Origin of the sequence: Paracoccus sp. Ld10, from assembly GCF_045064235.1 — a bacterium.
Classification (GTDB): domain Bacteria; phylum Pseudomonadota; class Alphaproteobacteria; order Rhodobacterales; family Rhodobacteraceae; genus Paracoccus.
In genome coordinates, this window is record NZ_JBISHD010000027.1 from 222738 (window position 1) to 278837 (window position 56100).

Below are 56100 nucleotides of genomic sequence, written 5' to 3' on the forward strand. Positions count from 1 at the left end.
GTCGTTCACATCGGTCGAATCGTGATAGAATGCCGACATGGCACCCACCACCCCGACCATCGTCGCCATCGGGTGCGCATCGCGGCGGAAACCGCGAAAGAAATTGTGCATCTGTTCATGCACCATCGTGTGGCGCGTCACGCGGGCACGGAAATCCTCCATCTGCGTGGGCGAGGGCAGCTCGCCGTACAGCAGCAGATAGCAGACCTCCAGATAGCTGGACTTGGCGGCCAGCTGCTCGATCGGATAGCCGCGATACCACAGCTCTCCCTTGTCGCCGTCGATGAAGGTGATCGTCGAATCGCAGCTGGCGGTCGAGGTGAAACCGGGGTCATAGGTGAACACGTCCGCCTGGCCATACAGCTTGCGGATGTCCAGAACGTCCGGCCCCTTGGTGGGCGACAGCAGGGGCAGGTCGTAATCCTGTCCGTTCAGGTGCAGTTTAGCGGTCTTGTCGGCCATGCAAGGCGTCCTTCCGGCTAAGGCCGGGCGGTCCGTCGTGTAAACCCGTCAGACAGCCCTGGCATGTGAGGGCAGGCCTCAGCCTGCCAAATCGGTCTGGTCGTGCAGCCGGGCCAGCGTTTCGTCGCGGCCAAGCGCAGTCATCATGTCGAACACACTGGGGGTGGCGCTGGTACCGGCCAAGGCGGCGCGCAGCGGTGCCGCGATCTTGCCCAGTCCGACACCGTTTTCCGTGGCAACCTGTTGGGCCGCCTCCTCCAGATCGTCTCGGGTCCAGCTAGCATTCTGCACCGCAGCAGTCAATGATTTCAGCATACCACGGGATACCGTATCCAGGTTGCGCGCGGCCTTTTCTTCGACCGCGACAGGCCGCTCGATCATCGCGAACCGCGCCTGATCCAACAGTGCGGGCAGCGTTTTCGCCTTTTCCTTCAACGCCCCCATCGCTCCCAGGATGCGGCTGCGCTGCGTGTCGGTCAGCGCCGGCGCGCCGGTTTCCGACAGGTAATCCTGCAGCGCGGTCAGGACCTGATCGTCGGCCATATGGCCGATATGGTGCCCGCTGACATGTTCCAGCTTCTTGAAATCCAGCCGCGCAGGTGCCCGCCCGATCCCGTCCAGCCCGAACCACGCGCGGGCCTGCGCGTCGTCGAACAACTCGTCGTCACCATGGCTCCAGCCAAGCCGCGTCAGATAGTTGCGCATCGCCGCAGGCGGATAGCCAAGCGCCGCGAATTCGTGCAACCCGACCGCGCCGTGACGCTTGGACAGCTTCTTGCCGTCCTCGCCGTGGATCAGCGGGATATGGGCATAGGTCGGGCGGGGCCAGCCCATCGCGTCGATGATCTGGATCTGGCGGGCGGTGTTGGTCAGGTGATCGTCGCCGCGGATCACGTGGGTCACACCCATATCGTGATCGTCCACCACCACGGCCAGCATATAGGTGGGCGTCCCGTCGCTGCGCAGCAGCACCATGTCATCCAGCTGGTCGTTGGCAACGCGCACCGCGCCCTGCACCTGGTCATCGATCACCGTCTCGCCCGTCCGCGGGGCCTTCAAGCGGATCGCATGCGGCGCATTGGACAGCTCGGTCGCGTCCCGCCACGGGCTGAGAAAGGGTTGGCGCGGGTTCTCCTCGCGCCATGCCGCGATCTCGTCCATGGACGAAAAGCACTTGTAGGCCGTGCCGTCCGCCAGCATCTGGCGCGCGACCTCGGCATGGCGATCCTTGCGCTCGAACTGGCTGACGGGTTCGCCGTCCCAGTCCAGGCCCAGCCAGGTCAACCCCTTCAGGATCGCGTCGGTCGCCTCGGGGGTGGACCGGGCGCGGTCGGTATCCTCGATGCGCAGCAGGAACTTGCCGCCCCGGCCCCGCGCGAACAGCCAGTTGAACAGCGCCGTCCGGGCACCGCCCACATGCAGATAGCCGGTGGGAGAGGGGGCGAAGCGGGTAACGATCTGGGTCATGGCAGCCTTCGGGCAGGGTTGGACGCGGCCGGGCGTTAACGCTTTGGTAAGCATCCCCGTGCCATCTTGCGGCCAAGTGATAATCACAGGGTCGCGAAAGGACAAGGATGTTGCCCCAATCGGGTGCGGTCGCGCCCCCCCTGCCCCAGACCACGGCCCGGCCCATGGCGGCCCCGCGCCCTGCCGCGGCGCTGCGCGCGGGCCTGTTTCCCTGGGTTCCGGTCTGCCTGTCGGCGGGGATCGGTCTGTGGTTCCTGCATCCGATGCTGTTCAGCGGTGGGCAATGGGCGGTGCTGGCCTGCCTGCTGGCGCTGACGCTGGTTGTGGCCCGCATGGTGCCTCATTGGGCTGAGCGGGGCCGGATCACCTGGCCACAGGCGGATGCCGTGCATCTGGGTGCGCTGGCGCTGTGTTTTATCATCACCGGCACCGGACTGGTGGCGTTTCGTGCCGCGCATGTGGCGGCCCCGGTGCTGGAATGGCGCTATTACGGCCCGGTCGAGGGGCGGGTCATCCAGATCGACCGCTCGGGCCGCGACCGGATGCGGCTGACGCTGGACAGGGTCGTGCTGCATGATCTGTCGCCCGACCGCACGCCTGCCAAGGTGCGCCTGTCGCTGATGGGCGACGACGCGCTGCCGCCCCTGGGTCAGCGGGTGATGCTGACGGGGCATCTGGGCCCACCGCCCGCGCCGTCATCACCCGGCAGCTTTGATTTCCGGATGTTTGCGTGGTTCGACAGCCTGGGCGCTGTCGGCTATTCGCGCACCCCGATCATGGCGGTGGCCCCGCCGCAGGGGGGCGTCTGGTGGGCGCATCGGGCGCGCATGTCGATCAGCGCCGCCATTCAGGACCGCATCGGCGGCCAGGCCGGTGCCGTGGCATCCGCCCTGATGACCGGCGACCGTTCGGGCATCTCCGAACAGACGAACGACGTGATGCGGGCCTCGAACCTCTATCACATCATCTCGATCTCGGGGTTGCACATGGGGATGCTGGCGGCCTTCGTCTATGGCGCGGTGCGCCTTGTCCTGGTGGGGGTACAGGGCGCGGGAATCGGCCTGGCGCGACCGATGCACAAATGGGCGGCGGGCATCGCGCTGACGTCCGCTGCGGCCTATCTGTGGCTGTCCGGCGGCGGGGTTGCGACCGAACGATCGTTCATCATGGTCGCCGTCATGCTGGGCGCGATCATCGCCGACAGGCGCGCGATTTCGCTGCGCACGGTCGCGCTGGCCGCGGCCATCGTGCTGATCTATTCGCCCGAGGCCGTCGTCAGCGCCGGTTTCCAGATGAGCTTTGCCGCCACCGTCGCCCTGATCCTGGTCTATGGCCCATGGGCGCGCGTGTCGCCGCGCCTGCCGTGGTGGCTGCGCCCGGTGGCGATGCTTGTCGTATCGTCGCTGATCGCCGCCGTGGCGACATCGCCCATCGCCGCGGCGCATTTCAACCGCACGGCGCAATACGGCCTGCTGGCGAACCTGCTGGCCGTGCCGGTCATGGGCACGCTGGTGATGCCCGCGGGCGTCATCGGCGCCATCCTGGCCCTGGTCGGGCTGGAGGCGCCGGCCCTGTGGGTCATGGGCATCGGCACCGAATGGATGCTGTGGGTCGCCCGGTTCGTCGCGGATCTGGGCGGAGCGGTGACCGGCGTGGCCAAGCCCCCCGCCGCGGTCGTGCCGCTGATGGGGTTCGGGGCCGTGCTGGGCATCCTGTGCTGGCGCCCCAAGGGGCGGCGCGCGCCCCTGACCCACGCGGGCTTTGCCATCGCAATCGCACTGCTGCTGGCCGCCGCCGCGCTGTGGTTGACCGCCCGCCGCCCCCTAATGCTCATCGCACCAGAGGGAGAGGCCGTAGGCCTGATGACCCCGCAGGGCCGCGCCATCTCGAAGCCCTCGGGCGGGGCGTTCGTGGTCTCGACCTGGCTGCAGGAGGATGGCGACATGGCCGATCAGGAACAGGCCGCCGCCCGCCCCGCATGGGCCGGGGACCGCCGCGATCGTCAGGCCGATTTGCCCGGCGGCTGGCAGGTCTGGCACCTGACCGGCAAGGGATCGGGCGACCGCGCCGCCGACGCCTGCCGCCCCGACCGGATCGTGGTCGCCTCTGAACCCGTTGCCATCGACGGAACGCCGCCCTGCCTGCTGTTGGACCCGAAACGCCTGCGCCGCAGCGGCGCCGTCGCCATCCGCATGACTGCGGACGGGCCGCAGGTCACCACCGGTCAACCGATGTGGCTGTCGCGATAGCCCAGCCCCATGGCGTGGGACACGATCAGGTCGCGCCCGACACTGGACCGGTTTTTACGACCCGCAAACCACCCCGGCGCCATGCGGGACAGCCGACAGGGTCGTCGTCACCCCCGCGTCAGCCGCCCCACCAGACGCCGGGCCAGCGGCCCCACGACCAGCACCGCCGGAAAGGCCACCGCCCAGCTGGACAGCCAGTTCCCCAGCCACAGTCCCGCCACACCGTCGGTCATTCCGGTCGCCCGAACCGTGGCGATCCCCGACACCAGCGACGACATCAGCCCCGACAGGATGAACCCGAACAGGATAGGGGCATAGCGCGCGGGAATCATCGGGCGTTCTTTTCAAGGCGCTTCATCGCCGCGCCCCTATGCCAACTCGGCAAAGACCTTGCCCAATGCCTTGTCCAGCTTTTCGAACATCTCGTCCATCTGCGCGGGCGTCATGATAAAGGGCGGGCACAGAACGATCGACTGCCCCAGAGGACGGCAGATCAGCCCCATGTCGGTGCAGGTATTGGCAATCCGCTCACTGACCGACAGATGCCCCTCAAAGGGTGTCTTGGTCGCCTTGTCGCGCACCGCTTCCAGCGCCCACATGAAGCCCACACCGCGGTATTCACCAATGTTGGGGTTCTGCGCCAACTGGCGCAGCCCGTCCTCGAACCGCGGGGCCAGATCGATGACGTTCTGCGCCAACCCCTCGTTCATCACCACGTCGATGGCCTTCAGCGCGATCGCGCAGCCGACCGGGTGCCCCGACGCGGTAAAGCCATGCGGGAACTCCTCGATCTTGTCGATGGCGGCCTGCAGACGGTCGGTCAGCTCCGGCCCCAGGATCACCGCGCCCATCGGGAACAGCCCCGCGGTCAGGTTCTTGGAGCTGATGATCGCGTCGGGCACGAAATCATAGGTCTCGCTGCCCCAGGTATTGCCCGTCCGACCGAACCCGGTGATCACTTCGTCCGCGATCATCGGGATGCCATGCTTTTTCAGCACCGGCATGATTGCCTGGAAATACCCCTCGGACGGCGGAATGACCCCGCCCGCACCCTGCACAGGTTCCGCAAAGAAACCCGCAATGGTGTCGGCCCCCTCGGCCTGGATCGTCTCGTCCAACTCGCGCGCCAGGCGGGCGGTGAACTGCTGTTCGGTCTCGCCCTCATGGCCGAACCGCCAGTAATGCGGGCAGGTCAGGTGGATAAAGCCCGGCAGCGGCAGGCCGAACACCTCGTTATAGGGCTTTCCGGTCATGCTGGCCGACACCGCCGTGACACCGTGATAGGCGTTCCAGCGCGTCAGGATCTTGCGTTTCTGCGGGTTGCCTTCGGATGCGTGCATGAACCACAGCATCTTGACCATGGTGTCGTTCGCCTCGGAGCCCGAGTTCGTGTAGAACACCTTGCCCCGCGAAAACGGCGACACCTCGACCAGCTTTTCCGACAGCATCACCGTCTGGTCGGACATCCGCCCGAAGAACGCGTGATAGCCGGGAAAGCGGTCGTACTGGTCCTTGGCGGCCTGGGCCAGACCCTTGTGGTCAAAGCCTGCGACCATGTTCCACAGGCCCGAATTGGCGTCCAGGTAACGGTTGCCGTTCACGTCGACGACATAGGGGCCTTCGCCATGCGTCAGGACGACGGCGCCGCGTTTGTGGACGCTTGGCAGGTCGGTAAAGCCGTACAGCGAATATGCGTCGGCGCGTGCTTCCCAGCTTTGCGGGGTGGTCATGGGCGGTCTCCTTGCCGGATCTTGGCGACAGGCTATCCGGGCGTCGGGCGGCGTTCAATGGGGGACGCTTGTGCAGATCGTGCAGCCGGGGCACAGTCCCGCCGAACCACCGGAGAATCCCCGATGAGACGTCTGTTTCTGGCCGCCGCCGCCACACTCGCCTGTGCGGCCCCCGCCCTGTCCGAAAACCGCATCGACCTGATCCGACCCGACGCGCCCGAACTGGCCGCGCGGGGGTCCCACCCGGTCGGCGTGCGCGCCGCCAGCTTTACCGATCCCGACCGCATCGACGTGATCGCGGCCACGCAGGGTGGAACCCCCACCGCCGACCGCACCCTGCAGACCGAGATCTGGTACCCCGCGGCCGACGGCACCCAGCCCGGCACCACCTATGACACGATCCTGCGCGACGGGGTCACGCCCACCGTTTTGACCGGCAGCGCCGCCCGCGACGCGGCCCCGGCCGAGGGGACATTTCCGCTGGTGATCCTGTCGCATGGCTATCCCGGCAACCGCTATCTGATGAGCCATCTGGCGGAGAACCTGGCCTCCAAGGGCTATGTCGTGGTGTCCGCCGACCATCCCGACAGCACCTATGACGACCAGGGGGCGTTCGCCTCGACGCTGGTGAACCGGGCGGTGGACCAGCGCTTTCTGCTGGACAGCATGGCCGGGCTGGAGGACGAGGTCGGCGCGATCACCGACGCCGACAACGCCGCCGTCATCGGCTATTCCATGGGCGGCTATGGCGCGATGATCTTTGGCGGCGCGGGCCTGTCGCGGACTGCGGTCGACCGGACCGAACCCGAACGCTTTGTCCCGCCCCGGGGCCTCTTGGCCCGTCTGGCCGCCGGCAGCGAGGATCACGCAAGCTTGGTCGATCCGCGCGTCAAGGCGGTCGTGGCCATCGCCCCCTGGGGCCGCCAGCACGACTTTTGGAACGCGGACGGCCTGAACGACATGACCAAGCCGCTGCTGCTGGTCGCGGGCAGCGACGACGACGTGTCCGTCTATGACGCGATCCGCCAGATCTTCGAACAGACGACCGCCACGACACGGCACCTGCTGACCTTCGATCATGCCAACCACAATGCCGCGGCCCCCATCCCCGCCCCGACCGAGGCCTGGGCGATGTCGGAGAGCCTGGGCCGCGCGCCCTTTGACCATTATGCCGATGCGGTCTGGGACAATGTCCGGATGAACAACATCCTGCAGCATTTCACGACCGCCTTTCTGGACCGCCACCTGAAGGGCGACGATAGCCGCGCACCGTTCCTGGACCTTGTCCCGGATTCAGAGGATGGGGTGTGGTCCGTCGATGATGACGGCACGCCCGACGAGGCCCACAGCTATTGGGCAGGCTTTCCCGACCGCAGCGCCAAAGGCCTGATGTTCGAGACAAAGCCCGCGGGCCAGTGACTTACGGGCGGCGCAGACCGATCTGGTCCAGCGCCGCCTCCAGCGCCGTCAGCGGACGGCGCCCCCCCATCAGCGCATCGAACCGCGCCCGCATCGCGGACTTTTCGGCACCCTTGCAATCGTTCCAGGGCCGCCCCTGCAACGCCATGTGCAGCACATAGTACCCAATGAAATGCGGACGTCCGCCCGCATCCATCAGCGCCACATAGGCCGCGTCCGCCCCCATCGCCCGCAATGCCGCCGCGTCGGGAATGCCCGCCGCGATCAGCGCCTGCGCGGTGGCGGGGCCGATATTGCGGATGTTCGTCAGGTCGCTTTCCATCCCGTGCCTTTCCAAAAGCCTGCGTTTGCTGTATCGCTGCGCGACCTTCAGGAACAAGCATGACATGACCGCCCACATCCCGGCCGCGAAAAAACTGTTCATCAAGACCTATGGTTGCCAGATGAACGTCTATGACAGCCAGCGCATGGCCGAGGCCATGGGCGCCGAAGGCTATGTCCTGACCGAGGACCAGTCGGACGCCGACATGGTCCTGCTGAACACCTGTCACATCCGTGAGAAGGCCGCCGAAAAGCTGTACAGCGACCTGGGCCGCCTGAAGCCGCTCAAGGCCGCGCGTCCCGACCTGAAGATCGGCGTTGCGGGCTGCGTGGCGCAGGCCGAGGGGGCCGAGATCATCCGCCGGATGCCGCTGGTCGATCTGGTCGTCGGGCCGCAGACCTATCACCGCCTGCCCGCCATGGTGCGCGGCGAAGCGCCCGCCATCGACACCGATTTCCCCGAAGAGGACAAATTCGACCACCTGCCCGCCCCGCGCGCCACCCGGCGCGCGCCTGCGGCCTTTCTGACCGTGCAGGAGGGTTGCGACAAGTTTTGCGCCTTTTGCGTGGTGCCCTATACCCGGGGCGCCGAGGTCAGCCGCCCCGCCGAACGCATCCTGGCCGAGGCCCGCGATCTGATCGAACGCGGCGTCCGCGAGATCACGCTGTTGGGCCAGAACGTCAACGGCTGGCACGGGGGGCCGGGCGGGTTTGGTGCCCTGATCCGCGCCCTGGGCGAGATCGATGGGTTGCAGCGGATCCGGTACACCACCAGCCATCCCAACGACATGGCCGATGACCTGATCGAGGCGCATCGCGACGTGCCGCAGCTGATGCCCTACCTGCACCTGCCCGTGCAATCGGGCAGTGACGGGATCCTCAAGGCGATGAACCGTAAGCACACGTCGGATCAGTACCTGCGCCTGATCGACCGCATCCGCGCGGCGCGTCCCGACATCCTGCTGACCAGCGATTTCATCGTGGGCTTTCCCGGAGAGACCGATCAGGATCATGCCGACACCCTGCGCCTGATCGAACAGGTGGGCTTCGGCATGGCCTACAGCTTTAAGTATTCGCCGCGTCCCGGCACCCCCGCCTATGACCGCCCCGAGGTCGACGCCGTTGTGGCCGATGCCCGCCTGCAGGAATTGCAGGCCCTGCTGACCCGTCAGCAGCACGCGGTCCAGACCGGCATGATCGGGCGCACGGTCAACGTGCTGTTCGAAAAGGCCGGTCGCGAAGCCGGGCAGATGATCGGAAAATCCGACTATCTGCATTCGGTCTTTGTCGATACGGACCGCGCCCAGGTCGGCGATCTTCGCCCCGTGCGCATCATCGGCAGCCAGCGCAATTCGCTGCACGGCGAATTGGTCGGATAGCCGTCCCACAAACACAGGCCCCGGACGAATGACCGCGCTGCCTTTGTCGATCCACCCCTGTCGCAACGCACCATGGGCCCTGCGTCAGGGACGCCCGATTGCGGGTCACCAGAATCTGTCCCGTGATCCGGTCCGTGTGTTTGTCGCGGACCGACCGCACCAGTGCGCGTGAGCCACGCTGGTTGATCCGGATCAAGGTATCTCGCGAATCGTGCTGGTATATTGCTTCATCCGCAACAGGAGGCGATCATGGCCTACAAGACGATCCTGACAGTTCTCAGCAACCCTGCGCAGATGCCGCAGCTGGACGATGCCGTGGCACTTGCTGCGGCGCATGATGCGCATCTGGACATCCTGTGTCTGGGCATAGACCACAGCCAAGCCGGGTACTTTTTCCCCGGCGGCACATCATATGGCTGGCAAGAGGCAATCGACGGCGCCCTGACCGATGCGAATGCGCTAGAACGCAAGGTGCGCGACCGCATGGCCGCGTCCCACGACCTGAGGTGGTCCTGCGAGGCCGCGGTCACGCAATCTCTGGGCATCGGGTCGCTGGTGGGCCTGCAGGCACGGTTCTCCGACCTGACGATCCTCGCCAGCCCCTATGCCAAGGACCAGCCCGGCGAGGCCGAACTGGTCACCGAGGCCGCCCTGTTCGAGGGCTACTGTCCCGTAATGGTCCTGCCGCAGGGCTGTGAACCGGTGGCCACGCCGCGCCGCATCCTGATCGCGTGGAACCAGTCGGCCGAGGCGCTGGCCGCGATCCGCCGCGCCCTGCCCCTGTTGCAGGCCGCGCAAACGGTCGAGGTGACCTGCATCGACCCGCGCAGCAGCGGGCCGGAACGCTCTGATCCCGGTGGGTCGCTGACGCAGATGCTGACACGGCACGGCGTCCACGCCCAGATCGCAGTCCTTGCCCGCACGGCGCCCCGCATCAGTGATGAGATCAACCGCCGCGCGATCGAGATCGACGCCGACATGGTCGTCATGGGCGCCTATGGCCATTCGCGTTTGCGCGAAGCGATCCTGGGAGGGGCCACCCGCAACATGCTGGAACAGGCGCGCGTGCCGGTCTTCCTGGCCCGCTAGCCCGCGGCACGACATCACGGGCGCGCGCGCAGGGGGGTGCGGGGGGGTGCGGGGGGACGGCCAGTCCCCCCGCCGTCGCGGGACGCAATTCAGACGCCGCGCTTGTTTCCCCACAGCAGCACGTGCAGTTGCGGCAGCAGGCGCGGCCGGAACCAGCCATCCGCCATCACCTTGTCGACCAGCCACAACAACCGGTCCGCGACATCCTGCGCCGCGACAGCCACGTCCGGATCCACCTCCGGGTTCCCCGGCTGCAAAACCAGATCCAGCTCCAGATACCGCCCCGCCCATTCGCGCGCCCAAGCATAATCCACATCGTCGAAAACCACGATCTTCAGCACCATCCGCGCATCCCCTGCGGCCGCCACACAGGCATCGAACGCTGCCCGATCAGGCGTCTCGCCGCTGGAGGGTGGCTTGGGGCTCAGCACCAGCAACGTCAGGTCCGCGAACCAGTCGCGCGCCACCGACCCCTGCGTCTCCAACGCGAACCCGTAACCCTCTGCCCGGCCCATCGCGATCAGCGGCCCGAAATCCTGAATTGCCGGGTTGCCGCCCGAAATCGACACCGTCAACGGACGCCCCCCCGACAGGTCGCGCACCCGCGCCCACACCTCGGCCGCTTGCATCGCGGCCCAGCTGTCGCGATACGCACTGTCCACCGCATGCATCGAATCGCACCACGAACAGCGGTAATCGCACCCCCCTGCGCGGACAAAGACCGTGGGCTGACCGATCAGCGCGCCCTCTCCCTGAATGGTGGGGCCGAATATCTCGGCAATGCGCAGGGGCCTCATGGCCGGTACTCGGCCCAGGTCTTGGGCGTCTCGCTGACCTTGACGGCGCTGGTTTCCGGCCACCGCGCCCGACACCAGTCAAAGAAATGCCGCGCCAGGTTCTCGGCGGTGGACGGCACGTCCAGCACGTCGTTCAGGTGCCGGTGGTCGAACGTCCCGTCGACATAGGCTTTCAGCGGTGCCAGTTCGTGATAATCGCGCACGAAGCCGTCGGCATTCAGGTCCGGCGCCGCCAGTTCGACCACGACGATGTAATTATGCCCATGCAGCCGCGCGCATTGATGATCCGGCGCCAGATGGTCCAGCCGGTGCGAGGCACTGAAATGGAACTCCTTGCTGATCCGGAACATCACGGATTCCCCGTCGCATGCGCGGCCACGGCCGCCTGCCAGTAATCGGCATCGTCGTAATCGGTCGGGTCCGCGACGCCCGCGATGTGGAACGCCTCGCGCCGCTCCACACAGGTGCCGCAGCGCCCGCAATGGCGCGCCCCGCCCTTGTAGCAGGACCAGGTTTGCGCAAAAGGCGTGCCCGCCACCGCGCCCGCCGTGACGATGTCAGCCTTGGTTCGGTGAACGAACGGCACGTCCAGCGCGACATCGGCATACCCTTCCAGCGCCGCGCGCTGCATGGCGGCAAACGCATCGGTGAACCCCGGCCGGCAGTCGGGATAGATGAAGTGGTCCCCCCCGTGGACCGCCGCCGCAACCGCCGCGTCGCCATTGGCGGCGGCGATGCCAAAGGCCACCGTCAGCATGATCGCGTTGCGGTTGGGGACCACGGTCACCCGCATCGTCTCTTCGGCGTAATGGCCGTCGGGCACGGCCAGATCGTCGGTCAGCGCCGACCCGGACAGCGCCGCGCCCAGCCCCGACAGGTCGATCAGGTGGAACGGCACGCCCAGCCGCACAGCGCAGGCGCGGGCAAAATCCAGCTCCTTGCGGTGGCGCTGGCCGTAATCAAAGCTGACGATGCGCGCCAGGCGCCCCTGGGACGCCAGGACATGGGCAAGCGAGACGGAGTCCAGCCCGCCCGAGCAGACAAGTGCAGTTTGCATGTTTGAACCCTTGTTTTTGTGACCCGGGTAGGCTGCGACCGGGAAGGCGCCTGTTAGCAGAGGTCCGGCGGGTTGAAAAGCACCGCGCTCAGGCCGCGGCTCCGCTTGAGCCGCCCGATTCCTCGATCAGGCGGGCATAGTCGGTCAGGGTCACTCCGCGCTTGCCTGCGATCTCGATGACACCGTCGCGGCGCAGTGCGGTCATCTGGCGGCTGACGGTCTCGATCGTCAGGCCAAGATAGGTGGCCATCGCCTCGCGCGTCAAAGGCAGCTCCAGCGCGATGCGTCCCGCGGGGCGGCGTTTCGTCAGCGCCGCTTGCCGCCGCGCAATAATGGCGATGAAGGACGCGATCCTTTCCCGCGCCGTCTTGCGGCCCAGCAACAGCATCCATTCGCGCGCCGCATCCAGCTCGTCCATGGTCATCTCCAGCAGGCGGTGCGACAGATGCGGGGTCCGCTCCATCAGCTGCTGGAAAGACCCGCGCCGGAAACAGCACAGCACCACATCCGTCGCAGTGGTGGCGTTACAGGCTGCGGTGTCGCGCCCGGGCCGGCCGATGAAATCGCTTGGCTGCAGCAGACCCACCATCTGGGTCCGCCCGTCCTCCAACGTCCGGGTCAGCGTCGCCACCCCCGTCACGACCGAGGCCACGAAATCCATCCGGTCACCTTCCCAGACGATCGGCTGGCCGGCCTCATAGCTGCGATAGAATTTCATCTGTTCCAGCAGGGCCTGCTCGTCCCCCTCGCATTGCGCACAGACCGCGCGATAGCGGATGGGGCAATCGCCACAGCGCATGCCGCCGCGCATCGCGTCCTGAGGCTGGGTCTGGGTCAAGCTGGGGGTGCGCATCCTGATCTCACGATAGGCGCACGCATCATCCTGTGCAACACGCGGGTGAACGGGGCTGTTTCGCTGACCGGGCACACGCGACGGTCGTCAGGTCACCACCCCCGCTGGCGATCCGTCGCCGGCACAGGGTCGGACCGACGCGTTCCGCATGGCCGTGCCGACCCGCAAGGTGCGGGACGGCACGCGGTCAGTGCGCCTCGGCCCAGTTCATCCCCTGCCCCGCATCCACGACCAGTGGCACCGACAGCCGGACGGACGGTTCGGGCGCGGCCTCCATGATGTCGCGGGCGCGGCCGATCAGGTCATCCACCGCGTCGTCGCGCACCTCGAACACCAGTTCGTCATGCACCTGCAGCAGCATCCGCGCGGGCAGGTCCGCAATGGCATCCGGCATGCGAATCATCGCGCGGCGGATGATGTCGGCCGCTGCGCCCTGGATCGGCGCGTTGATCGCCGCGCGCCGCGCGCCGCCCGCCGCCGGTCCGGACGTATTGATGCCCGGCGTGTTGATGCGCCGCCCGAACAGGGTGGTGACGTATCCGTCCTGTTTGGCATCCGCGACCGTCTTGTCCATATAGGCGCGGATTTCCGGGAATCGTTCAAAATAGGTATCGATGAAGCTTTGCGCCTCGGCCCGCGGAATGCGCAGGTTGCGCGACAGCCCGAACCCCGAAATGCCATAGATAACGCCAAAGTTGATCGCCTTGGCCCGCCTGCGGATCATCGGGTCCATGCCCTCGACGGGGACACCGAACATCTGGCTGGCGGTCATGGCGTGGATGTCGATCCCGTCGCGGAACGCCTGCTTCAGCGCCGGGATGTCGGCCACATGCGCCAGAATGCGCAGCTCGATCTGGCTGTAATCCAGGGCGACCAGCCTGTACCCTTCGGGCGCGATGAAGGCCTGTCGGATGCGGCGGCCTTCCTCTGTGCGGATCGGGATGTTCTGCAGGTTCGGTTCCGTGGACGACAGCCGCCCCGTCTGCGCCCCGGTGATCGAATAGCTGGTGTGCACCCGCCCCGTTTCCTTGTTCACATAGGTGGGCAGCGCATCGGTATAGGTCGATTTCAGCTTGGATGTCTGGCGCCAGTCCAGAACCCGCGCGGGCAGGTCATGCCCTTCGGCGGCCAGATCTTCCAGCACATCGGCGCTGGTGGAAAAGGCCCCGGTCTTGCCCTGCTTGCCGCCGGACAGGCCCATCTTGTCGAACAGGATCTCTCCCAGCTGCTTTGGGCTGCCGATGTTGAAGCTCTGGCCCGCCAGCCCGTGGATCTCATCCTCCAACTGGGCCATCTTTTGCGCGAACACGTTCGACATGCGCTTCAGCACGTCGGCATCGATGCGGATGCCTGCCATCTCCATCTGCGCCAGCACCGGGATCATCGGGCGTTCCAGCGTATGATAGACGGTCGCGACCTTTTCCACCGGCAGCATCGGCGCGAAATGCTGGTACAGGCGCAGCGTCACGTCCGCGTCCTCGGCGGCATAGGGGGCGGCCTTGTCGATGGCGACCTGTCCGAAATGGATCTGGCTTTTGCCGGATCCGATCAGCTCCTTGATGGGAATGCATTTGTGGCCCAGGTACCGTTCCGCCAGCTCGTCCATGCCGTGGTTGTGGGTGCCCGCGTTCAAGGCATAGGACATCAGCATCGTGTCGGCGACGGGGGCCACGCGGATGCCGTTGCGGGCCAGCATCTTCCAGTCGTATTTCAGGTTCTGGCCGATCTTCAGGATCGACGCATCCTCCAGCACCGGCTTCAGCGCGGCCAGCACGGCTGCCAGTTCCAGCTGCCCCTCGACCCGCGCGGACTGCCCGAACAGGTCGTCACCCCCCGCGACATGGCCCACGGGGACATAGCACGCCCGCCCCGGCGCAACCGCCAGACAGATGCCGACCAGATCGGCCTGCATCTCGTCCAGGCCCGTGGTCTCGGTGTCGATGGCGACCTGGCCCACGTCGCGGATGGCCGCGATCCAGCCCTCCAGCGCGGCCATGTCGGTGACCGTCTCATAGGCTGACCTGTCGATGGCGGTCGGCGCGGGGGCCGCGGGCGCGTCGCTGGCCGGGGCCGCCTGCACCGCAGGGGCCTCGGCCCCAAGGCTCTCGGCCACGCGGTTGGTCAGGGTGCGGAATTCCATTTCGGACAGAAAGGCCAGCAGGCGGTCGGCATCGGGGGCCTTCACCTCCAGCTCTTCCAGCGCCACGTCCAGCGGCGTATCGCAATCCAGCTGCACCAGCCGCCTGCTGATGCGGATCTGATCGGCATGGTCGATCAGGGTCTGGCGGCGCTTGGGCTGCTTGATCTCGCCTGCGCGCGACAGCAGCGTCTCCAGATCGCCGTATTCCTGGATCAGCAGGGCGGCGGTCTTGATGCCGATGCCCGGCGCGCCCGGCACGTTGTCGACCGCGTCACCGGCCAGCGCCTGCACGTCCACCACGCGGTCGGGACCGACGCCGAACTTCTCGAACACCTCGTCGGGGCCGATCAGCTTGTTCTTGATCGGGTCCAGCATGTCGACGCCGTCGCCGATCAGCTGCATCAGGTCCTTGTCGCTGCTGATGATCGTGGCCGTGCCCCCGGCGTTCCGGGCGGCGCAGGCCATGGCCGCGATGATGTCGTCGGCCTCATAGCCCTGTGTCTCGATGCAGGCGATGTTGAAGGCGCGGGTCGCGTCGCGGGTCAGCGGGAATTGCGGGCGCAGATCCTCGGGCGGTTCGGGGCGTTGCGCCTTGTAGGCAGGATAGATCTCGTTGCGGAACGTCTTGGACGAATGGTCGAATATCACCGCTGCATGGGTCGGCGCCGTATGCCCGTCATCGGTTTCAACATAGCGCCACAGCATGTTGCAGAACCCCGCGACCGCGCCCACTGGCAGCCCGTCTGATTTCCGCGTCAGCGGCGGCAGCGCGTGATAGGCGCGAAAGATGAAGGCCGATCCGTCGATCAGATGCAGATGACAGCCCTTGCCGAAACGCTCGCCCATGATCACCTATCCTTGCTGGTCAGGACCGCCTTGTGCCACGGCCGGAACCGATCTTCCAGCCGGATGCCCACAAGGAGACCGTCATGCCCCGGATGCGCCGCAAATCCGACCTGCCGACCAAGATCTGCGCCGCCTGCGGGCTGCCGTTCACCTGGCGCAAGAAATGGGAACGCGATTGGGACAATGTCCGCTATTGCTCGGACCGATGCCGGGCCAAGGGCAAGACCTGCGGGGACGCGCCGGGCGGCAAGGCCGCCCCGGTTTGACGGCCCCCCTCGATGGGGGGCGGCAAACCGACGCGGGTCGGGACGATCGTTGCGGCTCAGTGGTCGTCGTGCGCGTGATCGCGGTCGATCACGAACCGCTTGTCGCAATAGCCGCAATCGACGAACCCCTGGTCCGGGCTGATCGCCAGCCAGACGCGGGGATGGCCCAGGCCCACCCCGTCATCGCCGTCACAGCTGACCCGCCAGCGGGTCACCACCTCGGTCACGGGGGCGGGGCGGCTCTGCGCCTCGGGCCCGGTTTCGGTCGACAGGGGGGTCTCTGGCGTCACGTGCTGCGTCATGGCTGGCCTTCTTGTGGCGGCGTGCATATCATCCGGTCCAACCCCATTAGCGCAGCGCCGCCTGCCTTCGCAAGCTCCGCAAGGATCAACCCATGCCCGACGCCATCCAGATCAGCGGTCTCCGCAAGACCTATGCCGCCCAAGGCAACGCACCGGCCAAGGATGCGCTCAAGGGCATCGACCTGACCATCCGTGCCGGCAGCATCTTCGGCCTTCTGGGTCCGAACGGGGCCGGCAAGTCCACGATGATCAACATTCTGGCCGGTCTGGTGAACAAGACTGCCGGCAAGGTGTCCATCTGGGGGTTCGACCAGGACGTGAACCCGCGCCAATCCCGCGCCGCCATCGGGGTCATGCCCCAGGAACTGAACATGGATCCGTTCTTTTCCCCCCGCGCCAGCCTGGAGGTTCAGGCGGGCCTCTATGGCGTGCCCAAATCCGAACGCTGGACCGATGAGTTGCTGGAGCTGGTGGGCCTGACCGCGCAGGCCAATTCCTATGCCCGCAGCCTCTCGGGCGGGATGAAGCGGCGGTTGCTGCTGGCCAAGGCGCTGGTCCATCGCCCGCATATCCTGGTCCTGGACGAACCCACCGCGGGCGTCGACATCACCCTGCGCGAGATGCTGTGGAAAAACGTCCGCCGCCTGAACGAACAGGGCATGACGATCATCCTGACCACCCATTATCTGGAGGAGGCCGAACAGATGTGCGACGAGATCGCGATCATCAACCACGGTCAGGTGGTGGTCCGCCAGTCGACCCAGGACCTGCTGTCACGCACCGATGGCAAGACGCTGGTGCTGGACACGGGCGGGGCCGTCGCGCATCCGTCCCTGCCCGCGGGCGCACGCCCGGAAACGCGGCCCGACGGGCGTCTGGCGATCACCTATCCCCCGTCGCGCCTGCGCGCCGACCAGATCCTGGATGCGGTGCGCGCCGCTGGCATTCCCATCCTGGACGTGGCCGCCGAACAGCCCGACCTGGAGGACGTGTTCGTCGAACTGACCCGCGACTAGCTCAGCCGCGCGCCCCGATCATCGGGCCCATGATCGACCCGCCCATGATGTGCAGGTGGAAATGCGGCACCTCCTGCACGCCGTCGGGGCCGGCATTGGTGATCGCGCGGAACCCGTGGCCCTGATCCAGAGCCACCCCCTCCATCGCGCAGACCTGCGCGCACAGCCGCATGAAGCCCGCGATCTCTGTCTCGGACGCGTTGGCCGCGAAATCGTCGAACGCGACATAGCGGCCCTTGGGAATCACCAGGACGTGGGTGGGCGCCTTGGGTGCGATGTCGCGGAAGGCCAGCGCGTGATCGTTCTCGGCGACCGTGTCGTTCGGGATCTCTCCACGCAGGATGCGGGCAAAGATGTTGCTGTCGTCATAGGCCATGGAAATCTTCCTTCAGTCGGCAAAAAGATGCGGCGTTTCCGCCAGTGCGCGGGCCTGCGGCTCGGGCACCCCCAGAAACGCGGCCAGCGCCGCAGCGTTGCGGTCAGGCCCCGCAGATTCCGAAATGGTCGCCAGATAGCGGAACCCGGCCTCCTTCAGGCGGTCGGCCTCGTGCTGCAGATCATTGCGCACGACCGGCAGCAGGCGTTGCACGATGTCGGTCGGGGCATCTGGACTGACCAACCCGACACGGCCCATGTGACCGCGCACGTAATCGTCGTCGAACCGGCTGTCCACGAACAGCACCCGCGTCTGCGTCCGGTCGGCGTCGAAATCGGCGATCAGGCTGACCGCCGACGGATCGACGCAGAACACCAGCCGGTCGCTGTCGAACTGTTCGAACATCAGCTTGACCAGTGCCCTGCGATGGCGTTCGCGCTTGTCCAGCGACGAGGCCACGCCCCCCATGTCCGGCAGATGCGCGTCCTGTTCGTTGAACACGTAATCGACCGCCGGAATGTCGGTGGCGGCGCGAATCGCCGCGGTCAGCCGCTTGGCGACATGCCATTTCTTGGCCACGACGATCTGGACCACGCGTTCCGCCCCCAGGCTGCCGTCCGCCTCCCAGAACCGCGGGGCAAAGCGGCGGCCGATGCGGCCGCGCCCGGTCAGAAAACTGAACAGCCGCCGCCCTTCGGCCGCGATCGTGAACGCCTGCCCCGTGGCCTGCCACAGCGCACCCAGCCGGGCGCGCAGCTCCTGCGCGTCCGGGCTGATCTTGCGGGCGAACAGATAGTCCTGGCGCAGCAGCAGGTCGTAATGGTCGTTGTGGAAATTGATCGGCATTCCGTAATCGCTGAAGATCAGAAAGGTCAGCGTCCGGGTGCGGATCTGCTGACGCGGCACGACATGGGCCACCAGCGTCTGAAAGAACGTCTCGTCCGGGATCCAGGTGGTGCTGAAGAATCGCACGATTTCCGGCCGGGCGCGAATCAGGTCCAGGATCGCCTCGACGGTCTGGCGGCGCAGGCACCACCATTGCGATCCGATCATCACCTGCAGATCGTCGGGCACCCGCCGTGCCAGTCCGAGCTGTTGTTGCAACTGCATGCTGGCATAGAACAGCGCCTTTTGGCTGCGTTCGTTGAACCAGTGGCGATAGATCAGCCGCTCCTTGCGGATGCCGGTCTTGATCCAGTCGCTGGCAAAGAAATCAAAGCTTTCGATATAATCGCAATCTTCGGCATCCAGATAATTATACGCGAACTCGGCCGACTTGATCGGCATGCAGTCGCCCGACAGCATATAGAAATGCGTGGCCTGCGGAAACGCTGCCTCGGCTGCGCGCAGGGCCTCCAGGGTGGCGGCGACCAGCGACCACTCCCCCCATCCGCATTTGCGCCTGCGTGCCGCAAAGGTCACGCGGGGATGATCGCCAAGCGCATCCCGAATCTGCTGGAACATCGCCTTTGGCGCGCGCTTGTCGAAATGGATCGACGCGAAATCCCCCGTCGCCGTCAGGCGCAGGGCCTGATCGATGACGCCCTGCGGGTCCTTGTGCATCAGCAGGATGAAGGCGATGCGTGCCATGCGTTGCGCGGTCTCCCGGGGCCAAATAGGTTCATTTCGACGTAAGGCGTTGAATATGTCTCTGGCTTTTGGTTTGAATGTGTAACCTTTTTTGTCGGTGGGACAAGCAGGACGGCCCAACGACACGGCCTGTCACCCGTTGATCGCAAGCGAAGTGGATGTCACGATGGGTTTCCCCGGTGTCTGGATGACCGAAAGCGAAAGCCTGATCTATCGGGTGGTGCCGAAATGCGCCTGCTCGACGATCGGCCAGATCATGTTTCACTCCGACCACGGTCGGTTCTTTGATGGGGACATCCATGATTCGACCGACGGGTTGCACAAATGGGCCCAGGACCACAGCCATGACCCGATAGACCGGGCCGTCAGGGCGCGGACGGGGGTCACGTTCACCTGCGTGCGAAACCCCTATGCCCGGCTGCTGTCGTCGTTCTTCGACAAGATCGCGGGCATCCAGCGCAACGGCAACCGCTATCGCGGCAACCTGGTCCCGCAGCTGGTGCAGCGGTACGGCATCGACGTGGGCAGCCCCGACAACGGGTTCGATTTCGACCAGATCGCCAGCTTCCGCCGCTTTCTGCTGTTTGCGCGCGACACCGTCCGGTTCCGCAAACCGATGGAGCCCGACATCCACTGGTCGGCAATGTCGGGCCATATCTCGACGTTCATCGCGAACGGCGGCCGCTACGACCAGATCTTTTTCACCGAAGCGTTCAACGACGGCATGGCCAAGGTGCTGGCAGCCGCCGACACCAAAGTGGCCATCGACCTGGACCAGGTTCCGCGGTTCAACGAATCCGAAGGGCATGGCCCCAAACGCGCGCACAAGGTCAGCGACTATTTTGATGATCTGTCGCGGCACCTGATCTGGGAAATCTACAAGGACGATTTCCAGTTGTTCCGCTATGACTTTGACAACCCGGACAACAAGATGCCCCTGGGCGAGGTCGACCTGGACGAGGTTCACGCCAAGCTCGGCCGCTGATCGCGGCCATGAAAAACGGCGCCTCCCTTTCGGGGGCGCCGCAAATCCTGCCGCACCGGGGTGCGGCCAAAAGCGTGGATCAGACCGCGCCCTTGATGAAGGTCACCGCGTCGCCGACGGTCTGGATGGTTTCGGCGGCATCATCGGGGATCTCGATCCCGAACTCTTCCTCGAACGCCATGACCAGCTCGACGGTGTCGAGGCTGTCGGCACCCAGGTCGTCGATGAACGAAGCGGCTTCGACCACTTTGTCCTCGTCGACACCCAGATGCTCGACCACGATCTTCTTCACGCGATCAGCGATATCGCTCATGTCATATCCTCATTGTCGCGGGCATCCGCCCAAAGTGTTCGCGGGCACAGGGGCCCGGTTCAGCCCAGGGCGGTTCCCCTGCTGCTAAAGGCGGGGATATAGCACCCATGAACCCTCATGCAACCGCTTTCGCACGGGTTCGTGCGCGGCGTGGCCGCAACGCATCCCCGCTCAGACCATCGCCATGCCGCCATTGACGTGCAGCGTGGCCCCGGTGACATAGCTGGCCTCGGGACTGGACAGGTACAGGACCGCGGCCGCGATCTCCTGTGCGCTGCCCATGCGACCGGCGGGGATCTGGGTCAGGATCTTGCCCTTCTGGTCGTCGGTCAGCTTGTCGGTCATCGGTGTCTCGATGAAACCGGGCGCCACGCAGTTCACCGTGATCCCCCGGCTGGCGACCTCGTAGGCCAGCGATTTCGACATGCCCACGACGCCTGCCTTGGCGGCGGCATAGTTGCCCTGCCCCGGATTGCCCGTCGCCCCCACGACCGACGTGATGTTGACGATCCGCCCCCACCGCACCTTCATCATGCCGCGCAGCACCGCGCGCGACAGCTTGAAGGTGCTGGTCAGGTTCACGTCCAGCACCTGCGCCCATTCGTCGTCGGACATGCGCATGAACAGGTTGTCGCGGGTGATGCCGGCATTGTTGACCAGGATGTCGATCGACCCCATCGCCTCGACCGCCGCCTTGGGCAGCGCCAGGACCGATTCCGCATCGCCCAGATTGGCGGTCACGACATGTGCCCGCGCGCCCAGCCGGTCGGCCAGCGCGCGCAGCGGCGCCTCTCGCGTGCCGGACAGCGCGACCGTCGCACCCGCCCCATGCAGCGCCTCGGCGATCGCGCCGCCGATCCCGCCCGAAGCACCCGTCACCAGCGCGGTCTTTCCCGTCAGATCGAACATCCCAAGCCTCTTTTTCTGTGTCCAAATATCCCGGGGTCCGGGGCAGCGCCCCGGTCCACGCCTCAGCCCTTCAGCGCCGCGATGTCGGCGGGGGCGCCCAGGTTGCGCACCGTCACGTCCTTGGCAATCCGCCTGATCATGCCAGACAGCGCCTTGCCCGCGCCGATCTCCCAAAACTCGGTCACGCCGCCCTCGGCCATGGTGGCGATCGACTCGCGCCAGCGCACGGTGCCGGTCACCTGCTCGACCAGCAGGCGGCGGATGGCGCCGGGCTCGGTCACGGCCTCGGCGCGGACATTGGCGATCAGCGGCACGGCAGGGGGCTGGATGTCCACGCCCGCCAGCGCATCGGCCATCACCGCCGCGGCGGGCTGCATCAGCACCGAATGGAACGGCGCCGACACCGGAAGCATCAGCGCGCGTTTCGCGCCCGCAGCCTTCATCGCCTCGGCCGCGGCCTCAACCGCGCCCTTGTGGCCCGAGATCACGACCTGCGCCGGATCGTTGTCATTGGCCGCCTGCACGACCTCGTCGCCGCCGATTTCGCGACAGATGCGGTCGACGGTGTCGAAGTCCAGGCCCAGGATCGCGGCCATCGCGCCCACGCCGACCGGCACGGCCTCCTGCATGGCCTGCCCGCGCAGGCGCAGCAGATGCGCGGTGTCCGCCAGGGTCAGCGACCCCGCCGCGCACAGCGCCGAATATTCCCCAAGCGAATGGCCCGCCACGAAATCCGCGTCGGCGATGGTCAGACCCTCGGCCTCCATCGCGCGAAAGGCCGCGATGGACGTCGCCATCAATGCGGGCTGGGCGTTCTGCGTCAGGGTCAGCGTGTCGGCGTCCCCCTCCCAGATCAGCGTGGACAGGCTTTCGCCCAATGCCTCGTCGACCTCGTCAAAGACGGCACGCGCCGCCGGATAGGCCTGGGCCAGTTCGCGGCCCATGCCGATGGTCTGGGCGCCTTGCCCCGGAAACACGAATGCCCGCATGGCGGTCCCCCCTGTGATCATTACGTTGCAGACGGGCATAGCTGTTGGCGGCGCAAAGAAAAAGGGGCCACCGGGGGCCCCTTTTCAAACCTCTTGGTCGGTTGAACCGATCAGCCGACCAGTTCCAGACCCGAAAAGAAGAACGCGATCTCTTCCTTGGCGGTGTCGGCGGCGTCCGAACCGTGGACCGAGTTCTCACCCATGGACAGGGCGAATTCCTTGCGGATGGTGCCCTCGTCGGCATTGGCCGGGTTGGTGGCGCCCATCACTTCGCGGTTCTTGGCAATGGCGTTCTCGCCTTCCAGGACCTGCACGACGACCGGCTCGGACGCCATGAACTCGACCAGCTCACCATAGAAGGGGCGGTCCTTGTGGACCACATAGAACTGGCCTGCCTGGGCGGGCGACAGGTGGATGCGTTTGGACGCGACGATGCGCAGACCGGCATCCTCGAACTTGGCGGCGATCTTGCCGGTCAGGTTGCGGCGGGTCGCGTCGGGCTTGATGATGGAAAGGGTGCGTTCGATGGCCATGGTGTTCACCTTGTCTGATGCGCGGGCCAGGCCCGCATGAAAGGAAATCCGCGCCCGATTAACAGGCTTGCCCGACCCCGGCAAGGCGCGCGCATCCGGCGGAACCCCCGACGGCATCCGCGCCTTGTCCCGGTGCATCCCGCAGGAGAACCGATGACACAGCATCCCACGGCACCCGCACCCGCCCCGCCGACAGCCCGGCGATCCATCACCACCGGCACGATCGTGGCCACGCTGGTGCTGGCCGGGCTGCTGGCGGCGGCGTGGTTCTGGTCGCATCTGCTGTTGATCGCCTTTGCCGCGATCCTGATCGCCATCGCCCTGCGCGCCGGCGCGCACGGGCTGAACCGCCTGCTGGGTTTGAACATCAAGCTGGGCGTGCTGATCGTCCTGCTGGCCGTGGTGGGGGTGCTGACACTGGCGGTGCGGCTGGCAGGCCCGTCCGTCGGCGACCAGTTCCGGCAGCTGGTAGAGTCCCTGCCCGGATCCTTGCAGGCCATGCGGGACTGGGTGGCGTCCCTGCCCGTGGCCGATACCGTCATCGAACGCGGAGAGGCCGCCGCCGAAGACGACAACGCCCTGCAACTCGCGCAGCGTCTGCCCGACATGTTCGGCATGGTCATGGGCAGCCTGAATTCGGCCCTGGGCGGCCTGTCATCGGCCCTCCTGCTGCTGATCCTGTCTTTGTACGTGGCGATGGAGGCGGACCTGTACCGCGCGGGCGCCATCCGTCTGGTGCCCCTGCCCCACCGCGACCGTGCCGCCCGCATTCTGGACGAACTGGGCGAACAGCTGGGCCGCTGGATGGCGGGACAGGCACTGGACATGGTGATCGTCGCGGTGCTGGCCGGGGTCGGACTGTTCCTGCTGGACGTGCCGCTGGCCATCATTTTGGCTGTGATCGCGGGGCTGACCAATATCGTGCCGATCATCGGGCCGTTCCTGTCCGGCGCGATTGCCGTGGCCGTGGCGCTACCGCAGGGCCTGGACACGGCCGTCTATGTCGCGTTGCTGTTCACCGCCATCCAGATTTTCGAGGGCGATGTGCTGATGCCGATGATCCAGAAATACGCGGTGAAACTGCCCCCGGCGCTGACCATCCTGGCCATCGTTGCAGTCGGCTCGCTGTTCGGGCTGGTCGCGGTCATTCTGGCCACGCCGTTGCTGATCGTCGTCTTGCATCTGGTCCGCCGCATCTATGTCGAGGACGTGCTGGGCGACCGCATGGATTAGCCTTCCTTGCCCCATTGCGGGGCAGTCCCGCACCTTTCGTACCGCTCCGTGCACGCCCGGTCGTGATTTCGACACATGATCGGCCTATGCTGTGGGGGACATTGACTTGGGGTCGCGCGATGCAACCGTTCTGCAAGGGCCGCTATCGTGCCCGCCTGGCCGAAACACCGGGCGATCTGCGCGATTCACAGCGCCTGCGCTGGCTGGCCTTTGTGGCGCGGACGGGCCAACCCGATGATGGACAATCGCTGGACGCGGACCATCTGGACGACGACTGCCGCCACATGCTGATCCACGACATCCGCGACGACCGGCTTGTCTGCAGCTTTCGGTTCCTGCCCCTGCCCGACGGCACGCAGATCGCCCGCAGCTATTCCGCGCAGTTCTATGATCTGGCCGCGTTGGGCCGGTTCGACGGCCCCATGGTCGAGATGGGGCGGTTCTGCCTGCATCCCGATTGCAGCGACCCGGACGTGATCCGTCTGGCTTGGGGCGCGCTGACGCGGTTCATCGACGAAACGGGCGTCGAGATGCTGTTCGGCTGTTCCAGCTTTATCGGCCTCGACCCCGAAACCCATGCCGAGGCCTTCGCCATGTTGCGGGCCCGCCATCTGGCGCCGCGCCGCTGGTGGCCGCGCGTCAAGGCGCCGACGGTGTTCCGCTTTGCCCGCGCGCTGCGCCTGCGCCAACCCGACCCGCGCCGGGCGATGGCGGCCATGCCGCCGTTGCTGCGCAGTTATCTGGCGATGGGGGGTTGGGTCAGCGACCATGCGGTGGTCGACCCGGCGCTGATGACGATGCATGTCTTTACCGGGGTCGAGATCCGCGCCATCCCCCCGGCCCGCCGCCGCCTGCTGCACGCGCTGGCCCAACGCCCCGCCTGACTTTCGCCCTAAAAACGGGCATACTGCCTAAATGAAGAGCATATCGCGGCAGTCTGCCCTTGACGGCGGCAGGGTGGCCGGGGGCGGCGATTGACCTTGCCCCATGCCTGGCGCCCCTTGCCCCCATGTTCGACACCGGTGCCCCATCCATCCGCATGCAGCGCAGCCACGGTGCCGCGCATGTGGTCATGGGCCCGCGCGGCCTGATCGATCTGGCCCAGCGCGGATCGGCCAAGGCAATGTTGCCCCGCATGACCGCGGGCCTGCCCGAGATCGTTTTCCTGAACACTGCCGGCGGACTGGCATCGGGCGACGGGCTGTCCTTTGCGGTGGACCTGCGGGCGGGCACGCGGGCCGTGGCCACGACCCAGACCGCCGAACGCGCCTATCGCGCGACGGGTGCGCCCGCACGGGCCACGGTCGCGTTGACGGTCGGTGCGGGCGGCTGGCTGGACTGGCTGCCGCAGGAGACGATCCTTTATGACAACGCCCGGCTGGACCGCGATACCACTGTCGATCTGGCCCCCGGCGCGGGCTGCCTGCTGCTGGAGATGCTGGTCCTAGGCCGTCTGGCGATGGGCGAACGCCCCACACGGCTGCATCTGCGCGACCGCCGCGTCGTGCGCAGGGACGGTCGCGTGATCCACCACGACGCGCTGGCAATGGACGATGACGCGCTGGCGCGGCTGGCGGGCCCGGCGATGACCGGCGGCGCGCCTGCGCTGGCTACGCTGGCGATGATCGCGGACGATGCGCCCGACCGGCTGGCCGCCGCCCGCGCCGTCCTTGACGAACCGGGCGTAACCGGTGCTGCCAGCGCGCCGCCCGGCCGCCTGGTCATCCGCCTGCTGGCCGCCGATGGCTGGCCGCTGCGCCGGCAGATCAACCGATTGCTGCGCGTGCTGCGCCCCGATCCCCTTCCCCGCATCTGGCAGGTCTGACGATGAACCTTTCCCCCCGCGAACGCGAGAAACTGCTGGTATCCGTGGCCGCCATGGTGGCGCGCGGCCGCCTGTCGCGCGGCGTCACGCTGAACCACCCCGAGGCGATCGCCCTGATCACCGATTTCGTGGTCGAGGGCGCACGCGACGGGAGATCCGTCGCCGACCTGATGCAGGCGGGCGCCCATGTGATCACTGCCGATCAGTGCATGCCCGGCATCCCCGCCATGATCGAATCCGTCCAGGTTGAGGCGACCTTTCCCGACGGGACCAAGCTGGTCACCGTCCACCACCCAATCCGCGAGGCCGCAGAATGACCCACATGATGAAAAGCCTGTTGCTGGCCGCCACGCTGCTGCCCTCAGCCGCGCTGGCCCATCCCGGCCATGTCTCGAATGACGGCCAGTTCCTGCATGGCTTGGCCCATCCCGTGGGCGGGGCCGATCACCTGCTGGCGATGGTGGCGCTTGGCCTGTTGGCGGCGCAACTGGGGGGGCGCGCGGTCTGGGCGCTGCCGGTGACGTTCGTGGGCGCGATGCTGGCGGGCGGTGCGATGGGTGCGGGCGGCATGGGGTTCCCTGCGGTCGAGCCGATGATCCTGGCCTCGGTCGTGATCCTGGGCGTGCTGGTCGCGGTGGCTGCGCGCCTGCCGATGGCGGTGCTGGTACCGATGGTCGCGGTGTTTGGCGCGGCCCATGGCTGGGCGCATGGGGCCGAAGGTCCGGCGACCGGGCTGCCCCTGTACGCGGCGGGCTTTGCGCTGGCGACCATGGCGCTGCATCTGGCGGGCATCGCCTTTGGTCGGCTGCTGTCGCGGGGCCTGCCGCTCCGAATCTTTGGTGGCAGCACCGCGCTGGCGGGCATCGCGCTGACGGTGGCGTGACATGATCCCCGGAGAGGTCTTTCCCGCCGAAGGCACCATCGCGCTGAACGACGGGCGCGCGACGATCACGCTGATGATCGCCAATACCGGCGACCGACCGATTCAGGTCGGCAGCCATTACCATTTCGCCGAAACCAACGCCGCGCTGGATTTCGACCGCAGCGCCGCGCGTGGGATGCGGCTGGCCATTCCCGCAGGCACCGCCGTGCGGTTCGAACCCGGCCAGTCACGGCAGGTGACGCTGGTAGGGTATGCGGGCGACCGCATCGTGCACGGCTTTCGCGGCCAGATCGGGGGTGCGCTGTGACGACACTGTCGCGCGCCGATTACGCGGCGCTGTACGGTCCCACCACGGGCGACCGCATCCGTCTGGCCGATACCCAGATCATCATCGAGGTCGAACGCGACCTGACCATCCCCGGAGAGGAGGTCAAGTTCGGCGGCGGCAAGGTCGTCCGCGACGGCATGGGCCAGTCCCAGGTGACCCGCGCAGGCGGGGCGATGGACACGGTCATCACCGGCGTCGTGGTCTTTGACCACCAAGGCATCGTCAAGGCCGACGTGGGCCTCCGCGATGGCGTGATCGCGGGCATCGGCAAAGCCGGCAACCCCGACACACAGCCCGGCGTGACCCTGATCATCGGCCCGGGGACCGAGATCATCGCGGGCGAAGGCCGCATCCTGACGCCCGGCGGGTTCGACTGTCACATCCACTATATCTGCCCGCAGCAGGTGGACCACGCGCTGCATTCCGGCGTCACGACCCTGCTGGGCGGCGGCACCGGGCCCGCGCATGGCACGCTGGCCACCACCTGCACGCCGGGGCCGTGGCACATCGCGCGCATGCTGGAGGCCTGCGCCGACCTGCCCGTCAATATCGGCATCGCCGGCAAGGGCAATGCGTCCATCGCCGCACCGCTGGAGGAACAGGTCCGCGCCGGCGCCTGCGCGCTGAAACTGCACGAGGATTGGGGGACCACGCCCAGGGCCATCGACACCTGCCTGACGGTTGCCGACGCGATGGACGTGCAGGTGATGATCCACACCGACACGCTGAACGAATCGGGGTTCGTCGAGGATACCATGGCCGCCATCGGCGGGCGCACCATCCACGCCTATCACACCGAAGGCGCGGGCGGCGGGCATGCCCCCGACATCATCCGCATGGTCGGCATGGCGAACGTGCTGCCGTCATCGACCAACCCCACGCGCCCCTATACCGCCAACACGGTCGAAGAGCATCTGGACATGCTGATGGTGTGCCACCACCTGGACCGCCGGGTGCCCGAGGACGTAGCATTCGCCGAGAGCCGCATCCGCAAGGAGACGATCGCGGCCGAGGATATCCTGCACGACCTGGGCGCGTTCAGCGTGATCTCATCCGACAGCCAGGCAATGGGCCGGATCGGAGAGGTCATCATCCGCACCTGGCAAACCGCGTCCAAGATGCGCCAACAGCGCGGTCGCCTGCCCGATGAACAGGGCCAGAACGACAATATCCGCGCCCGGCGATACATCGCGAAATACACCATCAACCCGGCCATCGCGCATGGGGTCAGTGCCCATATCGGGTCGATCACGCCGGGAAAGCGCGCCGATCTGGTCCTGTGGTCGCCCGCCTTTTTTGCGGCCAAGCCGGAGATGGTGCTGGTCGGGGGCCAGATCAGCGTGGCGCAGATGGGCGATCCGAACGGATCGATCCCGGTGCAGCCGATCTTTTCGCGGCCCATGTGGGGGCACAATCGCCGCGCATCGGCGCTGTTCCTGTCCCGCGCGGGGCTGGAGGCCGGGGCCGGAGAGGCACTGTCCAAGACGCTGATCGCGGTCGAACACACCCGCGACATCGGCAAGGCCGACATGGCAATGAACAACGCCATGCCCAAGATCGAGGTCGATCCCGAAACCTACGAGGTCCGTGCCGACGGAGAATTGCTGACCTGCGAGCCCGCGACGGAACTGCCGCTGGCACAACGCTATTTCCTCTTTTGAAAGGGAGGACCGAACCATGACCGCCACTGCCCATTCCATCATCCGCAATGCCCCCGCGCCCTTTGATGCCGAGGTCAGTCTGGACTATGAGGGTCGCCTGCTGCGCCGCAAACGCTTGTCCTGCGAGGGGGGCGATTTCATGGTCGACCTGCCCGAGGTCACCAGCCTGGACGACGGCGACGCGTTCGAGCTGTCCGACGGCCGACAGATCGTCGTGCGCGCGGCACCCGAACCGGTACTGGTCATCCGCGGCAACCTGCCCAGGCTGGCCTGGCACATCGGCAACCGCCACACTCCCTGCCGGATCGAGGCCGACCGCCTGATCATCCGCCAGGATCACGTGCTGGAGGCGATGCTGAAACAGCTTGGCGCGGACCTGTGCCGCAAGGATATGCCGTTCCGCCCCGAAGGCGGCGCCTATGGCCATGGGCGCACCTTTGGCCACGACCATGGCCCTGCCACGCAGCATCCCCACGGCGCGGGCGAACATGCCCACGCCCACGCGCATGCGGAAAGCCCCGGCCACAGCCACGCCCATGCCGAAAGCCACAGCCACACGCATGACCACGCCTGAGGCCGCCCGCCTGCACCTGTCGCAACTGCTGTCGCCCGCCTTTCCGGTGGGCGGCTTTGCGTGGTCGCAGGGGCTGGAATACGCGATGGACAGGGCTTTGGTGACGCGCGCGACGCTGGCCCAATGGCTGGACGACTGGCTGGACCACGGCGCGGGCTGGTCCGATGCCGTGCTGCTGTCGCTGGCGCTGCGGCCCGGCGCCGATCACGCCGAACTGGACGATCTGGCCCGTGCCGCGTGCATGAGCAGTCAGCGGCTGCTGGAAACCGCCGAACAGGGCGCGGCATTCGCCGCCAACATGGCCGCACTGACCGGCCAACCGCAATCGCCCGCAGCCCTGCCCGTCGCCATGGGCCGCGCCTGCGCCGCCCTGCCCCTGCCCCCGGCGGAAATCATCGCGGCCTTCCTGCAGGCGCAGGCGGCGGCACTGATCAGCGCGGCGGTGCGGTTCCTGCCCTTGGGCCCGATCCAGGGACAGCAGATGCTGGCCGCGCTGCAGCCACGCATCCTGGACCGCGCCGCTCGCGCCGTCACGGCCACGCCGGACGATCTGACCAGCGCCACCTGGGGCGCCGACATCGCCGCGATGGCCCACGAAACCATGACCACAAGGATCTTTCGTTCATGAGCCATAACGGCCCCCTCCGCGTCGGCATCGGCGGTCCCGTCGGCGCCGGCAAGACGACGCTGACCGAACAGATCGCCCGCGCGCTGGCCCCCCGTCTGTCAATGGCGGTGATCACCAACGACATCTATACCCGAGAGGACGCCGAGGCGCTGATGCGTGCCCAGGTCCTGCCCGTCGAACGCATCCGCGGCGTGGAAACCGGCGGCTGCCCGCATACCGCCATCCGCGAGGATGCCAGCATCAACCTGGCCGCCATCGCCGACCTGAACGCGGCGTTCCCCGATCTGGACCTGATCTTGATTGAATCGGGGGGCGACAACCTGGCCGCGACGTTCAGCCCGGAACTGGCCGACCTGACGATCTATGTGATCGACACGGCGGCCGGTCAGGACATTCCGCGCAAGCGTGGTCCCGGTCTGGCACGGTCCGACCTGCTGGTCGTGAACAAGACCGATCTGGCCCCGCATGTCGGTGTCGATGCCGCACTGCTGGAAAAGGATGCACATGAGGCGCGCGGCACGCGTCCTGTGGTCATGGCCCAGCTGCGCCACGGCAACGGCGTCCAGCAGATCGTTGATTTTCTGATCCTGCACGGCGGCCTGACGCTCAATCCTTTGTGAATTCCTTGCCTGTCCCAAGGGCAGGCACCCCCGTTACTGCCCAAGATTGCGCCAGACCCCGCGCCAGAGGCATACCCACTGCCCTATTCCTGTCCAACTGCCCGTTTTTCCAGTTTTTCTGCAAGTGCGAAGGCCGCGCCTTCCACGGAAAATCAACAGGGACACCGGCCAACGTGCCGGGGGGAAAAGGGTAACGATGACCAAGCTGACCAAGATGCTGATGCTGACGAGCGCCCTGACGCTGGCCCACACCGCCCACGCCCAAGAGGGCGAGCCGATCAAGATCGGTGTGCTGCATTCGCTGTCGGGCACTATGGCGATCTCTGAGACCACGCTGAAGGACACCGTCCTGATGCTGGTCGAACAGCAGAACGCCAAGGGCGGCGTACTGGGTCGCCCGCTGGAGGCGGTGGTCGTCGATCCGGCATCCGACTGGCCGCTGTTCGCCGAAAAGGCGCGCGAGTTGCTGACCGTCAGTGACGTGGACGCGATCTTTGGCTGCTGGACGTCGGTCAGCCGCAAATCGGTCCTGCCGGTGATCGAGGAACTGAACGGTCTGCTGTTCTATCCCGTGCAATACGAGGGCGAGGAATCGTCCAAGAACGTCATCTATACCGGCGCCGCCCCGAACCAGCAGGCGATCCCCGCCGTCGATTACATGCGCGATGAACTGGGCGTGGAAAGCTGGGCGCTGCTGGGCACCGACTATGTCTATCCGCGCACCACGAACAACATCCTGGACGCCTATCTGAAGGATAACGGCACCGCGCCCGGCGATATTTTCGTCAACTATACCCCCTTCGGGCATTCCGACTGGTCCAAGATCGTGGCCGATGTCGTGGCGCTTGGCGCGGGCGGCAAAAAGGTCGGCGTCGTGTCGACCATCAACGGCGACGCGAACGTAGGCTTCTACAAGGAACTGGCGGCGGCGGGCGTGTCGGCGGACGACATCCCGGTCATGGCGTTTTCCGTGGGCGAAGAGGAACTGTCGGGCCTGGATACTGCCAACCTGGTCGGCCACTTGGCGGCGTGGAACTATTTCCAGACCGCCGACAGCGACGTGAACAGCGATTTCATCACCGAATGGCAGGCCTTCACCGGTGACGACAACCGCGTCACAAACGACCCGATGGAAGCCACCGTCATCGGATTCAACGCATGGGTCGCGGCGGTCGAGGCGGCGGGCACCACCGATGTGGACCCGGTGCTGGACGCCATCGTCGGCGTCGAGGTGCCGAACCTGACCGGCGGCACCGCCACCGTCCTGCCCAACCACCACATCACCAAGCCTGTCCTGATCGGAGAGATCCGCGAGGACGGCCAGTTCGACATCGTCAGCCAGACCGAGCCCGTGCCGGGCGACGCCTGGACCGATTACCTGCCGGAATCGGCGGTGCTGGATGCCGACTGGCCCGGCAAGGATTGCGGCATGTTCAACACCGAGACGGACAGCTGCGTCCAGGTCCAGTCGAACTACTGACGTGACGACCGGGCGGCCACGCGCCGCCCGGTCCTCCTTGCGAAGGAAGCCCCCGTGATCCGCCATCGTCTTCTTGCCTGCGCGCTTGCGCTGATCGTGCCGCTGTCGGCGGTTGCCAACCCGGCCCTGCAGTCCGTCATCGACGCGAACCTGGACCAGATCGAACGCCCCTCGCGCCAGACGGTCGGGCCGCTGGTCGACCAGATCGCCGCGACCGGCCCCGAAGGGCTGGCCATGCTGCAGGCCTGGGCCGACCGCAGCCTGGGCCTGACCGAGACGGGGCAGGTCCTGATCATGGACGACGATGCGGCAACCGATGCGGTGACCGGCGACGCGGTCGCGGGGGCGGATCCGCGTATGCTGCGCCCCAATTCCGGCGTGCGCGGCGTGATTGAGGCGGCGCTGGCTGCGGGCGCGCTGTCCGACCCCGACCCTGCGCGGCGGGCCGCGGCCCTGCAATCGCTGGAACGCGGTGCCGCGCCCGACCAGCTGCCCCTGCTGCGCGCCGCGCTGGACGATCCCGACCCGATGCTGGCGGCGCGCAAGGCGCGGCTGGAACGCCTGCTGACCATCCAGCACGACCCCGACAGCGCCGCCCGCGTCGCCGCCATCGAGGAGATGGCCGGCGACGTTGGCCTCGATTTCCGCGCCGCGCTGAACCCGCTGCTGGCGACGCGCGCGGTCGTGGCCCCCGACACGCCGCCGGGCGCGAACGTCGCGCGCGAACTGACCCCCGGCGGCGACGCCCTGTCGCGTGACGCGGCGCTGGCCCAGCTGGTCCAGCAGGACCTGTTGCAACCGCCTTTGTCGGGCGCGGATCAGCGCGCGGCACTGGCCGCCAACATCACCGACGGCGCGGTGGCGGGCATTCCCGTGGCGGACCTGTCCGATCAGGACGCCCGCGACCGCGCCTATCAGGCGCTGGAGGATGCGGGCACCGTCCCCCCCGCCGCGACCGAGACCGAAATTCAGGCAACCCTGGACGCCAGCCGCTTTTTCCAAGTTTACGCCGAACCCGACCCCGCCGTGACGGATGCGGCCAAGGCCGCCCAGATCCGCGCGCAGGTACGCCTTGGGGCGATGACCATGATCGACCTGGGGCTGGACGCGCTGTCGCTGGCCTCGATCTATTTTCTGGCGGCGATCGGGCTGGCGGTCACCTTTGGCGTCATGCGGGTCATCAACATGGCGCATGGCGAATTCATCATGATGGGCGCCTATACCGCCTATACGGTCCAGACGGTCATCAGTGATCGCACGCTGTCGCTGGTGGTGGCGCTGCCGCTGGCCTTTGTGGTGACCGCATTGGCGGGCGTCGTGCTGTACCGTCTGGTGATCCGGCATCTGGCCCATCGGCCGCTGGAGACGCTGCTGGCCACGTTCGGCGTGTCAATCGCGCTGCAACAGCTGGCCAAGAACATATTCGGCACGCAGGCCCGCCCCCTGACCGCCCCGGCGTGGCTGGAGGGGTCGATCACCATCAACGACGTGATCGGCATCAGTTCGATCCGGGTGGCGATCTTTGTGCTGGCGCTGCTGTTTCTGGGGCTGTTCCTGTTCATCATGAAACGCACGCGTCTGGGCCTGGAGGTCCGCGCGGTGACCCAGAACCCCGGCATGGCGGCGTCCATGGGCATCAACCCCGACCGCATCGCGATGATGACATTCGGGCTGGGGTCCGGCATCGCGGGCATCGCGGGCGTGGCCATCGGGCTGTTCGCGCAGGTCACGTCCGAGATCGGCCAGCAGTACATCGTTCAAAGCTTCATGACCGTGGTCGTGGGCGGGGTGGGCAACATCTGGGGCACGCTGGCGGGCGCCACGCTGATCGGCGGGCTGTCCAAGGTGATCGAGTTCCTGAACCCCGCCAACACGCTGGCTGCCCAGACCTTCATGATCCTGTTCATCATCATCTTCATCCAGTTCCGGCCGCGCGGGATCATCCCGCAGCGCGGTCGCGCGGCCGAGGCGTAAGACATGACCAGAACCCCCTTCATCCTGAAAAACCCCTCGACCCTGGTCATGCTGGCCGTACTGGCGGTGACGACGCTGGCGGTCACGCTGACCAGCCAGGCCTATGGCACCGGCGCGCTGCCCACATCGACCGTCAAGATCCTGGGCATGACGCTGTGCCTGGCGCTGGCGGCGGTCGCGATGGACCTGGTCTGGGGGTACCTGGGCATCCTGTCCCTGGGCCAGATGGCGTTCTTTGCGCTTGGCGGCTACATGATCGGGCAATGGCTGATGTATGCGCGCACCGAGGGCATCGTCGCGCCGCAGCTGGCGCAATCGCCCATCCCCCCCACCCCGCAGGAGGTCCGCGACGCGGTCACCAACCAGATCTTCGGCGTGGTGGGCTCGTCCGACCTGCCGCTGGTCTGGTCGTTCGCCCATTCGCTGCCGCTGCAGCTGTTGCTGGTGGTGGCGGTGCCGGGGCTGCTGGCGCTGGTCTTTGGCTGGCTGGCATTCCGCAGCCGGGTGAACGGGGTTTATCTGTCGATCCTGACCCAGGCCATGACGCTGGCGCTGGCCCTGTGGCTGTTTCAGAACGACAGCGGGTTCCGGGGCAACAACGGCCTGTCGGGGCTGCAGAACCTGCCGGGGCTGGACGATGTTGATCAGGCCACGCTGTCGGTGTGGTTCCTGTGGGCATCCGCCGGGGCGCTGGCGCTGTTCTATGTGCTGGCCGCGTGGCTGGTCAGCGGCAAGTTCGGCAGCGTCACCCGCGCGATCCGCGACGACGAAACGCGCGTGCGGTTCCTGGGATACCCGGTCGAGGGGTTCAAGCTGGTCGTGTTCACGCTGGCCGCGATGATCACCGCGATCGCGGGCGCGCTGTATTATCCCCAGGCCGGGATCATCAACCCGGCCGAGATGATGCCCATCGCCTCGATCTATCTGGCGGTCTGGGTGGCCATCGGCGGGCGGGGGCGGCTGTATGGCGCGGTCATCGGCGCGGTCGTCGTGTCGCTGTTGTCCAGCTGGTTCACCGGCGGGCGGGCGCCGTCGATCCACCTGCCGGGATATGTAGTCAACTGGGTCGACTGGTGGCAGGTGGCCCTGGGCCTGTCCTTTGTGCTGGTCACGCTGTACGCGCCCAAGGGGATCGCCGGAATGTTCGACCTGATCGGCCGCAAGGAGGACCGGGCATGAGCGCGCTTCTGGAGGTCAGCGGGATCAGCAAGTCGTTCGACGGGTTCAAGGCGATCAACAACCTGTCGTTTTCCATCAACGCGGTCGAATTGCGTGCCGTGATCGGGCCGAACGGCGCGGGCAAGACAACCTTCATGGACATCGTCACCGGCAAGACGCGCCCCGACACGGGCGAAGTGCTATGGGGGGACGCGTCGAAGTCGCTGCTGAAACTGTCCGAGGCGCAGATCGCCCGCGAGGGGATCGGCCGCAAGTTCCAGCGCCCCACCGTGTTCGAGGACCAGTCGGTCGCCGACAACCTGGTCATGGCGCTCAAGGCCGACCGCAGCCCGTTTGCGGTGCTGGGCTGGCGGCCCACGGCGGCGTCGCAGGACCGCGTGGTCGAACTGGCCACCGAGGTCGGGCTGGCCGATCAACTCTCCCGCCCCGCGGGCGAACTGAGCCACGGGCAGAAGCAGTGGCTGGAGATCGGGATGCTGCTGGCCTCTGACCCGCGACTGTTGCTGGTCGATGAACCTGCGGCGGGCATGACGCTGGCGGAACGCGAACAGACCACGACGCTGCTGTGCCGGCTGGCCGAAACACGGGCGGTGGTGGTGGTGGAACACGACATGGATTTCGTGCGCCGCCTGAACTGTCGCGTGACCGTGCTGCATCAGGGGTCCGTGCTGGCCGAAGGGTCGCTGGACCATGTGACCCGCAATCCCGACGTCATCGACGTCTATCTGGGGCGATGAGATGATCGAGGCAAAGAACCTGACCCTGCATTACGGCGGCAGCCAGATCCTGCACGGGATCGACCTTGTGGCGCGGCCCGGAGAGGTCACCTGCGTCATGGGCAACAACGGCGTGGGCAAGACCAGCCTGATGAACCTGCTGGCGGGCAGGCACCCCCGGTCGGGCGGCGAGATGTCGTTCGACGGCAAACCCCTGGGCCGGCTGTCGGCGCAGAAGATGGCGCGGATGGGCGTGGGCTATGTGCCCCAAGGCCGCGCGATATTCCCGATGCTGACGGTGCGCGAGAACATGGAGACCGGGTTCGCCTGTCTGCCCCGCGCGGAACGGCGCATCCCGGACACGATCTTTGACAGCTTTCCGGTGCTGGCCGAGATGGCGCACCGGCGCGGTGGCGATCTGTCCGGCGGACAGCAACAACAGCTGGCCATCGCGCGGGCGCTGATCACCAAACCCCGCGTCCTGTTGCTGGACGAGCCGACCGAGGGCATTCAGCCCAACATCATCGCCCAGATCGGGCGGGTGATCGCCGCCCTGCGCGACCGGGGCGACATGGCCATCGTGCTGGTCGAACAGTTCTTTGATTTCGCATGGGATCTGGGCGACCGGTTTCTGGTCATGGAACGCGGGCGCGCGGTGCTGCAGGGGCCGAAATCCGAATTGGCGCGCGAGGATCTGCATGCGCGGCTGGCGGGGCATGCCGCCGCCTGATCATCGTCGTCGCGGACGGTAGCAGGGGGGCTGCCAGCCCCCCTGACCCCCCGGAAGACCTGCACCCCGACATGATCACGGTGCCTAGCGCTTGCGTTCCCATTTGCCCGATTCTTCGGACCAGTACTCGGCCTCGACGCCGGCGGCGGTCAGCTCGCGCCATTGGGCGCGGGCGCGGTCCAGCGCCTGTGCGTTGCCGCCGTCGAACAGGATGCAGGTCCGCTGCACGGCCTGTGCGCGGTCCGGCGCAACCGGGGCACCGTCCAGCGCCATCAGGCAGGACGGGTCGTTCGCGGCGGGCTGATCGGGGATGGTCAGCAGGATCGGCTGTCGGGCGTCATGGGGGCCGCCGGACAGGCCGTGGGGCAGAAAACCGTCGCCCTGCCACAATTGCTGGTCCAGCCGGTCCAGACGGTCAGGGTCCGGGGCGGTCACCTCGACCCGCCAGCCCGCGGACAGCGCCTTGGTCAGCAGGACCGGCAAAAGCGCCTCGGCCGGCGAGCGGGTCAGGTGATAGAACAGCGCCTTGCCCATGTCAGTGCACCGTCACGGCAACGCCGGCGCGGTGACCGCGCGGCCCCGGTCGCTGACGATCGGGGCGCATAAATGGCGCATGCGCAGTGCACCGGACGTGCACCGCGCAGACACAGGATCCGGGCGCAGTCAGGCTCACGCGTCCTCGAACCCGTCGCGCACCAGACGGTCCAGCGTCATCACGCCCCAGCCCGACGCGCCCTTGGGGGCGAGATCGGTGCCGCCCGGCGGCAGTGCCACGCCGGCGATGTCGATATGCGCCCAGGGCTGACCCTCCTTAACGAAGCGCTGCAGGAACTGTGCCGCGGTGATCGACCCAGCCGCGCGCCCGCCCGAGTTCTTCATGTCCGCCAGGCGACAGTTGATCAGGCCGTCATAGGCCGCACCCAAAGGCAGACGCCATGCGCCCTCTCCCTCCGCCATGGCGGCGGACAGGATCTGGGTGGCCAGCAGGTCATCATTGGAAAACACGCCCGCATTGTCATGGCCAAGCGCGATGATGACCGCGCCGGTCAGGGTGGCCAGGTCGATCATGGCGCGGGGCTGATAGGTTTCCTGCGCGTACCAGAGGACGTCAGCCAGAACCAGGCGACCCTCGGCGTCGGTGTTCACGACCTCGATCGTGTCGCCCTTCATCGATTTCAGGATGTCGCCGGGGCGATAGGCGCGACCGTCGGGCATGTTTTCCACCAGGCCGACCAGACCTACGACATTGGCCTTGGCGCGGCGCAGGGCCAGCGCCCGCATCACGCCCGCGACGACGCCCGCGCCGCCCATGTCCATCGTCATCTCCTCCATGCCGGCGCCCGGCTTGATGGAGATGCCGCCGGTGTCAAAGACGACGCCCTTGCCGACCAACGCCAGCGGCTGTTCGTCGCCGCCGCCGTTCCAGCGCATCACCACCACCTTGGAGGGCGATTCGCTGCCTTGGCCCACGGCCAGCAGGGCGCGCATGCCCAGGCTGGCCAGCTGATCCTCTTCCAGGACCTCGACCTCCAGGCCGATCTCCTGCATGGCCAAAAGGCGATCGGCGAAATCGGTGGTGGTCAGGACGTTGGCGGGCTCGTTCACCAGGTCGCGGGTAAAGAACACGCCCTCGGCCACGGCGGCGGCGTCCTGGGCGGATCGGGCCAAGGCCTCGGGGTCCTTGACCATCACGGTCACGCGGGCCTTTTCGCCGATGGGCGCATCGGCGCTTTCGGGGGCCTCGCTTGCCTGCGCGTCGCCCAGCACGGCGTCGTTCCGGGCGGCCTCCTGCTCGGGGATCAGCCCCTCGGTCTGGGCTGGGGTCGCGTCGGGCGTCGCAGGTTTGGTCTTGTAGACCGAGAAATCATAGCCGCGCAGCGCCAGCCCAAAGGCAATCTCTCCGGCCTGCTTGTGGCTGCCTGCCAGCACCAGCGTGTGTCCGGTGCCCAGCTTTGCGCCAAGGGCCGCACCGGCGCGCCGCGCCTCGGCCCGGGTGGCACCGTTGGGCAGCATCACCAGGATCAGCGCATCCGCGGCCATCCCGCCGGGAAAGGCCAGTTCCATCGCCTGCCCGGGCTTGAGCGCGCGCCCCGCCTTTGACGCCAGCGCCCGCGAGGCCGCATCGCGAATGACGCGGGGCAGCTTGCCCGGCAGGCGGGTGGCGTCGGTCATGATCAGGGCCACGCGCCCCTTGTGATCGGCCAGCTTTTCCAGCGCGATTTCGGTAAAGTTGATCTCGACAGGTTGGGTCATTGCAAAACGGTCCTCATGTCTGGTTGCGCCGACCCTAGACCCCCGCCCGGTTGTTTTCCAGTGGTGGCCTTTTCCAGAGCCGCCCTTGCCGCTAAGCAGGACGGAACGACACGCCAAGGACCATCCATGCCGCGCATCGACCGATACATCCTGGGACAGCTGCTGACGCTGTTCGGGTTCTTTGCCCTGGTGCTGGTGTCCGTCTATTGGATCAACCGGGCAGTCAGCCTGTTCGACGACCTGCTGAGCGACGGCCAGACCGCGCTGGTGGTGCTGGAGTTCACGGCGCTGACCCTGCCTCTGGTGATCTCGGTGGTGCTGCCAGTGGCGGCATTCGCCGCAACCGCCTATGGCACCAACCGCCTGGCCAGCGAATCAGAACTGGTGGCGATGCAGTCGGCCGGTCTGGGGCCGTGGCGACTGGCGCGGCCGGTGCTGATGTTCGGTGTGTTCGTGGGGATGATGGTCGCGGTGCTGGTCCACGGGCTGGTGCCCATGGCCCGGACCCGTCTGGCCGATCGCAGCGCCGCGATTGCCGAAAACGTGACCGCTCAGTTCCTGCGCCCCGGCAGCTTTCAGTACCCGACCCGCGGGGTCACGCTGTTCATCCGCGACGTGGCGGGCGACGGTCGGTTGCTGGATCTGTTCATCGAGGATTCGCGTGACCCCGACGACCAGGTCACCTATACCGCGCAAGAGGCACTGGTGGTCAGGAACGATACCGGCCCGGTGCTGATCCTGTTGGCGGGAATGGCCCAGAACCTGCGCCCCCACGCGGACGGCCCGGTCCTGTCGGTCACCCGTTTCGACGAATTCAGCTATGACGTGGGCGCAATGTTCGCGGGGGGCAGCAGCCGGGGTCGCGACCTGCGCGATTTCGGCACGCCGACGCTGTTGCAGGCCGGCCCCGCCCTGCTGGAGGCGACCGGCGCCACCCAGGCCGATGCCCGGCGCGAGGCGCATGAACGGCTGGCCCAGCCACTGTTGTCACCCATTGCCGCGATGCTGGGCTTTGCCACGCTGCTGATCGGCGGGTTTTCACGGTTCGGGGTGTGGCGGCAGGTCGGTTGGGCCATCCTGTCGCTGATCGCGGTACAGTTTCTGACCAATGCCGCCGCCGATCAGGTGGGCCGCAACGCCGCGATGTGGCCGTTGCTGTATCTGCCCGCCGTTCTGGGCGCGTGCCTGTGTCTGATCTTTTTGTGGCTGGCCGCACGACCACGCGGGCCAAGGGGGGCCGTCCGATGATCCTGGCCCTGTATGTCGCGCGCCGTTTTCTGCGCGCCTTTCTGATGATCGCGGGGGTGTTCCTGCTGATCCTGTTCCTGATCGACATGATAGAGATCATCCGCCGGTTTTCCGGTCGCGACATCGGTCTTGGCGGGGCGGCGCGACTGGCCGGGCTGAACATCGCCGGCAGCTTTTACGCGATCCTGCCTCTGATGACGGTGCTGGCCGCGATCACGCTGTTCCTGGGCCTGGCCCGCAGTTCCGAGATGGTGGCGATCCGCGCATCGGGGCGGTCGGGCCTGCGCGTGGTGCGCGCGCCGGTCGGGACCGCGATCCTGCTGGGGGCGCTGACCGTGGGCCTGCTGAACCCGCTGGTTGCCGCAACGGGGTCGCTGTACGACGAGGCCGTGGCCGATATCGACCGCGCCGGCAGCCAGACCGTCAGCTTGGGCGACAGTGCCGTCTGGCTCCGCCAGGCCGTCCTGCAGGGGGGACAGGAGGCCGGACAGATCGTGATCCGCGCCAGCCGCGCCAGCCCCGATGCCGTGACGTTGTACAATGCCAGCTTTCTGGTCTTTGGCGCCGAGGCTGGTCCGATCCGCCGGATCGAGGCCCGCGAGGCGCGCCTGACCCCCGGTGCCTGGGATCTGCGCGATGTCAGCGATTTTCCCCTGGACCAGCCAAACCCCCAGGCCGCGGTGACGCGCAGCGCGGCGATGACGCTGGCCTCCGACCTGACCGCGCAGCGCATCCGCGAGGGGTTCGGGCGCCCCGAATCGGTGCCGGTCTGGCAGCTGCCGCAATTCATCGCCGGGCTGGAACGCGCGGGCTTTTCCGCCGCCCGCCACAAGGTCTGGTTCCAGACCGAACTGGCACGGCCCTTCCTGATGGCCGCGATGGTGCTGATCGCCGCGGCCTTTACCATGCAGCATGTGCGCGGCCGCAATACCGGCGGTGCGGTGCTGATGGCATTTGGTGCGGGGATCGCGCTGTTCTTTCTGCGCAATCTGGCGCAGGTTCTGGGAGATAACGGGCAGATCCCGCCCGCAATGGCGGCCTGGACGCCACCCCTGGTCGGCGCGATGCTGGCCTTGGGACTGATCCTGAAACGGGAGGACGGATGAGCGTGCGCATGCCAAGCCGGGGTCTGCTGCGGGCGGGGGTGGCGCTGATCGCGCTGTCCGGTCCGCTGGCCGCACAGTCGATCTTTGACACCGATGACGACATGCAGCCGTTGACGGGCATGCCGGGCGGCTTTGCCGCCGATGGCGGCGTCACCGCGCTGGCCCCCGAATCAACGGCTTTGGGCAGCGCGCCCGTCGCCGACGGCACGCCCACGCCCGAGGACCCCATGGTCGGCGGCACCACAGCCGACGTCACCCTGTCCGGGAACGGGCCGCGTGATACCGGGTCCGGGGCCGCCACGCTGCTGGCCGACCGTATCGATGTCGCGGACGACCAGACCCTGACCGCATCGGGCGGGGTCGTGGTCTGGCACCAGGGCGCACGGCTGGTCGCGGACCGTATCGTCGTCGACGGCGACACCGGCGATCTGACCATCGAGGGGCCGATCCATCTGTCGCGCCCCGGTGCCGCCGACCCCGAAACCGACGCCATCCTGATCGCCGACAGCGCCCAGCTGGACAGCGAATTGCAGGACGGCATCGTGATGGGCGCGCGGCTGGTGCTGGCGCGGGAACTGCAGCTGGCATCGACCCGGCTGGAACGGAGCGAGGGCGGCCGCATCAGCCAGCTGGACAATGTCGTGGCCTCCAGCTGCCAGGTCTGCGCGACCGATCCGACCCCCCTGTGGGAGATCCGCGCCCGCAGCATCGTCCACGATGCCGACACGCGGCTGATCACATTCGACCACCCGCAACTGCGCGCCTTTGGCGTGCCGCTGGCCTATGCGCCGTTCCGGGTGACCGCGCCCGACCCGTCGGTGGAACGCCGGTCGGGGTTCCTGCGCCCCGAGATCCGCACCACGTCGGGGTTGGGGTTCGGGATCAAGGTGCCTTATTTCCAGACCCTGGGCGACAGCACCGACCTGACCATCACGCCCTATGTTAGCGAAAGCCGCACGCGCACGCTGGAACTGCGGTATCGCCAGGCCTTTGCCAATGGCGCGACGGAATGGAACGGCGCGATCAGCCGCGACGACCTGCTTGAAGGAGAGACCCGCGGTTATCTGTTCGGCGTGGCCCAGTTCACGCTGCCACGCGACTATCGCCTGGCGCTGCAGGTCCAGCAGGCCAGCGACCGCGCCTATCTGCTGGACTATGACATCACCGATGCCGACCGCCTGTGGAGCGGCGTCAGCCTGGAACGCGTCCGCCGCGACAAGCTGTTCTGGGGCCGCGTCGGCAACTATGAGACCCTGCGCGAGGACGAGGACGATGCAACCTCTCCGGCGCAGGTTGCCGACGCGATCTGGATGCGCCGTCTGACCCCAGCCCTGATCGGCGGAGAGGCGCTGCTGGAATGGTCGGCCCATGCGCATCGCCGCCCGTCCGACAGCGACGGGATCGGTCGCGATGTGGCGCGGGCATCGGTCGGTCTCGACTGGCGGCGCAACCGGATCCTGCCGGGCGGGGTGGTGGCCGCCGCGCTGGCGGGGCTGGACGCGGATCTGTACCGCATCGCGCAGGACGATCAGTTCGACGACATCGTGACACGCGTCGATCCGCAGGTCGGGGTCGAGCTGCGCTGGCCGCTGGCGGGCGGCACGGGGGGCGCAACGCATATCGTCGAGCCGGTGGTCCAGGTCCTGTATTCGCCGCGCGGCAGCGATCAGGACATCCCCAATGAGGACAGCCGCCTGATCGAGTTCGACGAGGGCAACCTGTTTTCCGACAACCGTTTTCCGGGCTGGGACGTGCGCGAGACCGGGCTGCGCGCCAATATCGGTGCCACGTGGACGCGCATCGACCCCACGGGCTGGTCGATCGGGGTGACCGGCGGGCGCGTGCTGCGCGCGCGCGACGCCGACAACTTTGCCCCTGACAGCCCCCTGGGCGGGCGCAGTTCCGACTGGCTGCTGGCCGCGAATTACGACAGCGGCGGCGGGCTGGCCATCGCCAACCGGGCGCTGTTCGACGATTCGGCGCGCGTCTCGCGCAATGAGTTGCGGGTCGGCTGGCTGCGCACGGACCTGAACCTGTCGGCCGGCTATATCTGGATCGACCGCGACGAGGACGAGGGCCGCACCGTGAACGCCAGCGAACTGGCCGCCAATGTCGGCTGGCAGATCGCCGACGGCTGGTGGGGCGAAGCCGAGTCCCGCTATGATTTCGTCGCCGACCGGGCGCAAAGCGCGGCCCTGACGGTTGCCTATCGCAACGAATGCATCACGGTGGAAACAGGCCTGTCACGGCGGTTCAGCAGCACCGACCTGCTGCGGGCGGAAACCAGCTTTGATCTGTCGGTCCGCCTTGGCGGGTTCGGCGCGCAAGAAGACGGCTCCGGCACGGTGGCGCGCAGCAACTGCATGCGCTAATCTGCGGGCCAAGGACCAGATGAGGGCAGACATGCGGCAATTTCTTTCGGGTATCGCCCTGGCGGCGGTGATCGCCACGGGTGCGGTGGCACCAGCAGTGGCGCAGAACCTGTTCGCGCCCGTCGTCTATGTGAACGACAGCGCCGTGACCCGCTATGAGGTCGATCAGCGGATGCGGTTCATGCAGGTCATCGGCGCCCCTGACGCCAGTGCCCCCGCCGCCGAACAGGCGCTGATCGACGACCGCCTGCGCATCCAGGCTGCCCGCGAGATCGGCGTCGAGATCACCCCCGAGGGCCTGCAGGAGGGTCTGGACGAATTCGCCGGCCGCGCCGGCCTGGACGCGGCGGGCTTTGTCGCCCAGCTGGAACGCGCCGGCATCGAGGAAGGCGTGTTCCGCGATTTCGTCGAGGCCGGGACCGTCTGGCGCGAGGTCGTGCGCGCGCGTCTGCTGGCCCGCGTCGACGTCTCGGACGCCGAGATCGACCAGGAACTGCAGCGCGTGATCGAGACACCGATCATCGACCGCGTCCTGTTGTCGGAACTGATCATCCCCGCCCCCCCGGGCCAGGAGGCGCAGGCCCTGCAACTGGGCGAACGCATCGCCGGTTCGCGCCCGACCGAGGCCCAGTTCGCCGAGGCCGCACGCCAGTATTCGGCCACCCCCTCGGCCGAGGCGGGCGGCAGGCTGGATATGCTGCCTCTGGACAACCTGCCCCCCACCCTGCGCCCGATCATCGCGGGCCTGCAACCGGGCCAGACCACCCAGCCTTTGCCGGTCGAGGGCGCAGTGGTCCTGTTCTTTCTGCGCGACGTTCAGGGCACCATGCGCCCCGGCGCCCAGGAACAGGTGCTGGATTACATGACGCTGCGGCTGGCATCCGTCACCGATGCGGCAACCCTGGCGGCACGGGCAACAAGCTGTGACGACCTGTACGTTCAGGCGGGCGCGCAGGTCGCCCCGCAGATCCAACGCCAGACTGTGTCCCAGGGCGCGATCCCGCAGATGATCGGCGCGCGGCTGGCCTCGCTGGACGCGAACGAGGCCGGGGTGGTCCCGTCGGGTGCCGGGGCCGATCTGGTGATGCTGTGTTCGCGCCAACCCGCGCTGGCGGCCCGGGCACCGGTCGCCACGACCGCGCTGCCTGATGACGGGGTCGAAAACGCGGTTCCGCAGCCACAGGCCGATGGCATCCCGTCGCGCGACGCGGTCCGCGACCGTCTGTTCAACGCCAAGATCAATGCCGCGGCCGAGGGGCTGCTGGCCGACCTGCGGGCCGACGCGATCATCCGGCGGCCCTGATGGCGCGTATCCTGCTGACCTGCGGCGAACCCGCGGGTGTCGGTCCCGAACTGGCGCCCCTGGCGCTGGCGGCGGGCATCGACCTGGTCTGGATGGGTGATCCGCGCCACCTGCCGGAAACGGCTGACTGGACCGCCGTGACCGATCCCGACGATCCGGTGCCGCCGGGCCACCTGCCCGTCCTGCGCCATGATTTCACGGGCGCCGCCGTGCCGGGCCGCCCCGACCCCGCCCATGCGGCGGACGTCATCGCGGTTATCGCCCGCGCGGTCGATCTGGCGATGGCGGGTCGCATGGCCGCGATCTGCACCGCGCCCATCAGCAAAGAGGCCCTGATCCGCGGCGCGGGTTTCGCCTTTCCGGGCCATACCGAATTTCTGGCGCATCTGGCCGGCGACGTGCCGGTGGCGATGATGCTGGCGTCGACCACGGTGACGCCGCCTTGCCGGGTGGTGCCTGCGACGATCCACATCCCGCTGGCCGACGTTCCGGCGGCGCTGACAGAAACCGCGCTGGAACAGGCGATCCGCCTGACCCATGCGGCTCTGATCCGGGATTTTGGCCTGCCCGCCCCGCGCATCGCAGTTGCGGGGCTGAACCCCCATGCGGGCGAAGGCGGCATGATGGGCACCCAGGACCGCGACATGATCGCGCCGCTGATCGCCCGCCTGCGCGACCAAGGCCTGCATGTGACCGGCCCGCATCCGGCCGACACGCTGTTCCACGCCCCGGCGCGGGCGCGCTATGACGCGGCGGTTGCCTGCTATCACGACCAGGGGCTGATCCCCATCAAGACGCTGGACTTCGACGGCGGCGTGAACGTGACGCTTGGCCTGCCCTTCATCCGCACATCACCCGATCACGGCACGGCCTTCGACATCGCGGGCAAGGGGCTGGCCGATCCGTCCTCGACCATCGCCGCGCTGCGCTTGGCCCGGACCATGGCGGACAGCCGGGCATGAGATATCTCCTTTGCTCAAATACCCAATGGCGCGCCCCCGCCCCCAGGACCTCGCGATGATCGACAGCCTGCCCCCCCTGCGCGAGGTGATCGCGACCCATGACCTGCGCGCGAAAAAGCAGCTGGGCCAGAACTTTCTGCTGGACCTGAACCTGACGCACAAGATCGCGCGGCAGGCGGGCGACCTGACCGGTTGCGACGTGTTGGAGGTCGGGCCCGGTCCCGGCGGGCTGACCCGCGGCCTGCTGGCCTGCGGCGCGCGCCATGTGCTGGCCATCGAAAAGGACCCCCGCGCCCTGCCCGCGCTGGAACAGATCGCCGATGCCTATCCGGGCCGCTTGACGGTCATCACCGGCGACGCCCTGCAGATCGACCCGCTGGCGCATCTGACGCCGCCGATCCGGGTGGCCGCGAACCTGCCCTACAACGTGGGCACCGAATTGCTGATCCGATGGCTGACGCCCCGCGACTGGCCGCCCTTCTGGCAATCGCTGACGCTGATGTTCCAACGTGAGGTCGCCGAACGCATCGTCGCCCGCCCCGGCTCCAAGGCCTATGGCCGTCTGGCGCTGCTGGCGCAGTGGCGGGCCGATGCGCAGATCGTGATGTCCCTGCCGCCCGAGGCCTTCGTCCCCGCGCCCAAGGTCCATTCGGCGGTGGTCCACCTGACCGCGCTGCCCGAACCGCGCTTTCCGGCCAACGCTGCGGTCCTGTCGCAGATCACCGGCGCGGGGTTCAACCAACGCCGCAAGATGCTGCGCGCCAGCCTGAAAGGCCTGCATCCGCAGATAGAGGCGCTGCTGGACAGTGTCGGCATCCCCCCCACCGCCCGCGCCGAAGAGATCGAACTGGAACGCTTTTGCGCATTGGCCCGCGCCCTGCAGGATGCGCGGCTGACCGCAGGCACATAAATCGTCGCATCCGGTCGGGTTGGCGTCCCCCTGACGGCGTAAGGTGCGCCTTTTGAACATTGCCAAAGGCGCGTCCACGCCGATTGCGTTGAACCGGTCCCGGCAGCGGCACGACAAACCAATCCATCATCAGCCCTTGGCCAACGCAGCCAACAGATGCAGCGTCACCGCCGGTGACGGAAGCAACCAGCGCCGTGCGTCAATCCATAGCGTTACCACAGATGCCGAGAGCGGAATCGACCCGCCTACGTATTGTTCTGACAGCGGAATACCGCGACTGCCGGTGGTCAGGACGTTGCCCGGCGGGTGCCAGGCATGGTTTGCAACGATGGGGCGTTCCAACGGATCGTGACGAACCAAAGGCATCTGCATCATGCGCTGTTCCGCAGGTTTCGCGCTCATCCCTGCTGTGCCAAGACCGTGATCTGGCGTGCAAATGATACCGTGTCGCCATCGCAACGATTGTATGGCGCAGTCCCCTGCCACTGGCCGAGAAAGCATCACTTCATCAGTGACATGAAAAAGGGGCGCGCCAATGCGGCGCGCCCCGTATCACGAAACCACGTGATCAAACCTGATCAGTCCTGCTCGCCCTCGGGACGGACCGGGGTCGGTTGTTCGGCCTCGACCGCGGGCTTGCGGCGACTGCGGGTCGGCGCGGCCGGCACGGTGCCGTCCTCGGCCACGACGCGCGGCGCACGCGGGCGCGGGGTGCGGGTGCGGGCTGGTTTGGGCGTGGCCTCTGCCTCGGGGGTGCGGACAGGGGCGGCCGCATAATCATCCTTTGCAGACATCACATCGGGCAGGCTGGGCTGCTGCAGAAACTGCGGTGCGTTTTCTTCGGACAGGTCGGGACGCGGATCCTGACGCTGTTCACCACGCTCCGGACGCGGCTCGGACCGGGGGCGCTGCTCGCGTTGCTGGTTCTCGCGGGGTTGGCTGTCGCGCTGATTGTCGCGAGGCTGGTTGTCGCGGGGCTGATTTTCGCGGGGCTGGTTGTCCCGCGACTGGTGATCCCGCTGGCCGTCGCGCTGCTGATAGTTGCCATCGCGCTGCTGATCACGGTGTTGCCCGCCATCGCGCTGCTGATGATCACGGCGCTGATTGCCATCGCCCTGCTGGCCATGGTTGCCGTTCTGACCACCATTGTGCTGGCCAGCATTCTGGCCGCCCTGGTGATAGCCGTGGCTGCCGATGTTGCTTTGAAAGCCGTCATCGTCGGGCCGGCCCTGGCGTTCGGCCATCTCACGATTCGCCTCACCCAGCATGCGGGTGTAATGTTCCGCGTGCTGCAAAAAGCTTTGTTCCGCCACGCGGTCATGGGACAGCTGGGCGTCACGCGCCAGCGTCAGGTATTTCTCGATGATCTGCTGGGGGGTGCCACGCACCTTGCCCTCGGGCCCCGAGCTGTCAAAGACGCGATTGGTGATGTTCCCCAGCGTGCGCTGGCGGTTCGATTTGCTACGCGAGCGGGATTTTGATGATCTCATCAGTCTTGTCTGTAATGTTTCCGGGCGTCGGGATGCCAGCGTGAACTGGACGGCGGTGTCGGACGGATACGGGGGCTTTGACCACTCCGTTCAGCCTTGCCTTGCCCGTCCGCGACGCAAAAGATGCGCCCCTTTGGTATCGGCAGTTGTCAGGCTGACCTATGCGACGGCAAGGGCCTGTCGCACGCTGCCGACTAACCATGCAACGACGGGCCAGACAAGGGAAAACTGCGCAGAATGCGCCGGAACGGGCGTCAAACCGCCGCAGCGGGTGCAAAATCGGCCAACACCACCCGGTCACGCCCGTCCAGATCGGGCATCACGCGAACCTGCGCGCCCTGCGCCTGGAACAACGCCGCGACCGCCGCGCCCTGGGTCGGGCCGATCTCGACCAGCGCGGCACCGTCGGGGGACAGCAGGCCGCGCACGCCCGCCGCGATGACGCGATAGGCGCCCAGGCCGTCGCCTTCGTCCGTCAGGGCCTGACGTGGCTCCCAGTCGCGCACATCCGAGTCCAGCAGCGCCATTTCAATCGCCGCGATATAGGGCGGGTTCGACACGATCAGATCGAACGGCCCCTCGACCCCGTCCAGCCAATCCGCCTGACGGAACCGCGCATCGACGCCGATCCGACGGGCATTGTGCCGCGCCACCTGCAGCGCCGCATCGGAAATGTCGGTGCCCAGCCCCGTGGACCCCGGCCGTGCCGCCAACAGAGAGATCAGGATCGCCCCCGTCCCCGTCCCCAGGTCCAGCACCCGCCGCCAGGGGCGCGCCAACGCAGCCTCGACCAGGGCCTCGGTCTCGGGGCGGGGGTCCAGCGTGTCGCGCGTGACCTTGAAACGATGCGCCCAGAAATCGCGAAAACCGGTGATCTGGGCCACAGGCTGACGCATCGCACGGGCCGCAATGCCGCGGTTGAAGCGCCCGGCCTGATCGTCGGTCAGCGCGCGGTCGTCGGTGATGCGCAGCTGGCCCGGCTCGATCTCCAGCACGGCGGCCAGGATGCGGTCGGCGTCGCGCGACGCGCCCGCGATGCCCGCCGCGCGCAACAGCGCCGTGCCCTGGGCCTGGGCGTCCGACAGCCTCATTGCGCCTCGGCCAGGCGTGCGGCCTGATCATGGGCGGTCAGGGCGTCGATGATCTCGGTCAGGTCACCGGCCATGACCCGGTCCAGAGCATACAGCGTCAGGTTGATGCGGTGATCGGTCATGCGGCCCTGCGGATAATTATAGGTGCGGATGCGTTCGCTGCGGTCGCCGCTGCCGACCTGCGCGCGACGGTCGGCGGACCGTTCGGCATCGGCCGCGGCGCGCTGCATGTCGTACAGACGCGCGCGCAGCACCGCCATCGCGTTGGCGCGGTTCTGATGCTGCGATTTTTCGCTGCTGGTGACGACGATGCCGGTGGGCAGGTGGGTGATGCGCACGGCCGAATCGGTGGTGTTCACATGCTGGCCACCTGCACCGGACGCGCGCATCGTGTCGATGCGGATGTCGGTGGCGGGAATGTCGATCGCCACGTCCTCGGCGGCCTCGGGCAGGACGGCGACGGTCGCCGCGCTGGTATGGATCCGCCCGCCCGATTCGGTCGACGGAATGCGCTGCACCCGGTGCACGCCGGATTCGTATTTCAGGCGGGCAAAGACGCCCTCTCCCTCGATCCGGGCGATGGCTTCCTTGATGCCGCCCAGTTCGGTCCGGGTCAGCTCCAGCGTCTGGAACTGCCAGCCCTGCGCCTCTGCGTGACGACGGTACATCTCCAGCAGATCGCCCGCGAACAGCGCGGCCTCGTCGCCCCCCGTTCCGGGGCGGATCTCCAGAATCGCGGGACGCGCATCCGCCGCATCGCGCGGCAACAGCGCCAGCCGCAGATCCTGCTCCAACGCCGGCAGCAACCCGTCCAACCGGCGCAACTCGTCCTCGGCCAGATCGCGCATTTCGGGGTCGGTCAGCAGGGCGCGGGCCTCGACCAACCCGTCCTGCGCCTCGCGCCAACGGTCGATCTGGGCCACGACGGGCTTCAGCTCGGCATATTCGCGGCTGATCTTGGCAATCTGGTCGGCGGCGGGGCCTGCATTCAACTGCGCCTCGAGAAACTCGAAGCGGGCGGCGATCTGGTCAAGGCGATCCTGGGGCAACATGGATGCGGCTTACCCCCCGACCCCGGACCGCACAAGCGTCCTCGCATCCCCGCGCGACGCCGGGGGGGTCCGGGGGGCGCGCAGCCCCCCGGCGCGGCGCGGGACGCAATTCATCGCCGCGACCAGCCGAACAGCGCGATCAGTTCCAGCGCGACATGCGCGCCGGCGATCGCTGTGGCCCCGGTCGTGTCATAGGGCGGCGACACCTCGACCACGTCGCCGCCGATCAGATCGATCCCCGCCAGCCCGCGCAACAGCGCCGCCGCCTGCCAACTGGCCAGACCGCCCCAGACGGGCGTGCCGGTGCCTGGCGCAAACGCCGGGTCCAGCGCGTCGATGTCGAATGTCACGTAACACGGCCTGTCGCCCACCACCGCGCGCACCCGCGCCAGCGTCGCGTCGATCCCGTCCCGATGCACCGACGGTGCATCCAGGATGGTCACGCCCAGGGTGTCGGGGTTGTCCGTGCGGATGCCTATCGACACGCTGGCCGCCCGGTCCACGATCCCCGCCCGGATCGCCTTGTACAGGAATGTGCCATGATCGATCCGGTCCGGATCGTCATCGACCCAGGTGTCGGAATGCGCGTCGAACTGGATCAGCGCCACGGGCCCCCGCCGCGCCGCGACCGCGCGCAGGATCGGCAGCGTGATGAAGTGATCGCCCCCCAGGGTGATCGGTGCCGCACCCGCGTCCAGGATCGCGCCGACATGCGCCTCGATCCGGGCGGGCACCTCGCGGACATTAGCGTAATCGAACGCCATGTCGCCGTAATCCACGACATCCAGCACCGCCATCGGGTCATAGCCCCAGCCATAGGGCGGATCGAAGGCCTGCAGGCTGGACGCCTCGCGGATCGCACGCGGCCCGAACCGCGTGCCCGGCCGGTGGGTCACCGCCTGATCGAACGGAATGCCCGTGATCGCGACATCGACGCCGGTCAGATCCTTGGTATAACGGCGGCGCAGAAAGCTGGTGGCCCCGCCGAACGCGTTCTCGAAGGACAGCCCCCGCAGGCTGTCGCGGGTAAACGCCTGATCCACCTGGGTCTTTGCATCTTCCAGCGCCATCGTGGTCACCCCTTGTCATGCCGGCCTGCCGTGCCGGCGGCCAGATTGGCCGCGCGCAGGGGCAGGCGCAAGGGGCGGCAGACGCCCACGGGGGCGAAAACCCTTGCATCCACGCGGTTCGCTGCTATGACACGCCATCCTTCCGCCTATGCTTGACTGTAACGGCGCAGCCTCTCGTGACGGGTGCGGAAGGGACGGCCCGTCGATGAAATGCGCATTCAAACCGAAAGGATCGCCATGCCTCTGTACGAGCATGTGCTGATCGCCCGCCAGGACCTGTCGAACACGCAGGCCGAAGGGCTGATCGAACACTTCTCGACCGTACTCGCCGATAACGGCGGCAAGGTCGTAGAGCATGAATACTGGGGTGTGCGCACCCTGGCCTACAAGATCAACAAGAACCGCAAGGGCCACTATGCCTTCCTGCGCACCGACGCCCCCTCGGGCGCCGTGCTGGAAATGGAACGCCTGGCCCGCCTGCATGATGACGTGATGCGCGTGATGACCATCCGCGTGGACGAGCATCAGGAGGGCCCCTCGGTCCAGATGCAGAAGCGCGAAGAGCGTGGCGAGCGCGGTGACCGTGGCGACCGTCCCCGGGGCGACCGTCCCGACCGTGGCGACCGCGATCGCGGCGACCGTGGTGATCGTGGCGGCGACCGCGGCGAACGCCGCGAGCGGAACTGAGAGGATCTGACGAATGGCCAACAAACCCTTCTTCCGTCGTCGCAAGGTCTGCCCGTTCTCGGGCGATAACGCACCTGCGATCGACTACAAGGACACCCGCCTGCTGCAGCGCTATATCAGCGAACGCGGCAAGATCGTGCCCTCGCGCATCACCGCCGTCTCGGCCAAGAAACAACGCGAGCTGGCCCGTGCCATCAAGCGCGCGCGTTTCCTGGCCCTGCTGCCCTATGTCATCAAGTAAGGAGACCTGAACGATGCAAGTCATCCTGCTGGAACGTGTGGCCAAGCTGGGCCAGATGGGCGAAGTCGTGAACGTCAAGCAAGGCTTTGCACGCAACTATCTCCTGCCCCAGGGCAAGGCGATGCGCGCGTCGGAAGCCAACATCAAGGCGTTCGAAGGTCAAAAGGTGCAACTGGAGACCCGCAACGCGGAGTCGAAGGCCGAAGCCCAGAAGATCGCGGACAAGCTGGACGGCCAGACCTTTGTGGTCATCCGTTCCGCATCCGATTCGGGCGCGCTGTACGGTTCGGTCACCACGCGTGATGCCGCCGACGCCGCGACCGAGGCCGGTTTCACCGTCGACCGCAAATCGGTCGTCCTGCGTGAGCCGATCAAGGATCTGGGCCTGCATGACGTTGCCGTCGTGCTGCACCCGGAAGTCGAGGCAACGATCACCATGAACGTCGCTCGTTCCGCCGAAGAGGCAGAACTGCAGGCGCAGGGCAAGTCCATCCAGGACATGGCCGCCGAAGCAGACGCCGAGGCCGAGTTCGAGATCGCCGAACTGTTCGACGACATCGGCGGCGCCGATGACGGCGAAAGCGACGACCGCGACCGCGACTGATCCTGTCCGATCAGACGCAGACTTTTTTGCCGCGCCGGGAAACCGGCGCGGTTTTTCATTCGTTCCTGTCAAAATCGCCCTTGCTGTGACACATCCCGACATGGACCTGATGACTGGACCCGACATTGCCCCGGCCCCGCTGCCGGTGCCCAAGGAACTGGTGATGACCGACGCGCTGTCCCTGATGCTGCAGACCCGCCCGCATGTGCTGGCCGACGGCGCGACCGGGACCGCCCTGTTCAACATGGGTCTGAACGCCGACACCCCGGCCGAAATCTGGAACGCCACCCATCCCGAGCGTATCGCCACCCTGCACCGCAGCGCGATCGAGGCCGGGTCCGACCTGTTCCTCACGAACAGCTTTGGTGCCAATGCCAGCCGCCTGGCCCGCCACGGCGCCGCTGGCCGCGTCACCGAACTGAACCGCCGCGCAGCAGAGATCGCCCGTGATCAGGCCGATCGCGCCGGGCGCACCGTCATCGTCGCCGGCAGCATGGGCCCCAGTGGTGAATTCATGGCCCCGATGGGCAGGCTGACCCATGCCCGCGCCGTGCAGATGTTTCACGAACAGGCCGAGGCGCTGCGCGACGGGGGCGCGGACATCCTGTGGGTGGAAACCCTGTCCTCGCTGGAGGAACTGCGCGCCGCCGCAGAGGCCGCGCGCCTTGTCGGCATGGCGTGGTGCGGCAGCCTCAGCTTTGACACCGCGGGTCGTACGATCATGGGCGTGACGCCCGGCCAGCTGGCCGCCGCGGTCGAGCGTCTGTCCAACCCACCCGTGGCCTATGGCGCCAATTGCGGCGTCGGCGCGTCAGATCTGTTGCGGTCCGTCACCGGTTTCGCGGCCTCGGGCAACGAGCGCCCGACCATCGCCAAAGGCAACGCGGGCGTGGCGCATCTGCACGACGGCCATATCCATCACGACGGCACGCCCGCCCTGATGGCCGATTACGCCTGTCTGGCACGCGATCTGGGCGTGCGGATCATCGGCGGTTGTTGCGGGACCATGCCCGAACATCTGCAGGCCATGCACGAAGCACTGGAAACGCGCCCACGCGGTCCCCGCCCCGCGCTGGACCGGATCACCGCATTGCTGGGCGCGTTCAGCAGCTGCGGCGAGGACGACCGCCGCCACTAGAACAGCGACAGCTGATCCCCGGCCTGCGGCGGCGGCCCGAACCGCGAACAGTCCAGCGCCGGCCCGCCCGTGCGATAACCCAGCCGGGTTCGCGCCAGCCGGAACCGCTGGTGCGCGAGTTGGGCGTGCAGACCCTCTCCGCGAAATCGATGACCGAACCGCGGGTCGTTGTCGCGCCCGCCGCGCATGTCCTGCACCCGGTTCATCACATGCGCGGCCATTCCGGGACGGTGCCGGTCCAGCCAGTCGCGGAACAGTGGCGCCACCTCATGCGGCAGGCGCAGGGGGATCATCGTGGCGGTGGTCGCGCCCGCCTCGCGGGCGGCGGTCAGGATGGCCTCGATCTCCGGCTCGGTCAGCACGGGGATGACCGGGGCGACCATCACCCGGACGGGAACACCCGCCCGTGACAATTCGCGGATCATCCGCAGACGCGTCAGGGGTGCAGGCGCGCGCGGTTCCAGTGCGCGTGCCAGATCCGCATCCAGCGTGGTGATGCTGACCCCAACCGACGCCTGATCGCGGGCCGCCAGCTCTGCCCACAGATCCAGATCGCGCAGAACCGTCTGGCCACGCGTCACCAAGGTCACCGGATGGTTCCAATCGCGCAGCACCCGCAAGATGCCCGGCATGATCGCCAGACGTGCCTCGACCGGCTGATAGGGGTCGGTGTTGGTCCCCAGTGCGATCGGCGCGGGGCGATAGCTGGGCCGCGCCAGTTCGCGCGCCAACAACACGGCCGCGTCGGGCTTGGCCGTGATCCTGGTCTCAAAGTCCAAGCCCGGCGACAGACCAAGCCAGGCGTGGCTGGGCCGGGCATAGCAATAGATGCAGCCATGTTCGCAGCCCCGATAGGGGTTGATCGACCGGTCAAAGCTGATGTCCGGAGAGGTGTTGCGTGTGATGATGCTGCGCGGATGTTCGACCGTCACCTCTGTTCGCAGCAGGGTCTGGTCCTCGACAATGTCCCAGTCGTCTGATTCGCGTGTGCGGACCTGATGTTCGTACCGCCCGGCGGGGCGGGAGTCGGCCCCACGGGCCTTGAGACGCTGGTCGGGATGGCGTGGCGGAAGCATACGGCAATTATAGAACATAAACAGAACATCGCAACCCCCTGTTGATGTTCCGCGCTGCCGCACACATCTTTGACCCGACGCAATGACAGGACATCCCCGATGAGTGATGACTATACCCCGCCCAAGGTCTGGACCCCGGGCAAGGAAAACGGCGGCCAGTTCGCCAGCATCAACAAACCCACAGCCGGTGCGCAATACGACCGCGACCTGCCTGTCGGTGAGCATCCGCTGCAGCTGTATTCGCTGGCCACGCCCAACGGGCAAAAGGTCACCATCCTGTTGGAGGAGCTGCTGGAGGCAGGCCACGACGCCGAATACGACGCCTGGCTGATCAAGATCGGGGACGGCGATCAATTCGGCAGCGGCTTTGTCGCAGCGAACCCCAACAGCAAGATACCCGCGCTGATGGACCATTCGGTCACCCCCCCGCAGCGGGTGTTCGAATCCGGGTCCATCCTGCTGTATCTGGCGGAAAAGTACGGGGCCTTTCTGCCGACCGATCCGGCGGCGCGGACCGAGACGCTGAACTGGCTGTTCTGGCAGATGGGCGCGGGCCCGTACCTGGGCGGTGGCTTTGG

Annotated in this window: 58 protein-coding genes (2 of these 58 running past the window's edge); 33 read left to right on the top strand and 25 right to left on the bottom strand. The window is 67.2% G+C overall.

Annotated elements, in window-relative coordinates; all coding sequences use genetic code 11:
* On the bottom strand, positions 1 to 462 hold the start of the coding sequence (locus tag ACJJVR_RS09410) for a citrate synthase (protein WP_405404019.1). Its footprint begins 828 nt before the window's first position; the window shows 462 of its 1290 coding nt (coding positions 1–462); its start codon is at positions 460 to 462; its stop codon lies off the left edge, out of view.
* A 78-nt stretch (positions 463 to 540) separates the two neighbouring features.
* Entirely contained in the window at positions 541 to 1929 is a 1389-nt protein-coding gene (gene gltX / locus ACJJVR_RS09415; RefSeq protein ID WP_405404021.1) for a glutamate--tRNA ligase, read from the bottom strand.
* Between the two features lie 107 nt (positions 1930 to 2036).
* Between gltX and ACJJVR_RS09420 the strand changes: the two genes are divergently transcribed.
* Positions 2037 to 4178: a ComEC/Rec2 family competence protein gene (locus tag ACJJVR_RS09420; RefSeq protein ID WP_405404023.1), complete on the top strand. Its 2142-nt coding sequence runs from the start codon at positions 2037 to 2039 to the stop codon at positions 4176 to 4178.
* A 107-nt stretch (positions 4179 to 4285) separates the two neighbouring features.
* On the opposite strand, the gene ACJJVR_RS09425 is transcribed toward ACJJVR_RS09420, so the two are convergent.
* The gene (locus tag ACJJVR_RS09425; RefSeq protein ID WP_405404025.1) at positions 4286 to 4510 is read right to left on the bottom strand and encodes a DUF2798 domain-containing protein; all 225 of its coding nucleotides are present in this window, start codon (positions 4508 to 4510) and stop codon (positions 4286 to 4288) included.
* Between the two features lie 36 nt (positions 4511 to 4546).
* Entirely contained in the window at positions 4547 to 5908 is a 1362-nt protein-coding gene (locus tag ACJJVR_RS09430; RefSeq protein ID WP_405404026.1) for an aminotransferase, read from the bottom strand.
* Between the two features lie 123 nt (positions 5909 to 6031).
* Here ACJJVR_RS09430 and ACJJVR_RS09435 point away from each other — a divergent pair, with 123 nt between their 5' ends.
* The gene (locus ACJJVR_RS09435; RefSeq protein WP_405404027.1) at positions 6032 to 7327 is read left to right on the top strand and encodes an alpha/beta hydrolase family protein; all 1296 of its coding nucleotides are present in this window, start codon (positions 6032 to 6034) and stop codon (positions 7325 to 7327) included.
* 1 nt (position 7328) lies between these two features.
* Here the strand turns inward: ACJJVR_RS09435 and ACJJVR_RS09440 are convergent, their stop codons facing one another.
* The gene (locus ACJJVR_RS09440; protein WP_405404029.1) at positions 7329 to 7649 is read right to left on the bottom strand and encodes a TfoX/Sxy family protein; all 321 of its coding nucleotides are present in this window, start codon (positions 7647 to 7649) and stop codon (positions 7329 to 7331) included.
* 76 nt (positions 7650 to 7725) lie between these two features.
* Between ACJJVR_RS09440 and miaB the strand changes: the two genes are divergently transcribed.
* Positions 7726 to 9027, top strand: coding sequence for a tRNA (N6-isopentenyl adenosine(37)-C2)-methylthiotransferase MiaB (miaB, locus tag ACJJVR_RS09445; protein ID WP_405404436.1), 1302 nt, complete (start codon positions 7726 to 7728; stop codon positions 9025 to 9027).
* A gap of 249 nt (positions 9028 to 9276) precedes the next feature.
* Positions 9277 to 10116, top strand: coding sequence for a universal stress protein (locus ACJJVR_RS09450; protein ID WP_405404030.1), 840 nt, complete (start codon positions 9277 to 9279; stop codon positions 10114 to 10116).
* A gap of 89 nt (positions 10117 to 10205) precedes the next feature.
* Here ACJJVR_RS09450 and queE read toward each other — a convergent pair whose 3' ends face one another.
* The 5 genes from queE to polA form a co-directional block, all read right to left on the bottom strand.
* Positions 10206 to 10913, bottom strand: a complete 708-nt coding sequence (queE, locus tag ACJJVR_RS09455) for a 7-carboxy-7-deazaguanine synthase QueE (RefSeq protein WP_405404032.1) — start codon at positions 10911 to 10913, stop codon at positions 10206 to 10208.
* Complete coding sequence (gene queD, locus ACJJVR_RS09460; RefSeq protein WP_045981772.1) at positions 10910 to 11263, bottom strand: 6-carboxytetrahydropterin synthase QueD; 354 nt, start codon at positions 11261 to 11263, stop codon at positions 10910 to 10912. Before queD ends, queE begins: the two co-directional genes overlap by 4 nt.
* Positions 11263 to 11970: a 7-cyano-7-deazaguanine synthase QueC gene (gene queC, locus ACJJVR_RS09465; RefSeq protein WP_405404033.1), complete on the bottom strand. Its 708-nt coding sequence runs from the start codon at positions 11968 to 11970 to the stop codon at positions 11263 to 11265. Before queC ends, queD begins: the two co-directional genes overlap by 1 nt.
* An 88-nt stretch (positions 11971 to 12058) precedes the next feature.
* Complete coding sequence (gene fnrL, locus ACJJVR_RS09470; protein ID WP_405404437.1) at positions 12059 to 12781, bottom strand: transcriptional regulator FnrL; 723 nt, start codon at positions 12779 to 12781, stop codon at positions 12059 to 12061.
* A 229-nt stretch (positions 12782 to 13010) separates the two neighbouring features.
* On the bottom strand, positions 13011 to 15809 hold the full coding sequence (gene polA, locus ACJJVR_RS09475) for a DNA polymerase I (protein ID WP_405404034.1): 2799 nt from the start codon (positions 15807 to 15809) through the stop codon (positions 13011 to 13013).
* Positions 15810 to 15892: 83 nt separating this feature from the next.
* Here polA and ACJJVR_RS09480 point away from each other — a divergent pair, with 83 nt between their 5' ends.
* Positions 15893 to 16075 (top strand): DUF2256 domain-containing protein, encoded by a 183-nt coding sequence (locus ACJJVR_RS09480; RefSeq protein WP_405404036.1) that lies wholly within the window; start codon positions 15893 to 15895, stop codon positions 16073 to 16075.
* 56 nt (positions 16076 to 16131) lie between these two features.
* Here the strand turns inward: ACJJVR_RS09480 and ACJJVR_RS09485 are convergent, their stop codons facing one another.
* A complete protein-coding gene (locus tag ACJJVR_RS09485) occupies positions 16132 to 16347 on the bottom strand; it encodes a zinc-finger domain-containing protein (RefSeq protein ID WP_405404438.1) in 216 nt (71 codons plus the stop codon).
* A gap of 122 nt (positions 16348 to 16469) precedes the next feature.
* Here ACJJVR_RS09485 and ACJJVR_RS09490 point away from each other — a divergent pair, with 122 nt between their 5' ends.
* Entirely contained in the window at positions 16470 to 17393 is a 924-nt protein-coding gene (locus ACJJVR_RS09490; RefSeq protein WP_405404038.1) for an ABC transporter ATP-binding protein, read from the top strand.
* A 1-nt stretch (position 17394) separates the two neighbouring features.
* Here the strand turns inward: ACJJVR_RS09490 and ACJJVR_RS09495 are convergent, their stop codons facing one another.
* Positions 17395 to 17775 carry an HIT domain-containing protein gene (locus ACJJVR_RS09495; protein WP_405404439.1) on the bottom strand — a complete coding sequence of 127 codons (381 nt, stop codon included), beginning with the start codon at positions 17773 to 17775 and terminating at the stop codon, positions 17395 to 17397.
* A 6-nt stretch (positions 17776 to 17781) separates the two neighbouring features.
* Positions 17782 to 19359 (bottom strand): DUF5928 domain-containing protein, encoded by a 1578-nt coding sequence (locus ACJJVR_RS09500; protein WP_405404039.1) that lies wholly within the window; start codon positions 19357 to 19359, stop codon positions 17782 to 17784.
* A gap of 166 nt (positions 19360 to 19525) precedes the next feature.
* Between ACJJVR_RS09500 and ACJJVR_RS09505 the strand changes: the two genes are divergently transcribed.
* Complete coding sequence (locus ACJJVR_RS09505) at positions 19526 to 20344, top strand: sulfotransferase family protein (RefSeq protein WP_405404441.1); 819 nt, start codon at positions 19526 to 19528, stop codon at positions 20342 to 20344.
* 79 nt (positions 20345 to 20423) lie between these two features.
* Here ACJJVR_RS09505 and ACJJVR_RS09510 read toward each other — a convergent pair whose 3' ends face one another.
* The 4 genes from ACJJVR_RS09510 to ndk form a co-directional block, all read right to left on the bottom strand.
* Positions 20424 to 20657, bottom strand: a complete 234-nt coding sequence (locus ACJJVR_RS09510) for an acyl carrier protein (RefSeq protein WP_405404040.1) — start codon at positions 20655 to 20657, stop codon at positions 20424 to 20426.
* Positions 20658 to 20828: 171 nt separating this feature from the next.
* Positions 20829 to 21566, bottom strand: coding sequence for a 3-oxoacyl-ACP reductase FabG (gene fabG / locus ACJJVR_RS09515; RefSeq protein ID WP_405404041.1), 738 nt, complete (start codon positions 21564 to 21566; stop codon positions 20829 to 20831).
* A gap of 62 nt (positions 21567 to 21628) precedes the next feature.
* On the bottom strand, positions 21629 to 22555 hold the full coding sequence (gene fabD, locus ACJJVR_RS09520) for an ACP S-malonyltransferase (RefSeq protein ID WP_405404043.1): 927 nt from the start codon (positions 22553 to 22555) through the stop codon (positions 21629 to 21631).
* 110 nt (positions 22556 to 22665) lie between these two features.
* Positions 22666 to 23088, bottom strand: coding sequence for a nucleoside-diphosphate kinase (ndk, locus tag ACJJVR_RS09525; protein ID WP_405404045.1), 423 nt, complete (start codon positions 23086 to 23088; stop codon positions 22666 to 22668).
* Between the two features lie 153 nt (positions 23089 to 23241).
* Here ndk and ACJJVR_RS09530 point away from each other — a divergent pair, with 153 nt between their 5' ends.
* From ACJJVR_RS09530 to urtE, 15 genes are all read left to right on the top strand, one after another.
* Positions 23242 to 24321, top strand: coding sequence for an AI-2E family transporter (locus ACJJVR_RS09530; RefSeq protein WP_405404047.1), 1080 nt, complete (start codon positions 23242 to 23244; stop codon positions 24319 to 24321).
* A gap of 119 nt (positions 24322 to 24440) precedes the next feature.
* On the top strand, positions 24441 to 25205 hold the full coding sequence (locus ACJJVR_RS09535; RefSeq protein ID WP_405404048.1) for a GNAT family N-acetyltransferase: 765 nt from the start codon (positions 24441 to 24443) through the stop codon (positions 25203 to 25205).
* Positions 25206 to 25330: 125 nt separating this feature from the next.
* The gene (locus tag ACJJVR_RS09540) at positions 25331 to 26146 is read left to right on the top strand and encodes an urease accessory protein UreD (RefSeq protein WP_405404050.1); all 816 of its coding nucleotides are present in this window, start codon (positions 25331 to 25333) and stop codon (positions 26144 to 26146) included.
* 2 nt (positions 26147 to 26148) lie between these two features.
* Entirely contained in the window at positions 26149 to 26463 is a 315-nt protein-coding gene (locus ACJJVR_RS09545; protein ID WP_405404052.1) for an urease subunit gamma, read from the top strand.
* Between the two features lie 5 nt (positions 26464 to 26468).
* Entirely contained in the window at positions 26469 to 27029 is a 561-nt protein-coding gene (locus ACJJVR_RS09550) for a HupE/UreJ family protein (protein ID WP_405404053.1), read from the top strand.
* A gap of 1 nt (position 27030) precedes the next feature.
* The gene (locus tag ACJJVR_RS09555) at positions 27031 to 27336 is read left to right on the top strand and encodes an urease subunit beta (RefSeq protein WP_405404055.1); all 306 of its coding nucleotides are present in this window, start codon (positions 27031 to 27033) and stop codon (positions 27334 to 27336) included.
* The gene (gene ureC, locus ACJJVR_RS09560) at positions 27333 to 29018 is read left to right on the top strand and encodes an urease subunit alpha (protein ID WP_405404057.1); all 1686 of its coding nucleotides are present in this window, start codon (positions 27333 to 27335) and stop codon (positions 29016 to 29018) included. The genes ACJJVR_RS09555 and ureC overlap by 4 nt, the downstream gene beginning before the upstream one ends.
* 16 nt (positions 29019 to 29034) lie before the next feature.
* Positions 29035 to 29592 (top strand): urease accessory protein UreE, encoded by a 558-nt coding sequence (locus ACJJVR_RS09565; protein WP_405404058.1) that lies wholly within the window; start codon positions 29035 to 29037, stop codon positions 29590 to 29592.
* Positions 29579 to 30220: an urease accessory protein UreF gene (locus tag ACJJVR_RS09570; RefSeq protein ID WP_405404060.1), complete on the top strand. Its 642-nt coding sequence runs from the start codon at positions 29579 to 29581 to the stop codon at positions 30218 to 30220. Before ACJJVR_RS09565 ends, ACJJVR_RS09570 begins: the two co-directional genes overlap by 14 nt.
* Entirely contained in the window at positions 30217 to 30840 is a 624-nt protein-coding gene (ureG, locus tag ACJJVR_RS09575) for an urease accessory protein UreG (protein ID WP_405404061.1), read from the top strand. Before ACJJVR_RS09570 ends, ureG begins: the two co-directional genes overlap by 4 nt.
* Positions 30841 to 31036: 196 nt before the next feature.
* A complete protein-coding gene (urtA, locus tag ACJJVR_RS09580) occupies positions 31037 to 32320 on the top strand; it encodes an urea ABC transporter substrate-binding protein (protein WP_405404062.1) in 1284 nt (427 codons plus the stop codon).
* Positions 32321 to 32374: 54 nt separating this feature from the next.
* Positions 32375 to 34294, top strand: a complete 1920-nt coding sequence (gene urtB / locus ACJJVR_RS09585) for an urea ABC transporter permease subunit UrtB (protein ID WP_405404064.1) — start codon at positions 32375 to 32377, stop codon at positions 34292 to 34294.
* A gap of 3 nt (positions 34295 to 34297) precedes the next feature.
* Positions 34298 to 35473: an urea ABC transporter permease subunit UrtC gene (gene urtC, locus ACJJVR_RS09590; RefSeq protein ID WP_405404065.1), complete on the top strand. Its 1176-nt coding sequence runs from the start codon at positions 34298 to 34300 to the stop codon at positions 35471 to 35473.
* Entirely contained in the window at positions 35470 to 36210 is a 741-nt protein-coding gene (gene urtD / locus ACJJVR_RS09595) for an urea ABC transporter ATP-binding protein UrtD (protein ID WP_405404067.1), read from the top strand. The genes urtC and urtD overlap by 4 nt, the downstream gene beginning before the upstream one ends.
* A gap of 1 nt (position 36211) precedes the next feature.
* Positions 36212 to 36919 carry an urea ABC transporter ATP-binding subunit UrtE gene (gene urtE, locus ACJJVR_RS09600; protein ID WP_405404070.1) on the top strand — a complete coding sequence of 236 codons (708 nt, stop codon included), beginning with the start codon at positions 36212 to 36214 and terminating at the stop codon, positions 36917 to 36919.
* Between the two features lie 84 nt (positions 36920 to 37003).
* On the opposite strand, the gene ACJJVR_RS09605 is transcribed toward urtE, so the two are convergent.
* Entirely contained in the window at positions 37004 to 37453 is a 450-nt protein-coding gene (locus ACJJVR_RS09605) for a DNA polymerase III subunit chi (protein ID WP_405404072.1), read from the bottom strand.
* A gap of 135 nt (positions 37454 to 37588) precedes the next feature.
* Positions 37589 to 39172 carry a leucyl aminopeptidase gene (locus ACJJVR_RS09610; RefSeq protein ID WP_405404073.1) on the bottom strand — a complete coding sequence of 528 codons (1584 nt, stop codon included), beginning with the start codon at positions 39170 to 39172 and terminating at the stop codon, positions 37589 to 37591.
* A 126-nt stretch (positions 39173 to 39298) separates the two neighbouring features.
* Between ACJJVR_RS09610 and lptF the strand changes: the two genes are divergently transcribed.
* From lptF to rsmA, 6 genes are read left to right on the top strand one after another with little or no spacing between them, the layout of a single operon-like run.
* Positions 39299 to 40420: an LPS export ABC transporter permease LptF gene (gene lptF / locus ACJJVR_RS09615; RefSeq protein ID WP_405404075.1), complete on the top strand. Its 1122-nt coding sequence runs from the start codon at positions 39299 to 39301 to the stop codon at positions 40418 to 40420.
* Entirely contained in the window at positions 40417 to 41526 is a 1110-nt protein-coding gene (gene lptG, locus ACJJVR_RS09620; protein ID WP_405404077.1) for an LPS export ABC transporter permease LptG, read from the top strand. Before lptF ends, lptG begins: the two co-directional genes overlap by 4 nt.
* Positions 41523 to 43898 (top strand): LPS-assembly protein LptD, encoded by a 2376-nt coding sequence (locus ACJJVR_RS09625; protein WP_405404079.1) that lies wholly within the window; start codon positions 41523 to 41525, stop codon positions 43896 to 43898. Before lptG ends, ACJJVR_RS09625 begins: the two co-directional genes overlap by 4 nt.
* Positions 43899 to 43929: 31 nt before the next feature.
* On the top strand, positions 43930 to 45201 hold the full coding sequence (locus ACJJVR_RS09630) for a peptidylprolyl isomerase (protein WP_405404081.1): 1272 nt from the start codon (positions 43930 to 43932) through the stop codon (positions 45199 to 45201).
* The gene (gene pdxA / locus ACJJVR_RS09635; RefSeq protein ID WP_405404443.1) at positions 45198 to 46163 is read left to right on the top strand and encodes a 4-hydroxythreonine-4-phosphate dehydrogenase PdxA; all 966 of its coding nucleotides are present in this window, start codon (positions 45198 to 45200) and stop codon (positions 46161 to 46163) included. The genes ACJJVR_RS09630 and pdxA overlap by 4 nt, the downstream gene beginning before the upstream one ends.
* Before the next feature lie 55 nt (positions 46164 to 46218).
* Positions 46219 to 47073: a 16S rRNA (adenine(1518)-N(6)/adenine(1519)-N(6))-dimethyltransferase RsmA gene (rsmA, locus tag ACJJVR_RS09640; protein ID WP_405404083.1), complete on the top strand. Its 855-nt coding sequence runs from the start codon at positions 46219 to 46221 to the stop codon at positions 47071 to 47073.
* Positions 47074 to 47202: 129 nt separating this feature from the next.
* Here rsmA and ACJJVR_RS09645 read toward each other — a convergent pair whose 3' ends face one another.
* From ACJJVR_RS09645 to speB, 5 genes are all read right to left on the bottom strand, one after another.
* Positions 47203 to 47475, bottom strand: coding sequence for a hypothetical protein (locus ACJJVR_RS09645; protein ID WP_405404085.1), 273 nt, complete (start codon positions 47473 to 47475; stop codon positions 47203 to 47205).
* Between the two features lie 176 nt (positions 47476 to 47651).
* Positions 47652 to 48563, bottom strand: coding sequence for a DUF4167 domain-containing protein (locus tag ACJJVR_RS09650; RefSeq protein ID WP_405404087.1), 912 nt, complete (start codon positions 48561 to 48563; stop codon positions 47652 to 47654).
* 254 nt (positions 48564 to 48817) lie between these two features.
* Positions 48818 to 49654 (bottom strand): peptide chain release factor N(5)-glutamine methyltransferase, encoded by an 837-nt coding sequence (gene prmC / locus ACJJVR_RS09655; protein WP_405404089.1) that lies wholly within the window; start codon positions 49652 to 49654, stop codon positions 48818 to 48820.
* A complete protein-coding gene (gene prfA / locus ACJJVR_RS09660) occupies positions 49651 to 50706 on the bottom strand; it encodes a peptide chain release factor 1 (RefSeq protein WP_405404091.1) in 1056 nt (351 codons plus the stop codon). Before prfA ends, prmC begins: the two co-directional genes overlap by 4 nt.
* Positions 50707 to 50816: 110 nt before the next feature.
* On the bottom strand, positions 50817 to 51776 hold the full coding sequence (gene speB, locus ACJJVR_RS09665) for an agmatinase (protein WP_405404093.1): 960 nt from the start codon (positions 51774 to 51776) through the stop codon (positions 50817 to 50819).
* A gap of 237 nt (positions 51777 to 52013) precedes the next feature.
* Between speB and rpsF the strand changes: the two genes are divergently transcribed.
* From rpsF to bmt, 4 genes are all read left to right on the top strand, one after another.
* Positions 52014 to 52463, top strand: a complete 450-nt coding sequence (gene rpsF / locus ACJJVR_RS09670) for a 30S ribosomal protein S6 (RefSeq protein ID WP_405404095.1) — start codon at positions 52014 to 52016, stop codon at positions 52461 to 52463.
* 13 nt (positions 52464 to 52476) lie between these two features.
* Complete coding sequence (gene rpsR / locus ACJJVR_RS09675) at positions 52477 to 52704, top strand: 30S ribosomal protein S18 (protein ID WP_131573965.1); 228 nt, start codon at positions 52477 to 52479, stop codon at positions 52702 to 52704.
* A gap of 13 nt (positions 52705 to 52717) precedes the next feature.
* The gene (gene rplI, locus ACJJVR_RS09680) at positions 52718 to 53308 is read left to right on the top strand and encodes a 50S ribosomal protein L9 (RefSeq protein WP_405404097.1); all 591 of its coding nucleotides are present in this window, start codon (positions 52718 to 52720) and stop codon (positions 53306 to 53308) included.
* A gap of 163 nt (positions 53309 to 53471) precedes the next feature.
* Entirely contained in the window at positions 53472 to 54446 is a 975-nt protein-coding gene (bmt, locus tag ACJJVR_RS09685; protein ID WP_405404445.1) for a betaine--homocysteine S-methyltransferase, read from the top strand.
* Here bmt and ACJJVR_RS09690 read toward each other — a convergent pair.
* Positions 54443 to 55522, bottom strand: coding sequence for a PA0069 family radical SAM protein (locus ACJJVR_RS09690; RefSeq protein WP_405404099.1), 1080 nt, complete (start codon positions 55520 to 55522; stop codon positions 54443 to 54445). The two genes, bmt and ACJJVR_RS09690, sit on opposite strands and share 4 nt — an antisense overlap.
* A 99-nt stretch (positions 55523 to 55621) precedes the next feature.
* Between ACJJVR_RS09690 and yghU the strand changes: the two genes are divergently transcribed.
* On the top strand, positions 55622 to 56100 hold the 5' portion of the coding sequence (gene yghU, locus ACJJVR_RS09695; RefSeq protein ID WP_405404102.1) for a glutathione-dependent disulfide-bond oxidoreductase. The gene runs 385 nt beyond the window's last position; 479 of the gene's 864 nt are visible here — the first part of the coding sequence; it begins with the start codon at positions 55622 to 55624; its stop codon lies off the right edge, out of view.

Coding starts and splice junctions, on each gene's coding strand:
- ACJJVR_RS09535 (WP_405404048.1), top strand. CDS start 24,441: ATGCAACCGTTCTGCAAGGGCCGCTATCGTGCCCGCCTGGCCGAAACA.
- ACJJVR_RS09505 (WP_405404441.1), top strand. CDS start 19,526: ATGGGTTTCCCCGGTGTCTGGATGACCGAAAGCGAAAGCCTGATCTAT.
- fabG (WP_405404041.1), bottom strand. CDS start 21,566: ATGTTCGATCTGACGGGAAAGACCGCGCTGGTGACGGGTGCTTCGGGC.
- ACJJVR_RS09450 (WP_405404030.1), top strand. CDS start 9,277: ATGGCCTACAAGACGATCCTGACAGTTCTCAGCAACCCTGCGCAGATG.
- rplI (WP_405404097.1), top strand. CDS start 52,718: ATGCAAGTCATCCTGCTGGAACGTGTGGCCAAGCTGGGCCAGATGGGC.
- fnrL (WP_405404437.1), bottom strand. CDS start 12,781: ATGCGCGGCGGCATGCGCTGTGGCGATTGCCCCATCCGCTATCGCGCG.
- gltX (WP_405404021.1), bottom strand. CDS start 1,929: ATGACCCAGATCGTTACCCGCTTCGCCCCCTCTCCCACCGGCTATCTG.
- ndk (WP_405404045.1), bottom strand. CDS start 23,088: ATGGCCATCGAACGCACCCTTTCCATCATCAAGCCCGACGCGACCCGC.
- prfA (WP_405404091.1), bottom strand. CDS start 50,706: ATGTTGCCCCAGGATCGCCTTGACCAGATCGCCGCCCGCTTCGAGTTT.
- ACJJVR_RS09555 (WP_405404055.1), top strand. CDS start 27,031: ATGATCCCCGGAGAGGTCTTTCCCGCCGAAGGCACCATCGCGCTGAAC.
- rsmA (WP_405404083.1), top strand. CDS start 46,219: ATGATCGACAGCCTGCCCCCCCTGCGCGAGGTGATCGCGACCCATGAC.
- ACJJVR_RS09570 (WP_405404060.1), top strand. CDS start 29,579: ATGACCACGCCTGAGGCCGCCCGCCTGCACCTGTCGCAACTGCTGTCG.
- ACJJVR_RS09605 (WP_405404072.1), bottom strand. CDS start 37,453: ATGGGCAAGGCGCTGTTCTATCACCTGACCCGCTCGCCGGCCGAGGCG.
- ACJJVR_RS09645 (WP_405404085.1), bottom strand. CDS start 47,475: ATGAGCGCGAAACCTGCGGAACAGCGCATGATGCAGATGCCTTTGGTT.
- speB (WP_405404093.1), bottom strand. CDS start 51,776: ATGGCGCTGGAAGATGCAAAGACCCAGGTGGATCAGGCGTTTACCCGC.
- ACJJVR_RS09540 (WP_405404050.1), top strand. CDS start 25,331: ATGTTCGACACCGGTGCCCCATCCATCCGCATGCAGCGCAGCCACGGT.
- bmt (WP_405404445.1), top strand. CDS start 53,472: ATGACCGACGCGCTGTCCCTGATGCTGCAGACCCGCCCGCATGTGCTG.
- lptG (WP_405404077.1), top strand. CDS start 40,417: ATGATCCTGGCCCTGTATGTCGCGCGCCGTTTTCTGCGCGCCTTTCTG.
- polA (WP_405404034.1), bottom strand. CDS start 15,809: ATGGGCGAGCGTTTCGGCAAGGGCTGTCATCTGCATCTGATCGACGGA.
- ACJJVR_RS09565 (WP_405404058.1), top strand. CDS start 29,035: ATGACCGCCACTGCCCATTCCATCATCCGCAATGCCCCCGCGCCCTTT.
- ACJJVR_RS09490 (WP_405404038.1), top strand. CDS start 16,470: ATGCCCGACGCCATCCAGATCAGCGGTCTCCGCAAGACCTATGCCGCC.
- ACJJVR_RS09610 (WP_405404073.1), bottom strand. CDS start 39,172: ATGACCCAACCTGTCGAGATCAACTTTACCGAAATCGCGCTGGAAAAG.
- lptF (WP_405404075.1), top strand. CDS start 39,299: ATGCCGCGCATCGACCGATACATCCTGGGACAGCTGCTGACGCTGTTC.
- ACJJVR_RS09425 (WP_405404025.1), bottom strand. CDS start 4,510: ATGATTCCCGCGCGCTATGCCCCTATCCTGTTCGGGTTCATCCTGTCG.
- fabD (WP_405404043.1), bottom strand. CDS start 22,555: ATGCGGGCATTCGTGTTTCCGGGGCAAGGCGCCCAGACCATCGGCATG.
- rpsF (WP_405404095.1), top strand. CDS start 52,014: ATGCCTCTGTACGAGCATGTGCTGATCGCCCGCCAGGACCTGTCGAAC.
- prmC (WP_405404089.1), bottom strand. CDS start 49,654: ATGAGGCTGTCGGACGCCCAGGCCCAGGGCACGGCGCTGTTGCGCGCG.
- ACJJVR_RS09545 (WP_405404052.1), top strand. CDS start 26,149: ATGAACCTTTCCCCCCGCGAACGCGAGAAACTGCTGGTATCCGTGGCC.
- ACJJVR_RS09690 (WP_405404099.1), bottom strand. CDS start 55,522: ATGCTTCCGCCACGCCATCCCGACCAGCGTCTCAAGGCCCGTGGGGCC.
- ureG (WP_405404061.1), top strand. CDS start 30,217: ATGAGCCATAACGGCCCCCTCCGCGTCGGCATCGGCGGTCCCGTCGGC.
- urtA (WP_405404062.1), top strand. CDS start 31,037: ATGACCAAGCTGACCAAGATGCTGATGCTGACGAGCGCCCTGACGCTG.
- ACJJVR_RS09440 (WP_405404029.1), bottom strand. CDS start 7,649: ATGGAAAGCGACCTGACGAACATCCGCAATATCGGCCCCGCCACCGCG.
- rpsR (WP_131573965.1), top strand. CDS start 52,477: ATGGCCAACAAACCCTTCTTCCGTCGTCGCAAGGTCTGCCCGTTCTCG.
- ACJJVR_RS09530 (WP_405404047.1), top strand. CDS start 23,242: ATGACACAGCATCCCACGGCACCCGCACCCGCCCCGCCGACAGCCCGG.
- ACJJVR_RS09480 (WP_405404036.1), top strand. CDS start 15,893: ATGCCCCGGATGCGCCGCAAATCCGACCTGCCGACCAAGATCTGCGCC.
- ACJJVR_RS09420 (WP_405404023.1), top strand. CDS start 2,037: ATGTTGCCCCAATCGGGTGCGGTCGCGCCCCCCCTGCCCCAGACCACG.
- ACJJVR_RS09500 (WP_405404039.1), bottom strand. CDS start 19,359: ATGGCACGCATCGCCTTCATCCTGCTGATGCACAAGGACCCGCAGGGC.
- queE (WP_405404032.1), bottom strand. CDS start 10,913: ATGAGGCCCCTGCGCATTGCCGAGATATTCGGCCCCACCATTCAGGGA.
- ACJJVR_RS09510 (WP_405404040.1), bottom strand. CDS start 20,657: ATGAGCGATATCGCTGATCGCGTGAAGAAGATCGTGGTCGAGCATCTG.
- ACJJVR_RS09435 (WP_405404027.1), top strand. CDS start 6,032: ATGAGACGTCTGTTTCTGGCCGCCGCCGCCACACTCGCCTGTGCGGCC.
- queC (WP_405404033.1), bottom strand. CDS start 11,970: ATGCAAACTGCACTTGTCTGCTCGGGCGGGCTGGACTCCGTCTCGCTT.
- ACJJVR_RS09550 (WP_405404053.1), top strand. CDS start 26,469: ATGATGAAAAGCCTGTTGCTGGCCGCCACGCTGCTGCCCTCAGCCGCG.
- queD (WP_045981772.1), bottom strand. CDS start 11,263: ATGTTCCGGATCAGCAAGGAGTTCCATTTCAGTGCCTCGCACCGGCTG.
- urtC (WP_405404065.1), top strand. CDS start 34,298: ATGACCAGAACCCCCTTCATCCTGAAAAACCCCTCGACCCTGGTCATG.
- ACJJVR_RS09625 (WP_405404079.1), top strand. CDS start 41,523: ATGAGCGTGCGCATGCCAAGCCGGGGTCTGCTGCGGGCGGGGGTGGCG.
- urtD (WP_405404067.1), top strand. CDS start 35,470: ATGAGCGCGCTTCTGGAGGTCAGCGGGATCAGCAAGTCGTTCGACGGG.
- ACJJVR_RS09630 (WP_405404081.1), top strand. CDS start 43,930: ATGCGGCAATTTCTTTCGGGTATCGCCCTGGCGGCGGTGATCGCCACG.
- ACJJVR_RS09430 (WP_405404026.1), bottom strand. CDS start 5,908: ATGACCACCCCGCAAAGCTGGGAAGCACGCGCCGACGCATATTCGCTG.
- urtE (WP_405404070.1), top strand. CDS start 36,212: ATGATCGAGGCAAAGAACCTGACCCTGCATTACGGCGGCAGCCAGATC.
- ACJJVR_RS09650 (WP_405404087.1), bottom strand. CDS start 48,563: ATGAGATCATCAAAATCCCGCTCGCGTAGCAAATCGAACCGCCAGCGC.